Consider the following 56,934-nt stretch of genomic DNA (forward strand, 5'->3'; position numbering starts at 1 on the left):
CCAGGATCACCGATTCCGAAGAGTGGTAAAAGTTGGCCGGTTTAAATCGGAAACCATGATCGAATTAAATCGTAAAGTGCGATCGGCTTATATCGGAATTGATGATCGGTTTGGGTCGGAATATGCACTAATACTTTCATTTATTTCTTTTGTCGCCCTCGTGGCATTCGTGTTGGGCTTAATCAAACCTCAATGGGTAAGAATGCCGAGCCGAAAGCGCTCAAGTGCGATATATGGGGTTGCTTTTCTGTTTGTCGGAATGTTAAGCGCAATGTTTTTCCCATCGCCACGGCAAGAGGTGGCCACAAAATCCGAAGTTGTAGAAGAAAAACCGGCAGCATTTAAATATGCGGATTTAAAGCTGGTTGAGTATCGTCGGAAACCGCAGGCAGAACGTCACGAAATCGTCAGTGATTACGTTAAATTTAAGGGGATACCGGCGAGCGATGGTGATGGGTTCTATGCCTGCTTAAGCCAATACAGCATCACAAAGTCTGAGGAGCTACCGCTCGGTGAAGTTCTTGGCTGGTGTGATGCCGGTTATCAAAAAGACCCTAAATCGATGGCTGAATATACCAACCTTGATGCGTTCCAGAAGAATTTTAGCGGGTGGGATGGTTCTTATCGCCCGCTTGAGAAGCTGATTAAGAAAAGCATGAATGATGATTCATCGTATAAGCATGTCGAAACGATGTCGCATCTTGTCCTTGGGAAAGACCCTCACGCAGTGGTCAAGACCAGATTTAAGGGGACAAATGCCTATGGTGGTGTTGTTACTCAGACTGTGACAGCGCGCATAGATATTAAGACCGGTGATGTCGAAAAAATAATTGAAGAATAGTACGTTATAAACTTCCGCGCCCTTTGGTGGCACAGACCTTGCGGACGGTGCTATGTATTTTATGTATAAGGAAAAATAGAATGCCTATAGTTGGATTTGATGAAAATATGGTCGCTAAGATTGCCGAGGAAGACAGGTTGTTAGCGGAGCAAGTGAAAATTGTTGACGGAGATATCGTTTTTAACGTTGCAGGTGAATACAAAGTTCCAATGCATTCATGTAGAACTCACGCGGAGGTGCTCGATTGGGTGGAGCATCTGGCAGATAAAATATGGATGAATAACAAAATTATGCTGCGTTTTATTATGTTTGCGCGCGGTGTAATTGAGGGGAAGGTACGGTAGTTTTATCTGCATGCAGGTGCATCAATTTGCATTTGATTTTCTCATAAAGATATCGAAAGCCGCGCCAGTACTGGCGCGGCTTTCGCCGTTTCAGGCACCTGCATTAAAACCGACCCATGAAGCGGGCAGGCGTGGCGGGGATAGCATTGCGCGCAGGCATGTATTTAATTATCAGAATTGACGGCGTCAGCGCGTCGTGGTGGCGTTCTGTTGCGCTGGTTTGAGTCGCGGGCATGTACGAGCGAGAGGGCCGTGGCAGGCGGGAGAGGGCGTTTGGTGGCGGGTATAAAAAGGCCGCCAATCCGGCGGCCGGTTTATCATTCGTCGTCGTTGTCGAGGTTGTACTTTTTAAACCGGATGACCTCGATGCCGACCCAGTCATTCACTTCTTTGATGCGCTGCTGGAGTGGTGTCAGCTCATTGCGAACAAACACCCTTGCGGCTTTCTCTACGTCACCCACTGACCCAACGTTCTCCGGCTTGCCGCCCATCAACTGGTAGGGGATGCGGTGAGCGTCCAGCAGGTCGGCGGCGCTGACCTTTTTGATGTTGAAGAAATCATCCTTTGTCGCCACCTCGCTGAGCGGCACAATCTTGATTCCGTCGGGCTTCCCGTTCGGCGCGTAGAAGAACAGGTTTTTAAAATTACCCATGCCTTTAGAGTCGCTCATTGCTTCGCGCAACGCCTCAACATCGGTATTGTTCTGCGCGGCGTCGGTGACATACATGATATAGCCCGCGTGTGCGCCGTTCTGGTAATACTTGCGGCGGAACAGCGTGGCGGACTCGTTCAGCCACGCGGAGTTGAGCGCCGACAGATATTCCGGCATCCCATACAGCTCTTGATTGATATCCGGCTCCAGCAGGTGAAAAACGCTGTCAGGCGCGAACGGGTGCGGCTCAGCGAACGATTGCACGAACCAGTAAACGCTCGGGTCAACGCCACGCCGGGTGTATTTGGCCGGGGAGGTCTCCAGCTTCAACAGCTTGCCGGTCACACTGAAGCGTTTTTCTAAAAAGGCGTTGCCGAACACCAGATAATCCAGCACAAACCGGCTGAAATCCTGCTGTGACAGCAGCGGGTGCGGGATGTAGGTGCTCGCCAAAATATTGCGCTTCACGTAAATGGGTGAGCTGTGATGCACGGCGGCGCGCAGGCTTTTTGCCAGCCCGGAAAAGCTGACGGGCGGCTCAATCCATTTACCGTTACCGACGCATTCCGTGTAGTCCAGAATGTCGCGGCGATCCAACACGGCCGACGGTTCGCCAAAGGTGAACGCCTGCATTTTTTGGTCCGGCTCGGTGACGGCCAGATTTCCTTTTGCCTTGCGGCGATTGCGTTTGCTCATCGGTTGAAGTCCAGAATGGATTTAGACGGTTGGCCGTTGGCGGCGGTCAGCGGTTCATTCAGCAGGGCGTGCATGGTGGCCCACGCGACGTCGGCGTGACTGGCTTCTTCGCTGCGGCTCGCTTCGTAGGTCATGCCCCTGCCGCTGGCGGTCATGGTTTTTCGGATGGCCATAAACGATTTGGTGATGTCGGTATACGCGGTGTCGTATTCGAGTCGGCCGCTGCCGATAGTGTCTTTCGCCTTCAGTACCATGGCGGTCTTCACCTCGGCGCTGTAGCGGATTTCGCGGGCGGCCGGGTAGAACGCGCGCACCAGTTGGAAAACGCCTTGCCCGATGCCGGTGGCGTCGATACCGATGTATTCCACGTTGTATTTTTCGGTCAGCCTGCGGATGGATTCGGCCTGCGTGGCGAAATCCATGCCTTTCCACTGGTGGCGCTCCAGTATGCGGAATTTGCCGCCGGTGACCAGCGGCGGGGCCAGCACCACGCAACCGGCGCTGTCGCCGGAATGCGCCGGGTCATAGCCGACCCACACCGGCCGGTCACCGAACGGTCGGCCTGCATAGGGGTTAACGTCCGTCCACTCGACCAGACTGTCGACCATGCAGCCCTGCAACTCCTCAAAGGGGAATACTGACGCGCTGTCGTCGACAAATTCGCACATGAACAGGTTGCGGAAGTCCTCGGCGCTGTTCTCCCGCTTCAGCACGTCGAGGTCGAACAGGTTACAGCCGCCGCGCAGGGCGTCCTCAATGGTGACGATTTGCCGCCACTGGCCGTCATCGCACAGCTTCCCGGCCGCTAACGCGCTGTGGCTGATGTCGATCTCGACGTGTTCGCTGGCGTGTTTGCGGCCCTTGTTAAACAGCTCGCCGGACCAGAAAGGAAACGCGCCATGCCCCAGCGTTGACGGGGTAGAAAAGTAGGTCGACCGGAGGTGCTTTTGCGAGGCCATGCCGGAAGCGACTTTGCGCAGTTTCTGGAAGTTGGGGATCCAGAAAATCTCATCGACCAGCAGGTCGCCGTTATGGCTTTGCGCGGTGTTGGAGTTGGTGCCGAGAAAAATCAGCTTCGCGCCGTTGTTGCCGAGCACAATCGGGTCGCCGGTCAGCTCAACGTCAACCCGCCGGGCAAATTGAATGATGTACTCGCGGAAGACATACGCCTGCGTTTTGCTCGCGGAAAGAAAAATCTGGTTGTGGCCGGTTTTCAGCGCGTGCAGCAGTGACTCGCGGGAGAAATAAAACGTGGCTCCAATCTGGCGCGATTTCAGGATGTCGCGAATACGATGCTCAAGCCCAGCTTTGTGCCAGCCGAGTTGATATTCGAAAGACTCGTCATAAAAAATATCCTCCAGCTTCGCAATAGCTTCCTCGCTGAAATAGTTCTTTGTCGGCTTTTTACGCTCGCCTTTGTTGCGGTTGGCGACGTTGGGATTGAGGTCAGCCTCGTTGCCGGAGTTCATGTAACGGCTGACGCGCGCGAGGCGCTCAATCTGGCGGCCCAGCAGGTCAATTTCTTTGTAGTCGCTGCCCTCTTTTTTTGTCTTGAGAACGAGCTGCACCATTCGCGCTTCAATGCTGGATTCAACGCGGGAAATCGGCGCGATATCGTCCCATTTTTCCCGCTGCTTCCAGCTCTGCACCGTGGGCGCTTTTTGCTTCAGCATTTCGGCGATTTGCTTCACGGAGAAGCCTTGCCAGTACAGCAAGGCGGCCTGCCTGCGCGGGTCGCTGAGTAAGGATGTGTCTGTCTGGATTTGCATGGTATGCCCTCATTTGCATGATGAGGGCAAGGCTACGCAAGCCACGCCGGGCGTGCGCTAAGGTGCTGTTGTCTGAGGGATAGTCCGTCGGCAGTCGCTGGCCGCGAGGGTGGTCAGTCGGGAAACTAGCCCCGACCTTAACCACTCAGGACAATGGCACATGGCAAAGAAAGTATCGAAATGGTTCCGCATCGGTGTCGAGGGTGACACCTGCGACGGCCGCGTGATTGACGGCAATGACATTCAGGAGATGTCGGAAATCTTCGACCCGCGCGTCTACGGCTGCCGCATCAATCTGGAGCACATCAAGGGACTGTTTCCCAACGGCGATTTTAAGCGTCTCGGCGACGTGGTCGAGCTGAAAGCCGAGAGGATTGATGACGACTCCATCCTCAACGGCAAATGGGCGCTGTTCGCCAAAATGACGCCGACCGACGAGCTGGTCTCCATGGTCAAGGCGAGCCAGAAAGTTTACACCTCCATGGAAATCCGTCCGAACTTTGCCAACACCGGCAAATGCTACCTCATCGGTCTGGCGGTTACTGACGACCCGGCCAGCCTCGGCACCGAATACCTCGAATTCTGTTCCCGCGCCAAAACTAACCCGCTGGCCGGTAAAAAAGCCGAGCCGGGCGATCTGTTCTCGGTGGCGACTGAGGTGCTGCTCGAGTTTGAGGAACAGCCTGACAGCCTGCTGACCAATCTGACCGAGCGCGTGAAAGGCATGTTCAGCTGCAAACAGGCCAGTGACGACGCGCGCTTCAGCGATGTGCATGACGCAGTCACCGCCGTCGCCGAGCAGGTGCAAACCAACGGCGACAGCGCCGAGCAGCGTTTTGCGCAGCTTGAGCAGGAAATCGCGGGGCTGAAAGGTGAGGTGACGACCGGTCAGGAGGCGCTTTCCGAGCTTCAGGCCGCGCTCGATACCACCGAAAACCTGAACCAGCAGCGCCGCCCGAAAGCGCCCGGCGGCAATGGTGAAGACAGCCTGTTGACCAACTGCTGAGAACAGTCAGGGCGGGGCGCACGGCGCGCCGCTGAGAGACGACCCGAATTTATCGAATCAGGACATTCCAATGAAAAAAACGACCCGCTTTAAATTTAACGCCTATCTGCAACAAGTGGCCAAGCTGAACGGCATCACGGACGTCGGCGACGTCGGCAAAAAATTCAGCGTAGAGCCGTCGGTGACGCAGTCGTTGATGAACGTCGTGCAGGAGTCTTCCGAGTTCCTGACCCGTATCAACATGACGCCGGTTGCAGAGCTGAAAGGCGAGAAGGTCGGCGTGGGCGTCAATGGCTCGATTGCCAGCACCACCGACACCGACGGCGGCAAAGAGCGCCAGACCGCTGATTTCACCTCGCTGGAGTCCAATAAGTACGAGTGCCAGCAGGTGAACTTTGATTTCCATATGCGCTATAACCAGCTCGATTTATGGGCGCGTTATCAGGACTTCCAGTTGCGCATCCGCAACGCCATCGCCAAGCGTCAGGCACTGGATTTCATCATGGCCGGATTCAACGGTATCAGCCGCGCCGCCACGTCTGACCGGGCCAAAAACCCGATGTTGCAGGATGTGGCGGTGGGCTGGTTGCAGAAATACCGCAACGAAGCCCCGGCGCGCGTGATGAGCAACATCACCGGCGAGGATGGTGCGGTGATTTCCCCGGTCATCCGCATTGGCAAGGGGGGCGATTATGCCAACCTCGACGCCGTGGTCATGGATGCGACCAACAACCTGATTGCGCCATGGCATCAGGAATCCCCTGACCTTGTGGTGATTTGCGGCCGTAAGCTGCTGGCCGACAAATACTTCCCGCTGGTTAACCAAGAGCAGCCGAACACCGAGGCGATGGCCGCCGACGTGATTGTCAGCCAGAAGCGCATCGGCAACCTTCCCGCCGTCCGCGTGCCGTTCTTCCCGGCCAACGCGATTATGGTCACCACGCTCGAGAATCTGTCGATTTACATCATGGATGAGAGTCACCGCCGCCATATCGAAGAGAACGCCAAGCGTGACCGCGTCGAAAACTACGAGTCGATGAAAATTGACTACGTCATCGAGGACTACGCCGCCGGTTGCCTGATTGAAAATATCGAGCTGCTGCCTGCGTCGACAGAAAAGTCGGGCGTACGGGTATCCAAAGAAGACCCGCAGCCAGCGGGGGCCGATATCAGCGCCTTGGCTGACGCTATCGTGCTGGCAGTGAAAGGGGCGGCCGCGCAACCTGCGCCAGCTACTGAAGAAAATCCAACAACTGAAGGCGAAGCGTAACCATGACGAGTCCCGCACAGCGTCACATGATGCGGGTCTCGGCCGTGGAGGCTGCGCAGCGGGTGGATGACCCGCTGCGCCATGCCACCGCCTACGAGCAAATGCTCGTCAAACTGGCCGCAGACCGCACCAAGCTGAAACAGATCCATTCCGTCGAGAAAAAGGCTGAGCACAAACGCGCCATGTTGCCGTTCTACGCGCCTTGGGTGGCCGGGGTATTGGCCGAAGGGCGGGGGGCGCAGGACGACATCCTGATGACCGTCATGCAGTGGATGCTCGACGCCGATGACATTCCCGGCGCGCTGGAAATTGCGCCTTATGCGCTGAAATACCGTCTCAAAGTGCCGAACAACAAGCGCCCGGTGGCGTACTTGCTGGCCGAAGAGGTGGCGCTGTCGGCGGAGCGCAGCCGCAAGGCGGGCAACCCGGCCAAGATGGATGACCTTCGCGCCGCCATCGCGATGACGGCCGCCGAGGATATGCCCGACATGGTCAAGGCCAAACTGTTCAAGGTGACCGGCCTGATGTTGAGCGACTGCGGTGACTATGCGCAGGCGCTGGAGCACCTCGAGCGCGCGATGCAGCTCGACGGTCACGCCGGGGTGAGAAAAGAGATCCAAAAATGTGAAAGCGCCCTCAAGCCTAAGCCGGCGGCCGCCGCCAAAAGAACAACCACGCGCCCGCGTAAGGCCGCCACGCCGGCCAAGCGCGGACGCCCACGCAAGGCGGTAAAAACCGCCGGTTAACAGAACGCGCCCCGCGCCGGGCGGCACGGTGGCCGCGAGCGTCTTTTGACGTATCAAGGCCGCCGTCCACCGCCCCCTATTTTTGAGGTCGTCATGACGACAGTGATTGTGCGTAACCCGATTAAGCCGCCGGACGAGCCGACGGCCATTATCCCGCAACCGGATGTACCGGAGCCGGTGATTAAAAACACGTTCTTTTTCCCGGATGTTGACCCGAAACGCATCCGCGAGCTGATGCGTCTTGAGTACACGGTCTCGCCGGAGCGTCTGCGCTTTGCCATTCGCAGCGGTATCTCGGAGACGAATGCCGAGCTGTATCTCTATCGCGAGCAGCAACTCGCCGCCGGTTTCAAAACGCTGGCCGACGTACCGGCCGACGAAGTCGACGGCGAAAGTGAGAAGTGCTTTCACTACCTGAGTGCGGTCTGCGCCATGACAACCGCCACGCTGTACGAGCGCTACCGGGGTGCGGATGCCAGCGCCAAGGGGGATAAAAAGGCCGACAGCGTCGAGGTGTCCATTGATGAGCACTGGCGGGATATGCGCTGGTCAATCGCCCGGTTGCAGGGTAAGCCGCGCTGCATTGTCGGGCAAATCTGATGAACGCCGTCGCGCTTCAGGGGGACACGCTCGACGCACTGTGCTATCGGGTCTACGGCCGCACCGAAGGCGTGGTCGAGGCGGTGTTGCTGGCAAATCCGGGGCTGGCTGAGCGGGGTGTCATCCTGCCGCATGGCACGGTGGTCACGCTGCCGGTCATTGATACTGCCCCGGCATCCGAAACCGTTCAGCTATGGGATTAACCATGGAGAAAGTCACATCGTTCATTGCTTACGCCGTCGCGGTACTGCTGGCATGGGTCGGAAAGTATTCCGCGCAGGACATCGCACTGATTGTGGGTGCGGTGGTCGGCGTCGGCACCTTTGTCACCAACTGGTACTACCGCCGCAAAAGCTATTTGCTGCTGAAAAATGTCGGCATTCGACGGGAGGTTTTCGATGAAATCAATCGTTAAACGTTGCAGCGTCGCCGTCGTGCTGGCGCTGGCGGCGTTGTTGCCGGATTTTACCCGGTTGCATACGTCAATGGCGGGCCTTGAGCTGATTGCCAATCTGGAAGGGTGCCGCCTGAGCCCGTATCAGTGTAGTGCGGGCGTCTGGACGAGCGGCATCGGCCATACCGCCGGGGTGAAACCCGGCGGGGTTATCACTGAACGCGAAGCCGCGGTCAATCTGGTGGCCGATGTCATGCAGGTTGAGAAACGCATCGTGCAGTGTATGCCGGTGACCATGCCGCAACCGGTCTATGATGCCGTGGTCAGCTTTGCGTTCAACGTCGGCACGGGCGCTGCGTGCGCGTCAACACTGGCGTACTTCATCAATAAAAAGCAGTGGACGGCTGCGTGCAATCAGCTTCCCCGCTGGGTGTTCGTCAACGGCGTCAGGTCTGTCGGGCTGGAGAATCGCCGGGCGCGCGAGCTGGCGCTGTGTATGACGGGGGCATTATGAGCAGCGGTAGTAAGCTTTTTCTGGCGCTGGTGTTGCTGGCGGTCATTGCCTTGTTGAAGTGGCAGGTTATTACGCTCGGCGACAGTCTGGATGCCGCGAAGCTGGAAAACGTCAGGGTGGCAGCAGCGCTAACCGAAAGTCGCGCGGCTATCGCTGCGCTACAGGACAGCGCTCTGCGTAATGAGCGCGAACAGGTCATGTTGCGCCAGCGCATCGCCGCCGCTGACCAGTTGGCTACCCGCCGCAATCACACCATTACGAGGTTGCTCAATGAAAATGAAGCGCTGCGCCGCTGGTATCAGTCTGCTTTGCCTGATGACGTTATCCGGCTGCATTCCCGCCCCGACTTCGCCACCCCCGACGATTATTTACGCTGGCTGTCCGAAGGTCAGCAGTTGCCCGCTGCCCGGCAGCAACCCGAAGACCAACGGTGATTTAAGCGCCGATATCTTTAATCTTGAGCGCGCGCTGGCAAGCTGTGCGCTTCAGGTTGAGACCGTGAAAAAGTGTCAGGAGGAACTCGATGTTAAAGCCGAAAAGTCTGCGCCAAGCGCTTTATGACGCGGTGCCGAAGCTCAGGGCGAACCCGGATATGCTGCGCATATTTATCGACAGCGGTGTCATCGGGGCAACGCTAGCCGCCTCCCTGTCATTTGAGAATCGCTATACGCTCAATGTGATAGTCGAAGATTACCCGGACGATGTGGATTTGCTGCTGGTGCCGATTGGGGCGTGGTTGCGGGAGAATCAGCCCGATATCATGACCACGGACGAGGGCAAGAAAAAGGGGTTCACCTACTTCGCCGACATCAACAGCGACGACAGTTATGACATCAGTATCAGCCTGCAACTGACTGAGCGCACGCTGGTGAAGGAGGTTGACCGGGCGCTGCACGTGTCCCATGTGCCGGAGCCGCCGCTGCCTGAGCCGGTAGCGCGCCCGATGGAGCTTTACATTAACGGTGAGCTGGTGAGCGCGTGGGATGAATGAGCTTAAGCCTTTTGATGACAAGCTCGCCGGACTGATTGCCGGGCTATCGGCTTCCCGCCGTCGCCAGATGGCGGCCGAGATTGCGAAGCGTCTGCGCACCAGTCAGCAGCAGCGCATTAAGCGCCAGCAGGCACCGGACGGCACGCCGTATGCCGCCCGTAAGCGGCAGCCGGTTCGGGGCAAAAAAGGGCGGGTTAAGCGCGAGATGTTCGCCAAGCTGCGCACCCATCGCTACATGAAAGCCAAAGGCACCGCGGATGAGGCGCTGGTCGAGTTTGCCGGGCGCGTGCAGCGTATCGCGCGTGTGCACCAAGAGGGCTTGCGTGACCGCCCGAGCCGCCATAGCCGGGACGTGCAATATGACGCGCGGCCGTTATTGGGCTTTAGTGATGCTGACCGGAAGATTGTAGAGGACGTGATTATTTCTCATCTGAGCGAGTAGCCCGTTGTCTGATGGGCTATCCTACGCCTGCAAATTGCCGCTGGATCTCTTCAGCGGCATCCTTTTCCCCATGAACACATTCGAATCGATTTCAGAACTCGCGCGCGCTGTGCGCGACCTCATCCGCACCGGCGTCATCGTAGACGTTAAGTACAAGCCGCCGCGCTGCCGCGTTCAATTGGGTGGCAATACGACGGACTGGTTGCAGTGGCTGGCCTGCCGTGCCGGAGGTGCTCGCACATGGTGGGCACCCTCCATCGGTGAGCAAGTGGTGGTGCTGGCACTGGGGGGCGAGCTGGATACCGCCTTTGTGCTGCCAGCTATCAACTCCGACGATTTTCCGGCTCCGTCAGTGTCGCCGGAGGCATATCACACTCGCTTTCCCGATGGTGCGGTCATCGAATATGAGCCTAAAACCGGCGCGCTGAGTGTTACCGGCATTAAAACGGCCAATATCAGTGCGCAAGTGGCCGTCGACGTTTCTGCGCCGAAGGTGACGATTATCGCCAGTCAAAAAATCACGCTCGATACGCCGGAGGTGGTCTGTACCAACAAGCTGACCGCCGACACGTTGGAGCTGAAAAATGGCGGGAAAATGTCGGGGAATATCGATCACGGCGGGGGTACTTTTAAATCCAACGGCGTGCAGGTGGATAAACACGGCCACGGTGGTGTGCAACGCGGCGGAGACTGGACGGAGGGAACCCGATGACCGTGCGATATATCGGCATGAACCGGGACACCGGCCAGACCCTGACGGACAGAGAGCATATCAGCCAGAGCGTTCGCGACATCCTCATTACCCCTGTCGGCTCCCGAGTGATGCGGCGGGAATATGGCTCGCTGTTGTCTGCCCTGATTGACCAGCCGCAAAGCCCGGCGGTGAATGGGCAGGTGATGGCTGCCTGCTACATGGCAATCCTCAAATGGGAACCGCGCATCAGGCTGACGTCCATCACCTTCGAGAAAACCTTCAATGGTCAGATGTTCGTTGACATTACCGGCGTGCGCCAAGACACCACCGGCGGCACATTTTCGTTAACCGTCCCACTGAGCTGACACCATGGCCACTATCGATTTAAGCCAACTACCTGCGCCGAACGTCGTTGAGCCGCTGGACTATGAAATCCTGTTTGCCGAGCGCAAAGCGACGCTGATTTCCCTGTACCCGGCCGACCAGCAGGACGCTGTTGCCCGAACTTTGGCGCTTGAATCGGAGCCTATCGTCAAGCTGCTTCAGGAAAATGCGTATCGGGAGGTATTGCTACGCCAGCGCGTTAACGATGCCGCCAAAGCGGTGATGCTGGCGCACGCCACCGGCGAAGACCTTGACCAGCTCGGCGCGAACTTCAACACGCCGCGACTGGTGATTGCCCCGGCGGATGAAAGCACCATCCCGCCAACACCGGCAGTTATGGAAGCGGATGAAGATTATCGCCTGCGCCTGCAGGATGCTTTCGAAGGGATGAGCACAGCAGGTTCGGCCGGGTCCTACCGTTTTCACGCCCGTTCGGCCGATGGTCGGGTGGCTGATGTGACGGCAATCAGCCCATCACCGGCTAACGTGACCGTCACCGTGTTGTCACGGGACGGCGACGGCAGCGCCAGCGCTGAGCTGTTGCAGGTTGTCAGCGCTGCGCTGAATGACGAGGATGTGCGTCCGGTGGCCGACCGCGTCATTGTGCAATCGGCCAAAATTGCCCCGTATGTCATCGAGGCCGTTTTATACCTGTATCCCGGCCCGGAGGTTGCACCGATCCTCACTGCGGCAAAACAACGTTTACACAATTATGTGCTGACCATGCGCCGCTTAGGTCGCAGTATCCGGCGTTCCGGCATCATCGCGGCGCTGACCGTGGAAGGTGTTGAACGTGTTGAAGTTGCCAAACCGGCCACCGACATCGTGCTTGATAAAACGCAGGCGGGCTACTGCACCGGCGTGAACATCACACCGGGGCGCGCCGATGACTAACCGCTTATTGCCTGTTGGCTCCTCAGTGCTGGAAGTTGCCGCGGCGGCGGCGTGTGCCGAGCTGGAGCGCGTGCCTGTTCCCCTGCGTGACCTGTGGAACCCGAAAACTTGCCCGGTGCACTTGCTGCCTTATCTGGCGTGGGCGTTCTCCGTTGATAGATGGGATGAGGCTTGGCCGGAGGACGTCAAGCGGGGCGTAGTATCCGCCGCGTTCTACATTCATCGTCACAAGGGCACCATCGGTGCCGTGCGCCGCGTTGTGGAGCCGCTCGGCTACCTGATTAACGTCATCGAATGGTTTCACACCGACGGTGCCGATCCGCCCGGTACGTTCCGTCTGGATATTGGCGTGCTGGAAACGGGCATTACCGACGAAATGTATCAGGAAATGGAGCGCCTGATTGCCGACGCCAAGCCCCTGAGCCGCCACCTGATCGGCCTCAATATTTTGCAGGACATCCCCGGCTGGATTTACACCGGCGCGGCGGCGATTGATGGCGATGTTATTACCGTTTACCCCGGATAAGAGAAAATCATGAGCAAATACAAAGCGATTATTACCACCGCCGGGGCGGCGAAGATTGCCGCCGCCAGCGCGGGCGGCACGCAGTTGAAAATTGTCCGTATGGCCGTCGGCGACGGGAACGGCACGCTGCCGACACCCAGCCCGGCGCAAACGACACTCGTCAACGAGACATACCGCGCGGCGCTCAATGGGCTGACTATCGACAAAACGCTGAAAAATCACATTCTGGCCGAGATGATTATCCCGGCGAACGTCGGCGGGTGGTGGTTGCGTGAAATGGGGCTGTATGACGAGGACGGGACGCTGATTGCAGTCAGTAATATGGCGGAGAGCTACAAGCCGAAACTGGAAGAAGGCAGCGGCCGCACGCAGACACTGCGCATGATTTTGATTGTCAGCAGCACCGAGGCGATTCAGGTGATCGCCGGTGGCGACACGGTGCTGGCGACAAAAGACTATGTTACCGACGCGATCGTCGAGCATGAGAAAACCCGCAACCACCCGGACGCCAGCACTACGGCGAAGGGCTTGGTACAGCTGAGCAGCGCGACAACCAGCACTGACGAAACGAAAGCCAGCACCCCGAAAGCGCTTAAAACGGTCAGTGATGCCAGCATGAAAAAGGACGCCAATCTGTCCGATTTGACCAATAAAGCCGCCGCGCGTGGAAATCTGGCGTTAGGCGATGCTGCAACGCGTAACGTCGGGATAGAAGGCGGGCAACTGATGGCCGTCGGCGCGTTTGGTCTGGGGATGGGGCCGCGGCATTTTGATGACGCATATTGTAATAGCGCACAAATATATCGCGTTAATGGCTCGTCAATAAACGCGCCGGGCAATGGCGTTTACGGGGTGTTGAGCCTGCCGTGTGACGGTGGGCCGTCTGGAAGTTACGTATCTATTCAGGCCAATGGCAATGCCTTTGTCGGCTGGTCGAATATTTCCGCCAATGGCGTATTGTGGAGCCAGGTATACACGACGAAGTTTAAGCCGACCGCCGCCGACATAGGCGCATTAACTGACGTGCAGGCCGCGCAGAAATACGCGTTGCGCTCGATTAAGGTCAACGGTCAGCCGTTGTCTGCTGACGTGAATTTGTTGGCCAGTGATGTCAACGCGTGGAGTAAAACCGAGGCTGACGGGCGTTATCTGGCGAAGACCGGCGGCCAATTAACTGGGCCGGTCACAACTAGCGCAGAGATCCAATCAATCAGCTCCGATAACTACCGGCTGATCGGCGGTGATTACGGCTCGTTCTGGCGCAATGACGGCACCGCGTTGTATTTGATGCTGACAAATGCCAAAGACCAAGCCGGGACATGGAACAGCCTCCGCCCATTTACTGTTGATGTGAAAACAGGACAGGCAACGTTTGCTCATGCTGTAGGGATGAACAGTAATCTAACCGTGAATGGACATATTCGCGGTGATAGAAATTTGTCCGTTGGTGAGGATTTGTACGTTGACCGCAACGCCACGGTAACGGGCAGCCTGAAAGTAGGAGCCAGCACACACTCCAGTGATGGCAACATTTTAGGCAGCCGTTGGGGCAATAAATGGCTGTGGGATGCGATAGTTGAGCAAGATAACGGGCGTGTCGATTGGGGGTCGTTCAATCGTGAGGTTGGTGCGCGGGCAACAATTGACTATGTAAACAATGTGATAAACGGCCGGGTTGACTGGGGATCATTTGCAAACCGAACGCATGAAGGGCCGGGGTGGTGGCGTGACGAAAATACGGGGATTCTGTTCCAATACGGTCGATTCTCGTCACTGGGCATCAATGAAAATGCCAATTTGTGGCAGCCGTTCAACATCTCGTTTACCCAATGGGTCGGGCCGATATTGCTGTCGCCGTGGTGGCCGGATCGGAGTTCATGGGGCGATGCGTTTGATTATGCTCCGATTCTGGGAAGCAATAATAATCAGGGGTTCAACTGGAATAAACAGGTTTTTGGCAATTCTCACGGTGATTGGAACTGTGGCATGACGTGGTTTGCAATCGGGAAATAACGATATGTATGTTTATAGTGCTGAAAATAATGCGTTTTACCCGCTCTCGATGCTTGAAGATTACGCCGCCGTCGGGGCTTGGCCTGCCGACGGTATTGATGTCGATGAAGCTGTTTTTCAGGCGTTCACCGGCCAGCCGCCGGAAGGGAAACAGCGCGGATCGTCGAAAGGGCTACCGTGCTGGGTGGACATCCCACCACCGACCGCCGAACAACTGCGCGCCAGTGCTGAGCGCAGGAAGGCATCCTTAATGGCTTTGGCCTCAAAGGTGATGGCACCGCTACAGGATGCGGATGATTTGGGGATGGCGACGGAGGAAGAAGCCGCACAGCTCAAGCGCTGGAAAACCTACCGGGTGCAGCTGAGCCGCATTAACCCGCAGGATGCGCCGGATATTGACTGGCCGGTGGTGCCCGGCGCCTAAGAAAAAAGCCCGCAGCGATGCGGGCTTTGTGTTTGCGGCTTTCCCTGATGTTGCCGCGTTTACGTTCTGACCTTACCCCGCCCGGCTAAAATCCGTCCAATCGATTGCATAGATCAATGCATCGATATTGATCGGTGCAAACGATCATCTTGACGTCTTACCTCATCCCATCTCTTTGCGCCGTTGTCTGGTCGGCCATCCACCGGCCATCGCGTGCGCGCCCGTCAACCCGGCGGCAAGCTAAGCACACCTCTCACTGACCGGAGTCACAACATGGGTGATTACCACCACGGCGTGCGCGTCGTCGAAGTTAATGACGGCACGCGCGTCATCTCTACCGTATCGACGGCTGTCGTCGGCATTGTCTGCACCGGCAAAGATGCCGACCCGAAGCTTTTCCCGCTCAACACCCCGGTACTGATTACCGATGTAATTGCCGCTGCCGGTAAGGCCGGGAAATCCGGCACGCTGGCGAAAGCGTTGTCAGCCATTGGCGACCAGTGCAAACCGGTGACGGTTGTTGTGCGCGTCGAAGAGGGCAAAGATGCGGCGGAAACCACGTCAAACATCATCGGCGGCGCGGACGAAAACGGCCGCTATACCGGCATGAAAGCCTTGCTCACTGCGCAGGCCGTCACCGGTGTGAAACCGCGCATTCTGGGCGTGCCGGGGCTGGATTCGCTGGAGGTGGCGACGGCGCTGGCCGGGATTTGCCAGCAGTTGCGCGCCTTCGGTTATATCAGCGCGTACGGCTGCAAAAGCATTTCCGAGGCCATCGCCTACCGCGACAATTTCAGTCAGCGTGAGCTGATGCTCATTTGGCCGGATTTCCTCGCGTGGGATACCACCGGCAACGTCAGCACCACGGCTCATGCCACCGCTCGCGCGTTGGGGTTGCGCGCCAAAATCGATACGGAAACCGGCTGGCATAAAACGCTTTCTAACGTCGGCGTCAATGGCGTGACCGGCATTTCCGCCAGCGTGTTCTGGGATTTGCAGGCACCCGGCACCGATGCCGACCTGCTCAATGAGGCCGGGGTCACCACACTGGTGCGCAAAGACGGTTTTCGCTTCTGGGGCAACCGCTCTTGCTCTGATGACCCGCTGTTCTTGTTTGAGAACTACACCCGCACCGCGCAGGTATTGGCTGACACCATGGCCGAGGCGCACATGTGGGCGGTGGATAAGCCGGTCACCGGCACGCTTATCCGCGACATTGTCGAGGGCATCAAAGCCAAATTCCGCGAGCTGAAATCCAACGGCTACATCATCGACGCAGATTGCTGGTACGACGAATCGGCCAACGACAAAGAGACCCTGAAAGCCGGGAAGCTGTATATCGATTATGACTATACCCCGGTCCCCCCACTGGAAGACCTGACCCTGCGCCAGCGTATCACCGATAAATATCTGGTGAATCTGGCCGCTGGCGTCAACAGCTAAGAGGACGCGTTAAACCATGGCACTCCCGCGCAAACTGAAGTACCTCAACCTGTTTAACGACGGTTTGAGCTATATGGGCGTAGTCAGCTCTGTGACCCTGCCGAAACTGACGCGCAAGCTGGAGAACTATCGCGGCGGCGGTATGAACGGCGCGGCCCCGGTTGATATGGGGTTGGACGACGATGCCCTCAGCGTCGAGTGGACTATCGGCGGTCTTCCCGATGACCAGCTCTGGGCGCAGTACGCCGCCGCCAGTGCGGCATCGGTGCCGCTTCGCTTTTGCGGTTCTTACCAGCGCGATGACACCGGCGATATGGTCGCCGTTGAGATTGTGCTGCGTGGCCGTCACAAAGAGTTTGATTTTGGCGACCAGAAACAGGGCGAGGACACCGAGACAAAAATCTCGACGCAATGCACCTATTTCAAACTGACCGTCGACGGCAAAGAGCGCATCGAGGTGGACACCGTCAACATGGTTGAACGCGTGAACGGCGTCGACATGCTGGCGCAGCACCGTCGCAATATCGGGCTGTAATCACCGGGCGGTCGGCAGGTCCGGCCGCCATTCCCCTGACTGAACTGGAATAACATCATGAAAGACGAAAAAATCATCGCCGCAACTGAAAACCCGAACGTCGTGAAACTGGATGCTCCCGTCAAGCGCGGCGAAACCTTTATCGATACGGTGACGCTGACCAAGCCCAACGCAGGCACCCTGCGCGGCGTCGGGCTGGCCTCGCTGGCTAACTCTGAAGTCGATGCGCTGATTAAGGTGCTGCCGCGCATGACGTATCCGCCACTGACCGAAAGTGAAGTCGCAGCGCTGGAGCTGCCTGACCTTGTGGCGCTGGCCGGGAAGGTTATCGGTTTTTTGGCACCGAGTTCGGCACGCTAGATTTTCCTGCCGGTTTGTCGGTTGATGACCTGATGGCGGATATCGCGACGATTTTTCACTGGCCGCCGTCAGAACTTTACCCGATGACACCGCAAGAACTCCTCAACTGGCGCGACAAAGCGCTCCACCGAAGCGGACAAACGAATGAGTAACAACGTCAGGTTGCAGGTGCTACTCAAAGCCGTTGACCAAGCGAGCCGCCCGTTTAAAAGCATCCAGACAGCGAGTAAATCGCTGTCTGCACAAATCCGCGACACCCGGCAAAACCTCAAAGAGCTGAGCGCACAGGCCGGGCGTGTCGAGGGATTCCGCAAATCGAGTGCTCAACTGGCGGTCACCGGTCAGGCGCTGGCAAAAGCCAAACAAGAAGCCGCCGCGCTGGCGGTACAGTTTAAAAATACCGAGAAGCCGACTCGCGCACAGGCGCAGCTGATGGAGGCGGCCAAACGCTCGGCCGCCGAGTTGCAGCTCAAATATAACGGGCTGCGCCAGTCGGTGCAGCGTCAGCGCCAAGAGCTGGCGCAGGCCGGGATTAACACGCGCAACCTCGCCACCGACGAGCGCCGCCTGAAATCCTCAATCAGTGAGACCACCGCTCAGCTCAACCGCCAGCGGGAGGCGTTGTCGCGCGTCAGCCAGCGGCAGGAAAAACTCAGCGCAGTGAGCCAGCGCTATCAGACCGGAAAGCAACTGGCGGGCAGCGTGGCGGGCGCGGGCGCTGCGGGTGTCGGTGCGGCAACCGTAGGCGGTTTTACGGCAAAAAAACTCCTGACGCCGGGGTATGATTTTGCGCAAAAAAACTCCGAGTTACAGGCCGTGCTCGGCGTGGCGAAAGACTCGGCTGACATGGTGGCGCTTCGCACGCAGGCGCGGCAGCTTGGTGATAACACGGCGGCGTCGGCTGATGACGCTGCCGGGGCGCAAATCATCATTGCCAAAGCGGGCGGCGACAAAGATGCGATTACCGCAGCGACGCCGGTCACGCTCAATATGGCGCTGGCCAACCGTAAAACCATGGAGGAAAACGCCACCCTGTTGATGGGGGTGAAATCCGCTTTTGGGCTGACAAACGACAAAGTTGCGCACATTGGTGATGTGATTTCGCAGACCATGAATAAAAGCGCTGCCAACTTCGAGGGGCTCAGCGACACCCTGACCTATGCCGCGCCGGTGGCGAAAAATGCCGGTATCAGCGTCGAGGAAACGGCGGCCATTGCCGGGGCGTTGGCGGATGCCAAAATTACCGGCTCTATGGCCGGTACGGGTAGCCGCGCGGTGATTACCCGGTTGCAGGCTCCCATGGGTAAGGCGAATGACGCATTGGGCGAGCTGGGGGTCAAAACCGCCGACCGCAAAGGCAATATGCGGCCGCTGTTCACCATCCTGAAGGAAATGCAAAGGAGCTTCGATAAAAATAAGCTCGGCACCGCCCAGCGTGCGGAGTACATGAAAGTCATCTTCGGCGAAGAAGCGTCGTCGGCCGCAGCGGTGCTGATGGGGGATGCGGCTTCCGGCAAGCTTGACCGCCTGACCAAATTGCTCCGGGAGTCCGACGGCAAGACGGAGGAGCTGGTCAAAGTCATGCAGGACAACCTCGGCGGGGATCTGAAAGAACTTCAGTCCGCCTATGAGGCCATCGGCATTGATATGTATGACCAACTGGAAACGCCTTTCCGTGAGCTGACAACCCGCGCGACAAAGTTCCTGCTGAAAATTGACCTTTGGATCAAAAACAACAAAGAGCTTGCCGGGACGCTGGCAAAAATCGCGCTCGGTGGCCTTGCGATTGTCGGCACCCTGGGGGCGATTGGCTTGGCATCGTGGCCGGTCATCATGGGGATTAACGGCATCATTGCGGTTGCTGGCACGCTGGGGACGGCCTTTAGCGTGGTGGGAGGGGCCATCATGGCGGCGCTCGGCGCGCTGACGTGGCCGATTGTGGCTGCGGTGGTTGCCATCGTGGCCGGGGCGCTGCTGATTCGTAAATACTGGCAGCCTATCAGCGCCTTTTTCAGCGGCGTTATCGAGGGGCTTATCAGTGCATTTGCGCCGGTTGGCGAGTTGTTCAGACCGCTGAAGCCGGTTTTTGACTGGCTCGGCGAGAAGCTAAAGGCGGTCTGGCAATGGTTCAAAGATTTAATCGAGCCTGTGAAATCGACGAAGGAGACCCTCGACAACTGTAAAAATGCCGGGCTGGAGTTTGGCCGCGGATTGGCCGACGTGCTGATGCTGCCGCTCAGGGCATTCAACAAGCTGCGTCAGGGCATTGATTGGGTGCTGGAAAAACTTGGCGTCATCAATGCTGAATCCAGCGACCTCGACAAGAAAGCGCAGAAGGCCAATGACTACGCCAACGGGGCGAACGGGCGCGGGTATTCCCCGTCGGGTGGCTTGTTGACGGGCGGCTATGTACCGGTTACGGCCGGGGGTGGGAAATCCTATGTGGATAACAGCGTCAATAATTTCCACGTCGGCAGCCAGCACCCCGGCGGAGCCAGCGCGGCGGAAACCAAACGGATGCTGCTGGACGTGGTGGAAGAACGGGAGCGCAAACGCCGCGCGGCGCAGCGTTCAAATATGGCGACGGATTAAGGGGATGTGCTGATGATGCTGATTCTTGGGCTGTTTGTGTTCCAGTTGCAGACGGTGCCGTACCAAACGCTGGCGCGCTCGGTAGATTATCGCTGGCCGTCAAACAGCCGCGTTGGCCAGCGGCCTGCGCTGCAATTTCTCGGCGTGAACGAGGAAAAAATCACGCTCTCCGGCGTACTGCTGCCCGAAATCACCGGTGGCAAAATCTCGATGCAACTGCTCGATGCGATGGCGGCCGAGGGCAAGGCGTGGCCGCTGCTGGAAGGGACAGGCACCATTTACGGCATGTTTGTCGTGAACAGCGTCAGCGAAACCCGCACGGAGTTTTTCTCCACCGGCAGCGCCCGCCGCATCGAGTTTACGCTCACGCTCACGCGCGTGGATGAATCCTTTACGGCCATGTATGGCGATTTGCAGGCGCAGGCCGAGGGGATGCTCGGTCAGGTGAGCGAGCTGGCGGCCAAGGTGGGGAATATGACGGGAGGGCTGCTCCAATGATTACCGGGATGACGCTGGATGCCGGGGCAACCATCGCCCCGGCGTTTATGCTCAAAATGGGCAACAAGGACATCACGCACGATATCAGCGCCCGCCTGCTCTCCCTGACGCTTTCGGACAACCGCGGATTTGAGGCTGACCAGCTGGATATCGAACTGGACGACGCCGACGGTCAGGTCATGATGCCCGGCCGGGGCGCAGTGCTGTCGCTTCATCTTGGGTGGCAGGGGGCGCCATTGTTCAACAAAGGCAATTTTACCGTCGACGAGATAGAGCATCGGGGAACGCCGGACACGCTGACTATTCGCGCCCGCTCCGCTGATTTTCGCGGTTCGCTCAATGCCCGTCGGGAGGAGTCTTATCATGAGACGACACTCGGTGCAGTGATTGGCAAAATTGCCGAGAGGAACAAGCTGGCCGCCCGCGTAGCGAAAGAGCTGGCCGGGATTAAAGTCCCGCATATCGACCAGTCGCAGGAGTCCGATGCCAAATTTTTGACGCGCCTTGCCAGCCGCAATGGGGCGGAGGTGTCGATAAAAGCCGGGAGACTGTTATTTATCCGGGCCGGGAATGGCGTGACCGCCGGCGGCAAGCCGATACCGCAGATGACCATCGAGCGCCGCGACGGCGACCGACATCAATTTGCGATTGCTGACCGGGCCGCGTATACCGGCGTTACGGCGAAATGGCTGCACACCAAAGACCCGAAGCCGCAAAAGCAGCGGGTCAAGCTCAAACGCAAACCGAAGCCGCAGCACCTGCGCGCGCTGCAACACCCCAAGGCAAAGCCGGTTACTGCCAAGAAGGCGGCGGCCAAGCCGAAAGAGGCAAAGGAAGGGGAATACATGACCGGCGAGGCCGATAATGTGTTTGCCATCACCACGGTCTATGCCAGCAAGGCGCAGGCGATGCGCGCCGCACTGGCGAAGTGGGACAAGCTGCAACGTGGTGTGGCGGAGTTTTCCATCAGCCTCGCCATGGGGCGCGCAGATTTATATCCGGAAACGCCGGTAGTGGTGAAGGGGTTTAAGCGCGTCATAGATGAGCAGGCGTGGACAATCACTAAGGTGACCCACTCACTCAGCGATAGCGGCTACACGACGGCGTTAGAGCTTGAGGTGAAGCTTTCTGATGTGGAGTACGAGGAGGAAATCTCACAAGGTTAAACTGATAATAATTCATTGATATTAAAGATAAAAAGTCTAAAATTACTTTATCAATGTTGAATGGTGGAGGTGATAAATTATGTTTCATTGCAATATCTGCGGAACTGCTGCACACGCTCGCTCAAGTCGTTATCTCAGTGAGAACACCAAAGAGCGCTATCACCAGTGTCAGAACATCAATTGCAGTCATACATTTGTCACCATGGAAACCATCGAGCGCACCATTATGAAGCCCGGCCATGTGGTGCCGGTACTGCCGCACCCAAACAATTACGGTCAGCAAAGCATGTTGATGTAACCGAACGAAGAAGCCCCGGAAATCCGGGGCTTTTTTCGATGTGGTCAATGTGTGGACGCTGATTGAAATAAATCCATTAATTTCAATGTGATAAATCCTGTTTAAAGTCACCAGTTACTGACATTGCGGGTTTTTCTCCAATATTGACTGTCAAACGCAGTCTAAAAATAGGCGCGTGGCCGCCGGCCAGGTATCTGCGATGCAGTGGCGGAGTGAGCCCGCCACCGGGGGTAATGATGCCTGTCGGCCGGTCAGTTGCCGGATAACTGTTTTGCCGGCTATCCATTCAGTATAGATGTCCGGCAAAACAGACTCGCACAGAGTCAGGGGAGAGCGGTGGGAGAAAAGGGCCGGCAGAACCGGCCCCGACGTTGGCACCGGGCGGTTTCCCGCCCGGTTGGCGTATTACATCGTTTGAGTGAAGGTACGAGTAATGACGTCCTGCTGTTGCTCTTTGGTCAGCGAGTTGAAGCGCACGGCGTAACCGGAAACGCGGATGGTCAGCTGAGGGTATTTCTCAGGGTTTTCCATCGCATCCAGCAGCATTTCGCGGTTCATCACGTTGACGTTCAGGTGCTGGCCGCCTTCGATGGAGGCTTCATGGTGGAAGTAACCATCCATCAGGCCCGCCAGGTTGGCTTTACGCACGTCGTCGTCTTTACCCAGCGCGTTCGGCACGATGGAGAAGGTGTAGGAGATCCCGTCTTTCGCGTAGGCAAACGGCAGTTTGGCTACCGAGGTCAGGGAGGCTACTGCGCCTTTCTGGTCGCGGCCGTGCATCGGGTTGGCACCAGGGCCGAACGGTGCACCTGCGCGGCGGCCATCCGGGGTGTTACCGGTTTTCTTACCGTACACCACGTTGGAGGTGATGGTCAGTACGGACTGAGTCGGTACCGCATTGCGGTAGGTGCGCAGTTTCTGAATTTTCTTCATGAAACGTTCCACCAGGTCGCAAGCGATGTCATCGACGCGAGCGTCGTTGTTACCGAACTGCGGATACTCGCCTTCCACTTTGAAGTCGATGGCCAGGCCGTCTTCGTCGCGAATGGTGGTAACTTTCGCGTACTTGATGGCAGACAGGGAGTCGGCCGCCACGGACAGACCGGCGATGCCGCAAGCCATGGTGCGATAAACGTCACGGTCATGCAGCGCCATCAGCGCAGCTTCGTAGCTGTACTTGTCGTGCATGTAGTGAATGATGTTCAGCGCGGTCACGTACTGCTTGGCCAGCCAATCCATAAAGTGGTCCATGCGTGCCATGACTTTGTCATAGTCCAGCACTTCGTCCATCATCGGCGCTTCTTTCGGGCCGACCTGCATTTTCAGTTTTTCGTCAACGCCGCCGTTGATGGCGTACAGCATGGTTTTCGCCAGGTTAGCGCGGGCGCCGAAGAACTGCATTTGTTTGCCGACGATCATCGGGCTGACGCAGCAAGCGATGGCATAGTCATCGTTGTTGAAGTCAGGGCGCATCAGGTCGTCGTTTTCGTACTGAACGGAAGAGGTGTCGATGGACACTTTCGCTGCGAATTTCTTGAAGTTCAGCGGCAGCTTCTCAGACCACAGGATGGTCATGTTCGGCTCCGGAGACGGCCCCATGGTGTACAGGGTGTTCAGGAAGCGGAAGCTGTTTTTGGTGACCAGGGTACGGCCGTCTACGCCCATACCGGCCAGAGATTCCGTTGCCCAGATTGGGTCGCCGGAGAACAGCTCATCGTACTCAGGGGTACGCAGGAAGCGCACCATACGCAGTTTCATCACCAGGTGGTCGATCAGTTCCTGCGCTTGTTCTTCAGTCAGTTTGCCCGCCTTGATGTCGCGCTCGATGAACACGTCGAGGAAGGTGGACACGCGGCCGAAGGACATGGCGGCGCCGTTCTGGGATTTCACCGCGGCCAGGTAGCCGAAGTAGGTCCACTGCACCGCTTCTTGCGCGCTGGTGGCCGGGCCGGAGATGTCGTAGCCGTATTTGGCGGCCATCTCTTTGATCTGAGCCAGCGCGCGATGCTGTTCAGCGATCTCTTCGCGCAGTTGGATGGTCATTTCCAGATCTTCGCCGTTTTCCAGTTTTTCCTGCAGGGATTTGAACTGGTTCAGCTTGTCGGCCATCAGGAAGTCGATACCGTACAGCGCCACGCGGCGGTAGTCGCCGATGATGCGGCCGCGGCCGTAGGCATCTGGCAGACCGGTCAGCACGCCGGATTTACGGCAGTTCAGGATGTCTTTGGTGTAAACGTCGAATACGCCCTGGTTATGGGTTTTACGGTATTCGGTGAACACTTTTTTCAGCTGCGGATCCAGCTCGCGGCCGTACACTTTGCACGAACCTTCGACCATTTTGATGCCGCCGAACGGGATCAACGCGCGTTTCAGAGGGGCGTCGGTCTGCAGACCTACGATGGTTTCCAGCTCTTTGGTGATGTAACCCGCGTCGTGAGAAGTGATGGTTGCAGCAACGTTGGTGTCGAAATCAACCGGCGCGTGAGTGCGGTTTTCCAGTTTGATCCCTTCCATAACCTTGTCCCACAAGGTGGTGGTGGCCTGAGTGGCGCCAGCCAGGAAGGATTCGTCACCCTCATAAGGCGTGTAGTTTTTCTGGATGAAGTCACGAACGTTGACTTCATTCTGCCAGTCACCCTTGCTGAAACCTTCCCAAGCGTTGGCTAATTTCTCGTTAAGTTCGGTCATTGTACACCTACCTTTGATTGTGGATTTCTAACTCTGCGCGCGGTAACTCACAGCTTAGTGCTGTTCGCGGCCCCCGCGCAGATAAATTACCCAGTAAGTCAACCCAACCAGCAGGCCGCCGCCGATGATGTTGCCGATAGTGACCGGAATCAGGTTGTCGATGATGAAGTTGCTTACTGTCAGATGAGCGAATTGCTCAGGTACCGCCCCTACGGCCTGCCAGAACTCCGGCGTGGCGAAGTGTTTGACCACGATGCCCATAGGGATCATAAACATGTTGGCGATGCTGTGTTCGAAGCCGCTGGCGACAAACATCCCGACCGGCAGCACCATGGCGAGCATCTTGTCGGTCAGGGTGCGGCCGGAGTAGCTCATCCAGACCGCCAGGCAGACCATCAGGTTAGCCAGAATGCCGAGGCACACGGCTTCGATAAAGGTGTGATGCAGCTTGTGGTCTGCGGTTTGCAGGACATTCAGGCCCCACTGGCCGTTGGCGACCATATACTCGCCGGAGAACCAGATCAGCGCCACGAAGAACAGCGCGCCGACCAGGTTGCCGAGATAAACGTTCAGCCAGTTGGCGCCCAGCTGGCCCCAGCTGATGCGGCCGCTGGCCTTGGCGATGACGATGAGCACGGTTGAGGTGAACAGGTCGGCGCCCGACACCACCACCAGCATTAACCCGAGAGAGAAGCAGATGCCGCCGACCAGTTTCGCCAGCCCGAAAGGCACGCCGGCGGTGCCGGTGGTCGCCGTGATGTAGAAGACGAAGGCGATGGAAATGAAGACACCGGCGGTGATCGCCAAATAAAACGTTTTCAGCGGATGTTTGGTGGCTTTATACACGCCGGCATCTTCAGCGATTTTCGCCGTGGCCGCAGGTAAAATCAGATCGAAGGGGCTGTCAGTTTTCAAACTAACTCTCGCTCTTAAGGGTTAAAACAACGCAATGAGATACTAGCAAAGCAGTATAGGGGAAAATTTGATTTGGATCATAAGGCGGGGAAGTAGAGCGGCAAAATGGCGTGTTTTTTGTGTGGTTTTTGTGGTTAATTTATTGATTTTTAAGTAAAAACATTTTTTTAATGTTTACAAATTTTTTTGAATACACCGGGTGGACGGCATGGGGTAAAGTTAAATTTTTAGGCGTTTTGTCGCCGTGCAGCGCTGAAAGTTTAATTATCGGTTAATTATTATTTCACCGTCCGGCAACAATTGACGGTTTATTTATTTTTATGGTCGTTTAACCGCCAATTTTCCGGCGAGAAAATAAAAGCGAATGCGTTGAAATACACCGTAAAAATGAAAACGCCGCAGCGAAGTGCGGCGTTTGGCAACTGGGGTACTCCCAAAGTGGCAGTATCCCCTGACGATGCTTAGACCTTGGCCCAGTGGCGGCGTTTGGCCGCCTGCAGCTTCTCGTAGGCCGCCAGCAGCGCCTGATGGGCCGGCAGCGCCTTCAGATCGGCATCGACGGCAAACAGCCCGTTGAAGCGCTCTTCACCGCTGATGGCGGCGGAGGCGGCGTCGACCGCTTCCTGGCCGTACATCTTCACGAACGCGGTGTAGTACTGCGCCGCTTCGCGCTCAGGCTCCTGCGCCAGCAGCAGCAGCGTTTGCAGGCAGCGGTAGTAGTTGCTGCGCGCCGGGCTCAGCACCGAGGCGTTGAAGTCCTGCGTCCATTCGGTCCAGATCAGCGCCTGATCCAGATCGCCGCCCGCCAGCGCCAGCATCGACTTCAGCTCGCCCACGCGCAGGGTATGCCAGGCGTTGTCTTTGCCGCTGGCAATGCCCAGCAGTTCGCGTACGCGGGTGAAATCGTCCAGCCCTTCGTCGTCCAGCTGCTCGATCAGCGCCAGGTACTCTTCCGGCTGCCACTCGCTGCCCGGCAGCGCCAGCAGCGTATCGCGCAGGTGCGCACCCATGCTGTTGTTGGCCAGCAGCAGGTCTTCCGCCGGATAAATGTCGGACATGCCCGGCACGATGATGCGGCAAGCGTAGACGCCCAGGTGCTCGTAGTCGGCGATGTACACTTCCGCGTCTTCTTTGTCGAAGATGCTCATCAGGGTGGCGAACTCTTCCTGCGTGCTGCCGCTGAAGCTCCAGTCAACGAACGGGTAATCGGCATCCTGTTTGAACAGATCCCAGGAGATCAGGCCGCTGGAGTCGATGAAGTGCGTTTCCAGATTGGTGTGTTCCGCCACTTCTTCGTCATCGAAGGTCGGTGCGGTGAACACGTCGAGGTCTTTCAGGCTGCGGCCCTGCAGCAGTTCGGTCACCGTGCGCTCCAGCGCCACGCCGAAGTCCGGGTGCGCGCCGAACGAAGCGAAGCAGGTGCCGTTGGTCGGGTTGAACAGCACCACGCAGATCACCGGATAGTTGCCGCCCAGCGAGGCGTCGTAGGAGAGGATCGGGAAACCTTCCTCTTCCAGCTTGGCAATGGCTTCCACCACGCCCGGGTAGCGATTCAGCACTTCGTCCGGGATCGCCGGCAGGCTGATGGATTCGGCGATGATGCGGTTTTTCACATAGCGCTCGAACACTTCCGACAGGCCCTGCACGCGCGCTTCGTTGGCGGTGTTGCCGGCGGACATGCCGTTGGAAACATACAGGTTGCCGATGATGTTCATCGGGATGTACACGGTTTGCTGGTCGGACTGACGGGTAAACGGCAGCGCGCACACGCCGCGATCGCCATTGCCGGATTGCAGATCGACAAGATCGCTGGCGCTCAGCTCTTGCTGCGGATCGTAGAAGGCGTGCAGGCGCTCGTCGAGGAGGCCGGCCGGCAGCGCGTCGTCTTCAGGGATCGGGAACCATTTTTCATTCGGGTAGTGCACGAAGTCGCCTTCGGCAATCTGCTTGCCCAGATAGAAATCGGCGAAGAAGTAGTTGGTGGACAGGCGCTCGAAATATTCACCCAGCGCGGAGGCCAGCGCGGCTTTTTTGCTGGCGCCTTTGCCGTTGGTGAAGCACAGCGGGCAATCGCGATCGCGAATGTGCACTGACCACACGTGCGGCACCGGGTTCAGCCAGGAGGCTTCTTCGATGTTGAAACCGAGATCGCTCAGTTTCTGCTGGAAACGGGCGATGGAGTCTTCCAGGGCGGCGTCTTTACCGGGGATAAAAGTTTGCGTCATTGTCTTCACTTTTTGCGCGTACTAAAAACGCGCAATGATACGGGGTTTTACGCTGGAGCTCCACGTATTCCTAAAGCGGCGGTAAAGTCACAGTTTTTTTAAGGATAAAGGCCATAATTCAGCGAGTTATCTGTCACGGAGAAATCTAATGAAATCAGTGAAACTCAGCGCGTTAACCCTCCTGTTGACCGGCGTCAGCGCCTCGGCGCTGGCGCTGCCCAACATCACTCTGCTGGCGACCGGCGGCACCATTGCCGGCGGCGGCGATTCGGCGACGAAATCCAACTATACGGCGGGCAAGCTGGGCGTCGAGGCGTTGGTCGATGCGGTGCCGGCGCTGAAAAACATCGCCAACGTGCAGGGGGAGCAGGTGGTGAACATCGGTTCGCAGGACATGAACGATCGGGTCTGGCTGACGCTGGCGAAGAAAATTGACGCCGACTGCGGCAAGACCGACGGTTTCGTCATCACCCACGGCACCGATACGCTGGAAGAGACGGCCTACTTCCTCGATCTGACGGTGAAGTGCGATAAGCCGGTGGTGCTGGTGGGGGCGATGCGGCCGGCGACGGCGATGAGCGCCGATGGTCCGTTCAACCTGTATAATGCGGTGGTGACGGCGGCGGATCCGCAATCGGCCAACCGTGGGGTGCTGGTGGCGATGAACGACACCGTGCTGGATGCGCGCGACGTCACCAAGACCAACACCACCGCCGTGCAAACCTTCCAGTCGCCAAACTACGGCCCGCTGGGGTATATCCACAACGGCAAGATCGATTACCAGCGCTCGCCGCAGCGTAAGCACACCCGCGATACGCCGTTCGACGTCAGCAAGCTGAACGAACTGCCGAAGGTCGGCATCGTTTACAACTACGCCAACGCCTCCGATGCGCCGGCCAAGGCGCTGATCGCCGAAGGCTACCAGGGCATCGTCAGCGCCGGGGTCGGCAACGGCAACCTGTATAAAACGGTGTTCGATACCCTGGCGACGGCGGCGCACAACGGTGTGGCGGTGGTGCGTTCTTCGCGCGTGCCAACCGGCGCCACCACCGAAGATGCAGAAGTGGACGACGCCAAGTACGGCTTCGTCGCCGCCGGCACGCTGAATCCGCAAAAAGCGCGCATTCTGCTGCAGCTGGCGCTGACGCAAACCAAAGACGCGAAGCAGATTCAGCAGATGTTCAATCAGTACTGATCGTTTTCTCTTCTGCGGGGGCCGGCCGGGCTCCCGCAGCCATCTTGGCTGAATACAGCATAAAACACCGCGTTAACCCGCTGAATTTCCCCATGTCGCAGGGTTTTATCGTCCAAACAATCGCGACGGCCGCAGAGCCTGTCATCACCCGGCGCGGCCGTTTGCCGCCGATGGGCGAATAAGCGTTGCAGCCATGGGGCGTGAGTGATAAAACCGATGGGTTGGTTAACGCGAGCGTTAACTTCGGGCGTCTTTTCGACAGGTCGCTTTTCTGCGGCGAACAGTGAATGTGGTGAGGGGAAATGACTCAGGTTTATAATTTTAGCTCTGGCCCGGCGATGCTGCCGGTAGAAGTGTTGCGTCGTGCGGAACAGGAACTGTGCAACTGGCACGGGCTGGGCACGTCAGTGATGGAGATTAGTCACCGCAGCAAAGAATTCATCGCCGTTGCCGAGCAGGCGGAACAGGATCTGCGCGATCTGCTGAAAGTCCCCTCCAACTATAAAGTGCTGTTTTGCCACGGCGGCGCCCGCGCGCAGTTCGCCGCGCTGCCGCTGAACCTGCTGGGCGACAAGGCCACTGCCGACTATATCGACGGCGGCTATTGGGCGCACAGCGCCATCAAGGAAGCGGAAAAGTATTGCGCCCCGAACGTCATCGACGTGAAAACCCGCATCGATGGCCTGAGCGGCATCAAGCCGATGAACGAGTGGCAGCTCAGCGACGACGCGGCTTATGTGCACTATTGCCCGAATGAGACCATCGACGGCGTGGCCATCGATGAAGCGCCGGACTTCGGCGACAAGGTGGTGATCGGCGATTACTCCTCGACCATCCTGTCACGCCCGCTCGACGTCAGCCGCTTCGGCGTGATTTATGCCGGCGCGCAGAAAAATATCGGCCCGGCCGGCCTGACGCTGGTGATCGTGCGCGACGATCTGCTGGGCAAGGCGCGTAAAGAAGTGCCGTCGATCCTCGACTACACCGTGTTGGCCGAGAACGACTCGATGTTCAACACCCCGCCGACCTTCGCCTGGTATCTGTCCGGGCTGGTGTTCAAATGGCTGAAAGAGCAGGGTGGCCTGGTGGAGATGCAAAAGCGCAATCAGGCCAAGGCCGAACTGCTGTACGCGACCATCGATAAATCCGACTTTTACCGCAGCCAGGTGGCGATCGCCAACCGTTCCTGGATGAACGTGCCGTTCCAGCTGGCCGATGCGGCGCTGGACAAGGTGTTCCTCAGCGAAGCCGAGGCCATCGGCCTGCAGGCGCTGAAAGGCCACCGGGTAGTTGGCGGCATGCGCGCTTCTATTTACAATGCCATGCCGCTGGCCGGCGTGCAGGCGCTGACCGACTTTATGGCCGACTTCGAACGTCGTCACGGTTGATCCCGTCAGCTCGCCCGGCGCGGGCTGACCCTGGCTGTTGTCCTTTTGCATTAAAGCGGCTCCGGCATTATTCCGGAGCCGTTTCGTTTATCAGAATTGGAGAGTTTTGTTCACATGGTGGATTCCCTGACGTTACACCCGGTCGCGCTGGTCAATGGCACCGTCAACTTACCCGGCTCCAAGAGCGTTTCTAACCGCGCTCTGCTGCTGGCGGCGCTGGCGAAAGGCACGACCCGGCTGACCAACCTGCTGGACAGCGACGACGTGCGTCATATGCTGAACGCGCTGCAGGCGTTGGGCGTGAACTATCAGCTTTCCGCCGATCGTACCGTATGCGAAGTGACCGGCGTGGTCGGACCGCTGGTGGCCGATCGGCCGCTGGAACTGTTCCTCGGCAACGCCGGCACGGCGATGCGTCCATTGGCGGCGGCGCTGTGCCTCGGTGAAGGCGACGTGGTGTTGACCGGCGAACCGCGCATGAAAGAGCGCCCGATCGGCCATCTGGTGGACGCGTTGCGCCAGGGCGGGGCGCAGATTGATTACCTCGAGCAGACCGATTACCCGCCGATTCGCCTGCGTGGCGGGTTCCGGGGCGGCGACGTCACCGTTGACGGCAGCGTCTCCAGCCAGTTCCTGACCGCGTTGCTGATGGCCGCGCCGCTGGCGCCGCAGGATACGCAGATCCACATCAAGGGCGAGCTGGTTTCCAAGCCGTACATCGACATCACGCTGCACCTGATGCGCACCTTCGGCGTATCGGTGAGCCACGACAACTACCGGGTGTTCCATATCCAGGGGCGCCAGACGTATATCGCGCCGGGCGATTACCTGGTTGAGGGCGACGCTTCTTCCGCCTCTTACTTCCTGGCGGCGGCGGCGATCAAGGGCGGCACCGTGCGCGTGACCGGCATCGGCCGCAAAAGCGTGCAGGGCGACACCAAGTTTGCCGACGTGCTGGAGAAAATGGGCGCGCGCATTACCTGGGGCGACGATTTCATCGAATGCAGCCGCGGTGAACTGCGCGGCATCGACATGGACATGAACCACATTCCGGACGCGGCGATGACCATCGCCACCGCAGCACTGTTCGCCGAGGGGCCGACCACCATTCGCAATATCTACAACTGGCGGGTGAAGGAGACCGACCGTCTGGCGGCGATGGCCACCGAGCTGCGTAAAGTGGGGGCGGAAGTGGACGAAGGCGAAGACTACATTCACGTCGTGCCGCCGGCCAAGTTGCAGTTCGCCGAGATCGGCACCTACAACGATCACCGTATGGCGATGTGTTTCTCGCTGGTGGCGCTGTCGGATACTCCGGTCACCATTCTCGATCCGAAATGCACGGCGAAAACCTTCCCGGATTATTTCGAACAGCTGGCGCGCATCAGCCAGCCGGCGTAACCCGTCAAATCGTTTATTTTAAGGCCCCTTTGTGGGTCTTTATCGTTTTTAAGCTTTGGCGACCGGCGTTTCTTCTATACTTTTTCGCGGTTGTGCGCTTATTTTCAACAACCGGACAGTTCCAGGGTAACAGATCGCCGCAGGGCAGCGTATAATACGCCACCGTATTTGCCCCTGATTGGGCAGGTGACAGAGAGCGCGGCGCGCGGGCTTCGAGCCGAAGCACGCCGTCTTTCTGTGAGGTTTTCTACCTGAAGGAGAGAGAAATGACGGCTACAGCCCCGGTGATAACCGTTGATGGGCCAAGTGGCGCAGGCAAAGGCACGCTGTGTAAAGCCTTGGCCGAGTCCCTTGGTTGGCGTTTGCTGGACTCCGGCGCGATCTATCGCGTGCTGGCGTTGGCGGCGTTGCATCATCAGGTAGATATCACTTCTGAGGAAGCGCTGGTTCCGCTGGCCGCACATCTCGATGTTCGCTTCGTTGCCCAGGACGGCAAGCTGCAGGTGATTTTGGAAGGTGAGGACGTCAGCAATGAGATCCGCACCGAAACCGTCGGCAACACCGCGTCGCAAGCGGCAGCGTTTCCGCGCGTGCGCGAGGCGCTGCTGCGCCGCCAGCGAGCATTCCGCGAGGCGCCCGGCCTGATTGCCGATGGCCGCGACATGGGCACGGTGGTGTTCCCGGACGCACCGGTCAAGATTTTCCTCGACGCCAGCTCGGAGGAGCGCGCGCACCGCCGCATGCTGCAGTTGCAGGAGAAGGGCTTTAATGTTAACTTTGAACGTCTTTTAGCCGAGATAAAGGAACGGGACGACCGTGACCGTAATCGGCCTATCGCGCCTCTGGTGCCTGCTTCTGACGCCCTCGTGCTGGATTCGACCAGCATGTCGATCGAAGAAGTGATCCGGCAGGCGTTGATGCATGCACAGAAAGTGTTGGCGTTGCCGCAGCGATAAGCGCGGCGGCGCTATTGGCTTTTTGTCATATTTGTCATAGCGGTATCGCAATATATCGGGTAAAATTTTACCCCTGTAACCTTAAACCCTGTCGGCATGGAGCCAATGGCGGGGTATGTGAAACAACCCCATTCGGCGGGACGCTAAATGGACGTTAAACTAAAGAACCCTGAAGATTAACAACATGACTGAATCTTTCGCTCAACTCTTTGAAGAATCCTTAAAAGAAATCGAAACCCGCCCGGGTTCCATCGTTCGTGGCGTCGTTGTTGCTATCGACAAAGATATCGTACTGGTTGACGCCGGTCTGAAATCTGAGTCTGCCATCCCGGCTGAGCAATTCAAAAACGCCCAGGGCGAGCTGGAAATCCAGGTTGGTGACGAAGTTGACGTTGCTCTGGATGCTGTTGAAGACGGCTTCGGTGAAACCCTGCTGTCCCGTGAGAAAGCTAAGCGTCACGAAGCTTGGATCACGCTGGAAAAAGCTTACGAAGAAGCTGAGACTGTAACCGGTGTTATCAACGGCAAAGTGAAGGGTGGCTTCACCGTCGAGCTGAACGGCATCCGCGCGTTCCTGCCAGGTTCCCTGGTTGACGTGCGTCCGGTACGTGACACTCTGCACCTGGAAGGCAAAGAGCTTGAGTTCAAAGTCATCAAGCTGGATCAGAAGCGCAACAACGTTGTCGTTTCTCGCCGTGCGGTTATCGAATCCGAGAACAGCGCTGAGCGCGATCAACTGCTGGAAAACCTGCAGGAAGGCATGGAAGTTAAAGGTATCGTTAAGAACCTCACTGACTACGGTGCATTCGTTGATCTGGGCGGCGTAGACGGCCTGCTGCACATCACTGACATGGCTTGGAAACGCGTTAAGCACCCAAGCGAAATCGTCAATGTTGGCGATGAAATCACTGTTAAAGTGCTGAAGTTCGACCGCGAGCGTACTCGTGTCTCCCTGGGCCTGAAACAGCTGGGCGAAGATCCATGGGTTGCTATCGCGAAACGTTACCCAGAAGGCACCAAGCTGACTGGTCGTGTTACCAACCTGACTGATTACGGCTGCTTCGTAGAAATCGAAGAAGGCGTTGAAGGTCTGGTACACGTTTCTGAAATGGATTGGACCAACAAAAACATCCATCCGTCCAAAGTTGTTAACGTGGGCGACGTAGTGGAAGTGATGGTTCTGGACATCGATGAAGAACGTCGTCGTATCTCCCTGGGCCTGAAGCAGTGCAAATCCAACCCATGGCAGCAGTTCGCAGAAACCCACAACAAGGGCGACCGCGTTGAAGGTAAAATCAAGTCTATCACTGACTTCGGTATCTTCATCGGCCTGGACGGCGGCATCGACGGCCTGGTTCACCTGTCTGACATCTCCTGGAACGTTGCAGGCGAAGAAGCAGTACGTGAATACAAGAAAGGCGACGAAATCGCAGCGGTTGTTCTGCAGGTTGACGCAGAGCGCGAGCGTATCTCCCTGGGCGTGAAGCAACTGGCTGAAGACCCGTTCAATAACTACCTGTCTATGAACAAGAAAGGTGCTATTGTTACTGGTAAAGTCACTGCAGTTGACGCCAAAGGTGCTACAGTTGAATTGGCAGGCGGCGTAGAAGGTTACCTGCGTGCATCTGAAGCCTCTCGCGACCGCATTGAAGATGCAACTCTGGTTCTGAACGTAGGTGACGAAGTTGAAGCTAAATTCACCGGCGTTGACCGTAAGAACCGCGTTGTAAGCCTGTCCGTACGTGCTAAGGACGAAGCTGACGAGAAAGACGCCATCGCAACTGTTAACAACAAACAGGAAGAAGGCAACTTCTCTAACGCAATGGCTGAAGCTTTCAAAGCGGCTAAAGGCGAGTAATGACGGGGGGCGGTTTCTGACCGCCCCGATACGGTAGTTTAGCTGCAAAGCTTGGAGGTACTATGACCAAGTCTGAACTTATTGAAAGACTTGCTGGCCAGCAATCTCATATTCCGGCGAAGGCCGTTGAGGATGCAGTGAAAGAGATGCTTGAGCACATGGCCGCAACGCTGGCCGAGGGCGAACGCATTGAGATCCGCGGATTCGGCAGTTTTTCTCTTCACTACCGTGCCCCGCGTGTAGGCCGCAACCCGAAAACCGGTGACAAAGTCGAGCTGGACGGCAAGTACGTCCCTCACTTCAAACCAGGCAAAGAGTTGCGTGACCGCGCCAATATCTATGGCTAGTCGCTGACTGTTCATAGCGTTGTTGCTTGTAAAGAATATAAAACGGTGCCTTTAGGGCGCCGTTTTTTTTCGCCTGCGATTCTCCGCGCCCGCTCATGAATTGCGTAGTGCACCGCATTTGCAGTCTGGCTGCTGCATAGGCCTCTTTTATCCTGCCATGTTTGCCGCATTCTCGTTAAAACCCGCTGGCGGCGATATATTGCCTGAATAATCCTGTTTGTCCGCCGTAACGCGCTTTTGCTGATGGCGGGGCGATGGGAGAAGAACGATCAAGATTTCGCTGGATCTGGCGATATTCGCCGTTATCTGCGGCATCCTGCCGCTGCTGGTTTTACCGCAGTTGCCCGAGCAAGGGCTGCTGTGGCCGATGCTGTTTGTCGCCTGTTTACTGCTGCGCACCCGTTGGCCATTGTGCCGGTATTTGGCCTGTCTGGGATTGGGATTCACATGGGCGGTTTTCAACGCCGGAAGCCTGCTTGGGCAAATGGAACGCTTAAGCCGCGGGCCGGAAGTGGTGGCGGTAGTGCAGGTAAGCAGTATCGCGCTGGTGCCCGCAGTCGGTAAACAGACGCTGATGCGCATCGAGCGGATCGGCGGTCATTGGCTGGCGCCGGCGCTGGCATTCACTACGACATGGATCCCAGGGGCGCAGCGGCTGTGTGCCGGGCAGCGTTGGCAATTGAAACTGCGTTTGCGGCCGGTGCATGGCAAACTCAATGAAGGGGGCTTCGACAGCCAACGCTGGGCGATCGCGCAGCGCCAGCCGCTAACCGGTTTGGTCAAGCAGGCACGCCTGCTGGACGGCGATTGTGGCCTGCGCCAGCGCATAATCAGCCATGCGGAAACCAACATCGGTGAATTGCGTTACAAAGCGGTGTTGCTGGCGCTGGCATTTGGTGAGCGAACCGCGCTGGAACAGGCTTTGCGCACGCTGATGCTGAAAACCGGCATCGCCCATCTGATGGCCATCTCGGGGCTGCATGTGGCGATGGTCGCCATCTTGTTCTGGATGGTGCTGCGTGCGCTGCAGTTTTTTTTCCCCGCCCATCTGATTGGCCATCGCTTTCCGCTGGTCGCGAGTTGGGTGGCAACGCTGATCTATGTCTGGTTGGTAGGCGCCCAGCCGCCGGCGGTGCGCACCGCGTTGGCGATGACGCTGTGGATGCTGCTGCGCCTGCGCGGCGTCCATTGTTCCTCCTGGCAAGTGTGGCTGTGGTGTATCGGGCTGATTTTGCTGTGCGATCCGCTGGCGGTATTGTCAGACAGTTTCTGGCTGTCGGTGCTGGCGGTAGGCTGCCTGATCTTTTGGTTCGAATGGGCGCCGCTCAGTGAGCGGTTTCGTTCGGCCTGGTACTGGGCACCGGTGCGTTGGTTGCATATTCAACTCGGCATGACGCTGCTGCTGGTGCCGCTGCAGGCCGCGTTGTTTCTGGGCCTGACGCTAACCTCGCTGCCCGCTAATCTTTGGGCGGTGCCTATCGTCTCGTTGGTGACGGTGCCGCTGATTTTGCTGGCGGTGATCGGCGGCTTTTTCCCTTCGTTAAGTTACGGGCTTTGGTGGCTGGCGGATTTCACGTTGAGCTGGGTGTTTGTGCCGTTAAATTACCTGCAGCGCGGTTGGATGGATTTGGGCGCCGCCTCGCTGTTGGCTAGCGCAGCAGGATGGTTCATCGTCATCTGGTGGCGTTTTCATTGGTGGTGGCGCTATGCGCCGGGCCTGGCGACGATAGCGATATGCTGCGTGCTGTGGCGAGAAAAAGAACCGGGTTACCGCTGGCGCGTCGATATGCTCGATGTCGGGCATGGCCTGGCGGTGGTGATCGAGCAAAACGGCAAGGGGGTACTGTATGACACCGGCGATCGTTGGCCAACCGGTAGCGCTGCCGAGCGGCACATCTTACCGATGCTGAACTGGCGGGGCATCGAACTGGAGCAGATCATTATCAGCCATATTCACCTCGATCATATCGGTGGGCTGCCGACGATGCGGCGAGCGTTTCCGCAGGCTAGGGTGCGTAGCCCGATACGTGGGGCGGGGCACTTGCCCTGCGTTGCCGGTGAGCGATGGCGCTGGCAAGCGTTGCAATTTGAGGTGCTGTGGCCGCCGAAAACGCTCAGAAGGCCGGTCAATGACGACTCCTGCGTGATCCGTATCGACGACGGGAAATACAGCCTGCTGCTCACCGGCGATGCGGAAAAGAAGGCAGAGGCGCAGCTGCTGCGATGGCGGCGCGACCGTTTAGCGGCCACGGTGTTGCAGGTGGGGCACCATGGCAGCAGAACCTCCTCGACGCCGCCGTTTCTGCGCGCGGTGGAGCCTGAGCTGGCGCTGGCGTCAGCATCTCGTTACAGCAAATGGCGTTTGCCGGCGCGTCAAGTGGTCGCCAGATACCGGAAAAATGGCATTACATGGCGCGATACGACACGCTCCGGCCAGTTATCGGTACTTTTTTTCGACAACGGTTGGCAAATTAAAGGCTTTCGCGAACAATTAATGCCCCGTTGGTATCATCAGCGGTTTGGCGTAGAGGGTGATAATGAGTAAAATAGGCCGCTATTTCTTCCGATGCTGGTATTTGCATGATGAATGATAAAGATCTCTCGACCTGGCAGACATTCCGTCGACTCTGGCCGATGATCACTCCTTTTAAGACCGGGCTGATTGTGGCCGCCATTGCGTTGATTATGAACGCAGCGGGGGACACGCTGATGCTGTCTCTGCTTAAACCGCTATTGGACGATGGGTTTGGAAAAACCGACAGCAGCGTGCTGGTGTGGATGCCGCTGGCGATCATCGCGCTGATGCTGATGCGCGGCGTGACCAGCTTTGTTTCAAGCTACTGCATTTCCTGGGTTTCCGGCATGGTGGTGATGCAGATGCGCCGTCGCCTGTTTGGCCATATGATGAGAATGCCGGTGGCCTTCTTCGATCAGCAGTCCACCGGGACGCTGCTGTCGCGCATTACCTATGACTCCGAGCAGGTGGCGTCCTCCTCTTCCAGTGCGCTGGTAACCGTGGTGCGTGAAGGGGCTTCGATCATCGGCCTGTTCATCATGATGTTCTATTACAGCTGGCAGCTGTCGGTGATCCTGATTGTGCTGGCACCGATCGTCTCCATCGCCATTCGCCTGGTGTCCAAGCGTTTTCGCAACATCAGCAAGAATATGCAGAACGCCATGGGGCAGGTGACCACCAGCGCCGAACAGATGCTGAAAGGCCATAAAGAAGTGCTGATCTTCGGTGGCCAGCAGGTGGAAACCGAGCGCTTTAACTCGGTCAGCAATCGCATGCGCCAACAGGGCATGAAACTGGTTTCCGCATCTTCGATTTCCGATCCGATCATTCAGCTGATCGCTTCGCTGGCCCTGGCGTTCGTACTGTTTGCCGCCAGCTTCCCAAGCGTGATGGAAACCCTGACTGCCGGTACCATTACCGTGGTGTTCTCGTCGATGATCGCGCTGATGCGTCCGCTGAAGTCGCTGACCAACGTCAATGCCCAGTTCCAGCGCGGGATGGCGGCGTGTCAGACGCTGTTCTCTATTCTGGATATGGAACAGGAAAAAGACACCGGCACCCGCGAAGTGAAGCGTGCGAAAGGCGACATCGAATTCCGCAACGTCACCTTCTACTACCCGGCCAAAGAAACGCCGGCGCTGCGTGATATCAACCTGAAAATCGCCGAAGGCAAGACCGTGGCGCTGGTGGGCCGCTCGGGCTCGGGTAAATCCACCATCGCCAACCTGCTGACGCGCTTCTACGATATCCAGAAAGGCGAAATCCTGATGGATGGCCACGATCTGCGTGAATACACTCTGGCCTCATTGCGTAATCAGGTGGCCCTGGTCTCGCAAAACGTGCACCTGTTCAACGACACCATCGCCAACAACATCGCCTATGCGCGCGAGAGCGAATACAGCCGCGAGCAGATTGAGAAAGCGGCCGAAATGGCGTACGCGATGGACTTCATCAACAAGTTGGACAACGGTCTGGATACGGTGATCGGTGAAAACGGCTTGATGCTGTCCGGCGGCCAACGTCAGCGCATCGCCATCGCGCGCGCGCTGCTGCGCGACTGCCCGATTCTGATCCTGGATGAGGCAACTTCTGCACTGGATACCGAATCCGAACGCGCCATCCAGGCCGCGCTGGACGAGCTGCAAAAAGACCGCACTTCGCTGGTGATCGCGCACCGCCTGTCGACCATCGAGAAGGCGGACGAAATCCTGGTCGTGGAGGACGGGCGCATCGTCGAGCGTGGCGAGCACGCCGAGTTGCTGGAACGGCAGGGCGCTTATGCGCAGCTGCATCGTATGCAGTTTGGTCAATAATGATTGAGCGCATCTGGTCCGGCGGGTCGCTGCTTTACCTGGCGCTGTTGCCGCTCTCCTGGCTGTATGGCCTGTTCAGTTGGCTGATCCGCCTCAGCTACCGCTGTGGTCTGCGTAAAAGCTGGCGTGCGCCGGTGCCGGTGGTGGTGGTGGGCAACCTGACCGCCGGCGGCAACGGCAAAACGCCGATGGTGATCTGGCTGGTGGAGCACTTGCAGCAGCGGGGCTATCGCGTTGGCGTGGTGTCGCGCGGCTACGGCGGCAAGTCGGCGGTCTATCCCCTGCTGCTCAATCAGGGGACCTCGACCCGCGAGGCGGGCGATGAGCCGGTGCTGATTTATCAGCGCACCGGTGCACCCGTGGCGATCGCACCCAAGCGGGCCAAGGCGGTGCAGGCCTTGCTGCAACAGCAGCCGCTGGATGTGGTCATCACCGATGACGGTTTGCAACACTACGCTTTACAGCGTGATTTCGAACTGGTGGTGATCGACGGCGTACGTCGTTTCGGTAACGGTTGGTGGTTGCCGGCCGGGCCGATGCGCGAGCGTGCCGCGCGGCTTGGCAGCGTCGACGCGCGCGTCGCCAACGGCGGCGTGGCGCAGGCCGGAGAGATCGCCATGCGTCTGCAGGCGCGTGACGCGGTGAACCTGCTGAGCGGTGAACGCCGTCCGGCGGCAGAGCTGCCGCGCGTGGTGGCGATGGCGGGTATTGGCCATCCGCCGCGTTTTTTCGCGACGTTGGAAAAGTTGAACGTCGAGGTGGTGCAGGAAGTGGCTTTCGCCGATCATCAGGAATATCAGCAGGCGCAGCTGGCGGCGCTGGTTACCGCAGAGCAAACGCTGCTGATGACGGAGAAGGACGCGGTGAAATGCCGCGCCTTTGCTCAGCCCAATTGGTGGTATTTGCCGGTTGATGCGGTGCTACCGTCCGCTCAGGCTGAGCAACTGCTGCAGGGTATCGAATCTCTGCTGACTAAATAGTTTCAGGAGGCCAGCGTGGCAAGCCCCAGAGCTTGCGCGCAGGCTTCCAGCGACCGTTGCTGGGTTTGCTGGTACAACGCCAGCTCGTCGATCACCTCACTGCCCAACGCTTGTTCAAATGCCGCCCGGCTGGAAGCCGCGTTGTACTGAGCGTGGCGGCGGTCACCCAGATTCGACTGGAAAATCCCCGCCGCGCTGACCGGCAGAAAATCTTCATACACCAGCGGTTGGAAGCGAACGTGTTCTTTCTCGAGCAGTTGCTCCAACGTGCTGTACTTATCCAGCGACTCTTTGGCTGCCAGGCCGCACTCGGTTGGGAAATAGCGGAACCAGGCCAGCTGCTGTTCGCGCAGCGTGGCGTAATCATCCGGAAACGCCCGGAAGTTTTCCTCCAGCAACTGATAGTAGCGTTCGGCATTCTTCTCGCTTGGCGGCGCCTGCAGCGCATCGTTGGTCGCCTGCAGCAGACGGTCGTAGAGTTCGCGTCCTTTAGGCGTCAGCGCCACGCCGCGCTGTTCGATTTCGCCGAAGCGCGCGGTATGGCGGCCGGCGACGGCGCGGCCTTCGTGTTCAACGAAATCAACGCTTTCTTCCAGCGCCTTGAAGCTGGTCTGGCGCAGCAGGATCGCGCGACGCCGCCGGGGTGGACCTTCAATGACCGCCTTGGGCGTAATGCCACGGCCGGGCATTGCCTGTTGAACGCGATCGATATCCAGCGTGCGTGGCGTCAGGTGATTGATATGCGGCCCTTTAAACGCCACCACGTCGGCGATCAGGCGATGCTGATCGTGCAGCTGCCGATACTCTTCGGCGCTGACCGTCGCCTGATTGTGCCAGCGGAAGGTTTCCAGCGCTTGCTCGACAAATTCTTGCGCCTGCGCTTCATGTAATCCGCCTTGCGCTTCCTCTAGCGCTATCAACTCCAGCGCGCGATCGGTAAAGATGCGGCGGCGCGCCAGCAAGCGCTCGGCCAACTCACGCAGCGCGGGATCTTCTATCAACTCCAGGCGCAGCAGGGAGGTGAACACGCGAAACGGACTGATCTGCAGCGCGTCTTCGTGTACGGCGCGAAAGGCGGTGGAGTGCACCGGCACGCCCGCAACCGACAGGTCGTAGTAACCGACCGGCGCCATGCCCATCACCCGGAACAGGCGGCGCAGAGTGGCCAGCTCATCTGCGGTGCCTACCCGGATAGCACCGTGGCGCTCCATGGCCAGGCGTTCGATCTCGCCGGTGATTTGCAGTTGATGAGCCAGTGCGGCATCTTCGCGCAGAACCTGTCGGTTGGTTTCCGCCACCAGCTCCAGCAGATCGCCGTACAGCGGTACCTCTTTTTGGTACATGTCCGACATCGCGTGAGAGAATCTGGCGCGGATTTCATTAGGTGAAACGAACTGCTGGGCGGTCATGCGCATAGCTCCTTGATTCAGCATAATCTGAAAATTCGTGTTTTTAGCGGCAAAAGTGCTGGCGAAAAAGCCGTCTGCCTTGTTTTCCCCTCAAGTTTAGCCATCTGATCTGGGATTTGTTATAGAGGCGCCAAGCATATTAGAGTTTTATGCGTTAGCTCTCATTTGCAGCGCACAGACGGACAAATGATGCGCCGGCCTGGGGGCAGAGGCGGTGGATGGGCTGCGGAGAACGGTAAATTAATTCATGTGTATTCAGGGGTATAAAAATAAATTCGGCGTAATGGCGAATTTAATGCAATAAACCTCTTGTGCATTCACCATTTTTATGAGTAAATGCAAGTCGGCCTGTGATCCAGACCTATTTATGTTCGAGTTTAGAGTTAAGCAGTTCCTCCAAAAACGTTATCATCCGATTCCGCTTCAAAGACGAACCTTCTAAGTACCTCCCATAAGTAATGTTTCTGAAACGGCCCCAATTGCCTCTTATGGCAGGTTTTGTAAATATATTTAAAGGTAAATGTAATGTCTAAGAAGACTGGTCAGGTTAAGTGGTTCAACGAAAGCAAAGGTTTTGGTTTCATTGAGCAGCACGACGGCGGCAAAGATGTATTCGTACACTTCTCCGCAATCATGACCGACGGTTTCAAGACCCTGGCTGAAGGCCAGCGCGTCGAGTACACCATCCAGGACAGCCCGCGCGGGCCGGCTGCCGCCAACGTAGTTGCTCTGTAAGATTACAGGGAACGCGTATAAGAGATCTTAATACAACCATGGCGGCGCTTTAGCGCTGAGTCATGCGGAAGATATTAAGTTCAACAAGCCCGCCTTAGTGCGGGTTTTTTATTTTTTGCTCACGAGAGGTTTGTTACGAAAAACTTTAGGATGGGCTGGTAGCGTCCAGACAATATAAAAAATGACGTTGTCAAGGATGCTCAAGTAAAAGGATATAAGTTATGTTTAAAAATACTGTGTTAAAAATGGGCCGCGTGAAATGGTTTAATCAGGCCGAAGGCTATGGTTTTATTTCACCGGTAGATGGCAGCGACGAAATCTATGTCAATCGCAACGCTATCGCCAACACCAAAAATAAGTCGTTGAACGAAGGTCAGAACGTTGAGTTCTCGATCTATCGCAGCTCGCATGGGCTGTCTGCGGCAGACGTTATCGCGTTCTGATCGCACCCTCCTTCCTCGCCAGTGCCGGTGTCGCCACCCGCAAGCACTGGCGAAGATAAATCTCTCGATATCCACTATTATCAGGCCACTGCCTACTTGCCACGGATATCAGGATGACCCCCCCGATGATTTCCCTTACCGCCGCTCGCGCGCTGCACCTTGCTGCCCAGGGGCTGCTTGCTCCGCTTAAACGCCAGGCTCGGCCAGATGACGTCGTGAGTGCGATCCAGCGCATGGGGCTGTTACAAATCGATACCATTAGCGTCGTTGCCCGCAGCCCTTATCTGGTGCTGTTCAGCCGCTTGGGGGCCTATCAGCCGGAGTGGCTGGAGCAGGCGCTCGCTGGCCGCAAGCTGTTCGAGTATTGGGCGCATGAGGCTTGTTTCCTGCCGATCGAGGATTTCGGTCTGCTGCGGCATCGCATGCTGGCGCCCCATGATATGGGCTGGAAATACTCGGCCGACTGGGTGCAGCAGCACCAGGCGGCGATGGACAGCCTGCTGCGGCACATCGAACAGCAGGGGCCGGTGCGTTCCGCCGATTTCAGCGCCGAGAAAAAGGGCAACAGCGGATGGTGGGATTGGAAACCGGAGAAACGACACCTGGAGATCCTGTTTACCGCTGGCAAGCTGATGGTGGCCGAACGCCGCAATTTCCACCGGGTTTACGATCTGACCGAACGGCTGCTGCCGGGCTGGGACGATGCGCGTCATACGTTGTCTGCGGAGCGGGCGCGCAGGCAGATGCTGCGCCGTACCTGCCGCTACCTGGGCATCTTCCGCGCCGAATGGTTGGCGGATTACTATCGGCTGAAACGCGTGGCGCCAAAAGCCTTGTTGGCAGAGCTGCAGGAGCAGGGGGCGATTACGCCGATGCAGGTAGATGGGCTGGAAGGGCAGTTCTATGTGCATGAATCACTGGCGGAACTGCTGCCGCTGGCGGCGCAGGGCAAACTCAAATCGACGGTCACCAGTCTGCTGTCACCCTTTGATCCGGTAGTTTGGGATCGTCGCCGGGCGCTGGAGCTGTTCAACTTTGACTATCGGCTGGAGTGTTATACGCCGAAAGAAAAACGCCGCTATGGGTACTTCACTTTGCCGGTGCTGCACCGCGGTGAGCTGGTAGGGCGCATTGACGCCAAGGCGCACCGCCGCCAGGGCATATTCGAGATCATCAGCTTCCACGCGGAGCCGCAGGTGCGCTTCGGCAAACAGCGGGCGCAGGATATCCGGCAAGCCATCGCGCGCACGGCCAAATGGCACGGTGCGCAACGCGTCGCGCTGGGCGACATTCCGGCCGCGTTGGCCGCCGAATGGGGAGCCGGCTGGGAAGTGGGATAACGAACGACGCCGTCGGTGGGGTAAAACGAAGTTCAGCGCCGCTCGTTACAAAGGGGCTCAGTGGCTGAAGTTAGCGAACAGAGCGATGATTTTATGCAGACGTTTGATCACGTATTACTGCCTTTTTGTGATTTGTATCACAAAATTCTACGCCGGGATGCGCCGCAGTTCAAGCCGTTGTGCCGGCGCGGTGGGGAAATATCGGCGGCTTGGCGCCGCCGATGATTAACCTGAGGCCGGGCGTTATGCTATCCTCACTGCCTTTCCCAGATGACCTATCCCCTTGCGGAGGATGCATGGACCACCGTTTACTCGAAATCGTTGCCTGCCCGGTATGCAACGGCAAACTCTATTTCAATAAAGAAAACCAGGAGCTGGTGTGCAAAGCGGACGGGTTGGCTTACCCGCTGCGCGACGGCATCCCGGTGCTGTTGGAAAATGAAGCGCGTGCGCTGTCGCTGGATGAGAAACACGCATGAGTTTTATCGCTATTATTCCCGCCCGCTATGCCTCAACCCGTTTGCCGGGTAAACCGCTGGCCGATATTCACGGCAAACCGATGGTGGTGCACGTGATGGAGCGCGCTCGCGAGTCCGGCGCCAGCCGCGTCATCGTGGCGACCGATCACCCTGAAGTCGCCAAAGCGGTGGAAGCCGCCGGCGGCGAAGTGTGCATGACCAGCCCGGATCATCATTCCGGCACCGAGCGTTTGGCGGAGGTGATCGCGCACTACGGCTTTGCCGACGACCAGATCATCGTTAACGTGCAGGGCGACGAGCCGCTGATCCCACCGGTTATCGTGCGTCAGGTGGCGGAGAACCTGGCGGGCAGCCAGGCCGGCATGGCGACGCTGGCGGTGCCGATCGAGAGCGCCGAAGAGGCTTTCAACCCCAACGCGGTGAAGGTGGTGATGGATGCGCAGGGCTACGCGCTCTACTTCTCACGCGCCACCATTCCGTGGGATCGCGAGCGTTTCGCCGCGTCGAAAGAGAGCATCGGCGACAGCTTGCTGCGCCACATCGGCATCTACGCGTACCGCGCCGGCTTCGTGCGTCGCTATGTCAGCTGGGCGCCGAGCCAGCTGGAGCAGATCGAGCTGTTGGAACAGCTGCGCGTGCTGTGGTACGGTGAAAAAATCCACGTGGCGGTCGCGAAAGCGATCCCGAGCGTGGGGGTCGATACGCCGGAAGATCTCCAGCGCGTGCGCGACAGCATTCAACCCTGAGCCTGAGTTCGTCGGCGCGCCGCGCAACGCGCCGACGATGCAACACCTCTCATTATTGATCCCCGTTTTGTTGATCTGCGTTGAAGAAATTTTCCGCTCACCGTTCGATGATGTTACGCATCCCCCTTATTAGCCCGAGGTGAATGCCTTATGGAGCAGTTACGCGCTGAACTGAGCATTGTGCTGGGTGAGTCCATCAGCCGGCTGGAACGGGTGAGCGAGCAGCCTTATGCGCATATGTATTCGCTGTACGATCGGCAGGGCAACGCCATTCCGCTGATGGCGAAAAGCTTTATCTGTCAGGGCATCGCTCAGCAGGAGGCTTACAAGCTGTCGATGCTGGCGCGCGACGGGGATATACGTCTGCCTACGGTGTACGGTGTGGTATGTACCCACCAGGCGCCGTATAAGGAAATTCTGCTGATCGAGCGTCTGCGCGGCGTGTCGGCCGAAGCGCCGACGCGTTCACCGGATCGCTGGAACATGCTGATGGAACAGATCGTTGACGGGGTATTGGCCTGGCACCGCATTGATAGCCACGGCAGCGTCGGCAGCGTTGACAGCACGCAGGAGAACGACTGGTTTTGTTGGTATCAACAGCGGGTCGAAGTGCTATGGGCGACGGTAGTCAATCTGACCACCCCACAGCTGACCATGGCGGATCGGCGTTTGCTGTACCGCACGCGCGAAGCGCTGACCCATTTCTTCGTCGGTTTCGACGATCCCTGCGTGCTGGTGCACGGTAACCTGTCGCTGCGCAGCATGCTGAAAGATCCCAAAAGCGATCAGCTGTTGGCGATGCTCAATCCCGGCGTGGTGCTGTGGGCGCCACGCGAATACGATCTTTTCCGCCTGTGCGAGGCGGGTATGCCCAGCCAACTGTTGTTCAGCTATTTGCAGCGCGCGCCGGTCGCGGACGCTTTCCTGGCGCGGCGCTGGCTGTACGTGGTGTGGGAAGCGGTAGGGCGCTTGGTTCATACCGGCAAGCTGGAGCGGCGGCCGTTCGACTATGCGTCGCAACAGCTGCTGCCTTGGCTGGCCGGCTGAGAGGCTTTACTCGGCGCCGGCGCGATCCGCGCCTTTCAGCCATTGCCACAGGCTGCCCAGCGTTTCATACCAGGCGCGCTCGGTATGGCCGAGGAACATCGACGATGGCGTGGCGCGATCCCAGATGTTCAGCGGCGAGTCGATCGCCAGCTGGTTGGCCGGCGCCGGGATCGGATGCAGGCCTTTAGCCTCGAAGAAGCGCATGGCGCGCGGCAGATGGTTGGCGGAGGTCACCAGAATGAACGGCTGCTCACCGACCAGCTTCGCTACCTGAACGGCTTCTTCCTCGGTATCGCGCGGTTCGCCCAGGATCACCATATCGCTGCGCGGTACGCCGAGGCTTTCGGCCACCAGCGCCGCGGTGGCGGCATTGCTTTGCATGCGCCCGCCGGAGGCACCGGTAAACACCATCCTGGTACCGGGATGCGTAAGGTAAAGCCGCACGCCTTCCGTTACGCGCGGTAGGCTGTTGCCGAGCAGGTTCGAGCTGGGCGCCCAGTCGGGATTGTAGGTATAGCCCCCACCCAACACCACGATGTAGCTGACCGGATCGTTGCCGCGATAAGTCTGGTATTCGGCTTCGAGTGGCCGCAGCAGCCGGTCGGCCACCGGTTGCAGGCTGAAAAGCAGCAAAAACAGCCAGCTCAGCGTGAAAATCGTTTTACCGCTTTTTTGCCAGCGGGTGAACCACAGCAGCAGTAGCGCCAGCCCCATCAGCAGCATCAACAGCGGCAGCGGCATCAGCAGGGCGCCGAAGAACTTTTTCAGGTTGAACAGCATCGAAAATCAGATCCTTTTGGGTGAAAAAGCGGCATCCGGGCATAAACAGGCCGCAAGAAGATACATTCTAAGCCAGTCTGTGCCAAAATAGCAGGTTTGAATGGGCGTGCGCTTTGCCGCCGACAGGAATGAGATCAGCGGAGCCGTTGTCCATGCAGGATCGCAATTTTGACGATATTGCTGAAAAATTTGCGCGTAACATTTACGGCACCACAAAAGGGAAAATCCGCCAGGCGGTAGTTTGGCAGGATCTGACCGGGCTGTTGGCGCAGTTGCCGCAGCGGCCGCTGCGCATCCTCGACGCCGGGGGCGGTGAAGGCCATATGGCCTGCCAACTGGCAGAATTAGGACATCAGGTGTTGTTGTGCGATCTTTCTGGTGAGATGATCCAGCGCGCCGCGCAGCTGGCGCAGCAGAAAGGTGTGAGCCAGAACATGCAATTCGTACAAAGTTCTGCGCAGGATATCGCTCAACATTTGGAACAGCCGGTTGATCTGATATTGTTTCATGCAGTGCTTGAATGGATCGCCGAGCCTGAAGCGGCGCTGCAGGCGTTGTATGACTGCCTGACGCCGGGTGGCGCGCTGTCGCTGATGTTCTTCAACGCCAACGGCCTCTTGATGCGCAATGTGGTGTTGGGTAATTTCCAACTGGTGGATCCCGAGGTCAGACGGCGCCGCAAGCGTTCGCTGTCGCCACAATATCCGCACGATCCGCTATCGGTCTACGGTTGGCTGGAACAGCTGGGCATGCGCATCGGCGGCAAAACCGGCGTGCGGGTGTTCCACGACTATCTGCAGAGCAGACAGCTGCAAACACAAAAATTTGAAGAGTTACTGGCGCTTGAACAGCACTATTGCCGGCAGGAGCCGTACGTGAGTTTGGGGCGCTATATTCACGTCATGGCGCATAAACCAAACCTGAAGGACGAACTATGAGTGAATTTTCCCAGACAGTACCCGAACTGGTCGCCTGGGCACGGAAAAATGATTTCTCTATTTCGCTCCCTACGGAGCGTCTCGCATTTCTGCTCGCCATCGCCACCCTGAACGGCGAACGGCTGGACGGCGAGATGAGCGAAGGTGAGCTGGTTGATGCATTTCGCCATGTCAGCAAAGGTTTTGAACAGACGCATGAAACGGTGGCGATGCGCGCCAACAATGCGATCAACGACATGGTGCGCCAGCGCCTGTTGAACCGCTTTACCAGCGAACTGGCGGACGGCAACGCGATTTACCGCCTCACGCCGCTGGGTATCGGCATTACCGATTACTATATTCGCCAACGCGAATTCTCCACGCTGCGTCTGTCGATGCAGCTGTCGATCGTGGCGCAGGAGCTCAAGCGCGCCGCCGACGCCGCCGACGAGGGCGGCGACGATTTCCATTGGCACCGCAACGTGTTCGCGCCGTTGAAATATTCGGTGGCGGAAATCTTCGACAGCATCGACATGACCCAACGCGTGATGGACGAGCAGCAGCAGAGCGTGAAAAACGACATCGCGGCGCTGCTGAGCAAAGACTGGCGGGCGGCGATCTCCAGCTGCGAGATGCTGCTGTCGGAAACCTCGGGCACCCTGCGCGAGCTGCAGGATACGCTGGATGCGGCGGGCGACAAGCTGCAGGCTAACCTGCTGCGCATCCAGGACGCCACGCTTGGCAACGTGGAGCTGGGCTTCGTCGACAAGCTGGTGTTCGATCTGCAAAGCAAGCTGGATCGCATCATCAGCTGGGGCCAGCAGGCGATCGACCTGTGGATCGGCTACGATCGTCACGTGCACAAATTTATCCGTACCGCTATCGATATGGATAAAAACCGCGTGTTCGCCCAACGCCTGCGCCAGTCGGTGCAAACCTATTTCGATAATCCGTGGACGCTGACCCATGCCAATGCCGATCGTCTGCTGGATATGCGCGACGAAGAACTGGCGCTGCGCAGCGAGGAAGTGACCGGGGAACTGCCGCCGGATCTGGAGTTCGAAGAGTTCAACGAAATTCGCGAACAGCTGGCGGCGATGATCGAAGAGGCGCTGAAGGTGTATCAGGAACAGCAGATGCCGCTCAACCTTGCAGCGGTGATGCGCGATTACCTGGCGCAATATCCGCGTGCGCGTCATTTCGACGTGGCACGTTTAGTGGTCGACCAGGCGGTGCGCCTCGGTGTGGCTGAAGCAGATTTCTCAGGGTTGCCGGCGGAATGGCAGGCAATCAATGATTACGGAGCCAAGGTCCAGGCCCATGTCATCGACAAATATTGAACAAGTAATGCCAGTCAAGCTGGCCAAGGCGCTGTCCAATTCGCTGTTCCCGGCGCTGGACAGCCAACTGCGTGCGGGTCGTCACATCGGTATCGATGAGCTGGACAACCACGCTTTTTTAATGGATTTCCAGGATGAGCTGGAAGAGTTTTACAACCGTTACAGCGTCGAGCTGATTCGGGCGCCGGAAGGCTTCTTCTATTTGCGCCCGCGCTCCACCACGCTGATCCCGCGTTCGGTGCTGTCCGAGCTGGATATGATGGTCGGAAAAATCTTGTGCTACCTGTACCTCAGCCCCGAGCGCCTGGCGCATGAAGGCATTTTCAGCCATCAGGAGCTGTACGACGAGCTGCTGAGCCTGGCCGATGAGAACAAGCTGCTGAAGTTCGTTAACCAGCGCTCCACCGGATCGGATCTCGATCGACAGAAACTGCACGAAAAGGTGCGCACCTCGCTGAACCGCCTGCGCCGTTTGGGCATGGTCTATTTCATGGGCAATGACAGCAGCAAGTTCCGCATTACCGAGGCGGTGTTCCGCTTCGGCGCCGACGTGCGCAGCGGCGACGATCCGCGCGAGGCGCAGCTGCGCATGATTCGCGACGGCGAGGCGATGCCGGTTGAAAACAGCCTGGCGCTGAACGATGAGAATGAGGCTGAGGATCAGCAGGTCGATAACGCTCCTGATGGTGCAGAGGATGAACAGGAATGATTGAACGCGGTAAATTTCGCTCGCTGACGCTGGTTAACTGGAACGGCTTCTTCGCCCGCACCTTTGATCTGGATGAGCTGGTGACCACGCTGTCCGGCGGTAACGGGGCGGGGAAATCCACCACCATGGCGGCCTTTGTCACCGCGCTGATCCCCGATCTGACGCTGCTGCACTTCCGTAACACCACCGAAGCGGGTGCCACCAGCGGCTCGCGCGACAAAGGCCTGCACGGCAAGCTGCGCGCCGGCGTGTGTTACTCGACCCTCGACGTCGTCAACTCGCGCCACCAGCGCGTGGTGGTCGGCGTGCGCCTGCAGCAGGTGGCGGGGCGCGACCGCAAGGTCGACATCAAACCTTTCACCATCCAGGGCCTGCCGACCGCGATACAGCCGACCGAGCTGCTGACCCAGACTGTGGGTGAGCGCCAGGCGCGCGTGCTGTCGCTGCAGGAGCTGAAGGATCGCGTGGAAGAGATGGAGGGCGTGCAGTTCAAGCAGTTCAACTCCATCACCGATTACCACTCGCTGATGTTCGATCTGGGCGTGATCCCCAAACGCCTGCGTTCGTCCGCCGATCGCAGCAAATTCTATCGTCTGATTGAAGCGTCGCTGTACGGCGGTATTTCCAGCGCCATCACCCGCTCGCTGCGCGATTACCTGCTGCCGGAAAACAGCGGCGTGCGCAAGGCGTTCCAGGATATGGAAGCGGCGCTGCGCGAAAACCGCATGACGCTGGAGGCGATCCGCGTTACCCAGTCGGATCGCGATCTGTTCAAGCATCTGATCTCCGAGGCCACGTCCTATGTGGCGGCGGACTATATGCGCCACGCCAATGAACGCCGCATCCATCTGGACGGCGCGCTGGCGCTGCGCAGCGATCTGCTGGGCAGCCGCAAGCAACTGGCCGCCGAACAGTTTCGCCATGTGGAAATGGCGCGTGAGCTGAGCGAGCAAAGCGGAGCGGAATCCGATCTGGAAACCGATTACCAGGCCGCCAGCGATCACCTGAATCTGGTGCAGACGGCGATGCGTCAGCAGGAGAAGATCGAGCGCTATGAAGCCGATCTGGAAGAACTGACCTACCGTCTGGAAGAGCAGAACGAAGTGGTGGCCGAGGCGAGCGAGCAACAGGCCGAACACGAAGCGCGCGCCGAAGCGGCCGAGCTGGAAGTGGATGAGCTGAAGAGCCAACTGGCCGACTACCAGCAGGCGCTCGACGTGCAGCAGACCCGCGCCATTCAGTACCAACAGGCGCTGCAGGCGCTGGAGCGCGCACGCGCCTTGTGCCAACTGCCGGATCTGACCGCCGATAATGCCGAACAGTGGTTGGACACCTTCCAGGCCCGCGAGCAGGAAGCCACCGAAGCGTTGCTGATGCTGGAACAGAAGCTGAGCGTGGCCGATGCTGCGCACGGCCAGTTCGAGCAGGCCTATCAGCTGGTGGGTAAAATCGCCGGCCAGGTCAGCCGCAGCGAAGCCTGGCAGTGCGCGCGCGAATTGTTGCGTGACTGGCCTTCGCAGCAGCACCTCGCCGAGCGCGTTCAGCCGCTGCGCCTGCGCCTGAGCGAACTGGAACAGCGCCTGCGCTCGCAGCAGGATGCCGAGCGCCTGCTGCAAGAGTTTTGCAAACGCCATGGCCAAGAGTACCAGCCGGACGATCTCGACATGCTGCAGCAGGAGCTGGAAGAGCGCCTGGAAGCGTTGTCGCAGAACGTCAGCGAAGCCGGCGAACGCCGTATGGAGATGCGCCAGGAGCTGGAGCAGATCCAGCAGCGCATCCGCGAGCTGACGGCGCGCGCGCCGGTATGGCTGGCGGCGCAGGACGCCCTGGGCCAGCTCAGCGATCAGAGCGGCGAGCCGCTGGAAAACAGCCAGCAGGTGACCGAATACATGCAGCAGCTGCTGGAGCGCGAGCGTGAAACCACCGTCGAGCGCGACGAAGTGGCGGCCCGCAAGCGTGAAGTGGAAGCGCAGATCGAACGTCTCAGCCAGCCGGGCGGCGCGGAAGATCAGCGCCTGGTCACGCTGGCCGAACGTTTCGGCGGCGTGCTGCTGTCGGAAATTTACGATGACGTCACCATCGACGATGCGCCTTACTTCTCGGCGCTGTACGGCCCTTCGCGCCACGCCATCGTGGTGCCGGATCTGTCGCTGGTGCGCGAAATGCTGGAAGGGCTGGAAGATTGCCCGGAAGATCTTTACCTGATCGAGGGGGATCCGCAGTCGTTCGATGACAGCGTATTCGCTGTCGAAGAGCAGGACAAAGCGGTGGTGGTGAAAATCGCCGATCGCCAGTGGCGTTATTCGCGCTACCCGGAAGTGCCGTTGTTCGGCCGCGCGGCGCGTGAAAACCGCCTGGAAGTGCTGCATGCCGAGCGTGAAACGCTGGCAGAGCGTTACGCCACGCTGTCGTTCGACGTGCAGAAAACCCAGCGCTCGCACCAGGCCTTCAGCCGCTTTATCGGCACCCATCTGGCGGTGGCGTTCGACGCCGACCCGGAAGCGGAGATCCGCGGCCTGAACGCCCGTCGTGGCGAGATCGAACGTGCGTTGAACAATCACGAAGCACAGAACCAGCAGCAGCGTCAGCAGTACGATCAGGCCAAAGAGGGCATTTCTGCGCTCAACCGCCTGATGCCGCTGGTGTCGTTGCTGAACGACGAAACGCTGCAGGATCGCGTCGACGAGATCCGCGAAGAGCTGGAAGAAGCGCAGGACGCCGCGCGTCATATTCAGCAGCACGGCGTGTCGCTGACCAAGCTGGAGCCGCTGTTGTCGGTGCTGCAGAGCGATCCGCAGCAGCATGAGCAGCTGCAGCAGGACTACGCGCAGGCGCAAAGCGTGCAGCGTCAGGCTAAACAGCAGGCGTTCGCGCTGACGGAAGTGGTGCAGCGCCGCGCGCACTTCAGCTACACCGACTCCGCCGGTATGCAGAATGCCAACAACGATCTCAACGACAAGCTGCGCCAGCGTCTGGAACAGGCGGAAGCCGAACGCGCCCGCGCCCGTGAGCAACTGCGTCAGTATCAAACCCAGTTCACCCAGTACAGCCAGGTGCTGGCCTCGCTGAAAAGCTCGTACGACGCCAAGCGCGACATGCTGAAAGAGCTGAGCCAGGAGCTGGTGGACATCGGCGTGCAGGCCGACGCCAACGCCGAAGCGCGCGCCCGTCAGCGCCGCGACGAGCTGCATGCGGCGCTGAGCAACAACCGCGCTCGCCGCAACCAGCTGGAGAAACAGCTGACCTTCTGCGAAGCCGAAATGGACGGCCTGCAGAAGAAGCTGCGTAAGCTGGAACGCGACTATCATCAGCTGCGCGAGCAGGTGGTGACCGCCAAGGCGGGCTGGTGCGCGGTGATGCGCCTGGTGAAAGACAACGGCGTGGAGCGCCGCCTGCATCGCCGCGAGCTGGCGTATATGGATGGCGACGAGCTGCGTTCGATGTCGGATAAGGCGCTCGGTGCGCTGCGTTTGGCGGTGGCGGACAACGAACACCTGCGCGACGTGCTGCGCCTGTCGGAGGATCCGAAGCGGCCGGAGCGTAAGATTCAGTTCTATATTGCGGTGTACCAGCACCTGCGCGAGCGTATCCGTCAGGATATCATCCGTACCGACGATCCGGTCGAGGCCATCGAGCAGATGGAGATTGAGCTGGGCCGTCTGACCGAAGAACTGACCGCGCGCGAGCAGAAACTGGCGATCAGTTCGAAAAGCGTGGCCAACATCATTCGCAAAACCATTCAGCGCGAACAGAACCGCATTCGCATGCTGAACCAGGGGCTGCAGGCTGTCGCCTTCGGTCAGGTGAAAAGCGTGCGCCTGAACGTCAACGTACGTGAAGCGCATGCTACCCTGCTGGACGTGCTCTCCGAGCAACAGGAACAGCATCAGGATCTGTTCAACAGCAACCGCCTGACCTTCTCCGAAGCGTTGGCCAAGCTGTATCAGCGCCTGAACCCGCAGATCGACATGGGGCAGCGCACGCCGCAGACCATCGGCGAGGAGTTGCTGGACTACCGCAACTACCTGGAGATGGAAGTGGAGGTGTACCGCGGCTCCGACGGCTGGCTGCGTGCGGAAAGTGGCGCGTTGTCTACCGGTGAGGCCATTGGCACCGGGATGTCAATCCTGGTGATGGTGGTGCAGAGCTGGGAAGAGGAATCCCGCCGCCTGCGCGGTAAAGACATCTCGCCGTGTCGCCTGCTGTTCCTCGATGAAGCGGCGCGTCTGGATGCCAAGTCGATCGCTACGTTGTTCGAGCTGTGCGACCGTCTGGAGATGCAGCTGATCATTGCCGCGCCGGAAAACATCAGTCCGGAGAAGGGCACCACCTATAAACTGGTGCGTAAGGTGTTCCAGAACCACGAGCACGTGCACGTGGTGGGGCTGCGCGGTTTCGCCGGCGAGCCGCCTGCGCTGGGCACTGCGCCGGTCGAAGCGCCGTAACGCAGAAAAACGCCCTAAAAATCCGAAAATAGCCGCCGCAGGGTGGCTATTTTTTTGTGCGCGTGGAAGATAGACCTGCTTTTTTATTCGTTGAAAAGCGGTTAGTTTAATTACATAAACAGTTATTCGGCGCCCGCAGGGCGAAACGGCCTTTCTGTTTGTATACTGAAGCTATATGCAGTTTTTGAGGTTTTTTTGTGAGCATACAGGGGGCAAGGGATGTTGCTTAAAAAGGGAAACTCTCTACGACGTTTGGCGCTGAGTGGCGCTATCGTCTGTAGTCTGGTGTCGTCGTTTTCCGCATCGGCCACCGTGGCGGCGTTGCCGGTGGCGTCAGCAGGCATGTCCGTTGCGCAGAGCCGTTCTGAGCTGCTGGCCGCGTTGCCGCGCGGCATGGAGTTGCACTATCTCTCCACGTTGGCGCCGCTGTATGCGGCGAACCGTATGCAGCCGATGTGGCAAGATCGCGAAGCCGTTCAGCAGTTTCAACAGCAGCTGGCCGAGCTGGCGATGTCCGGCGTGCAGCCGCAGTTTACCCAATGGGTGAAGATGTTGACCGATCCGGCGCTCAATGAAGTGGGGCGTGATGTGGTGCTGTCCGACGCGATGCTGGGCTACTTGCAGTTCGTGTCCGCCATCGGCGCCAACGGCAACAACTGGCTGTACAGCAATATACCCTACAAGCTTGGCTTGCCGCCCACTGCGGTGATCAACCAATGGCAGCTGGCGGTGCGCCAGGCGCGTACCCTGAGCTATGTGAATTCGCTTGCGCCACAGCACCCGCAATACGCCAAGATGCATCAGGCGCTGCGCGACATGCTGGCGGACAATCGCCCCTGGCCGCAGGTGGGCAGCGGCCCGAGCCTGCGCCCAGGCCAAATGAGCAACGATATCCCGGCGCTGCGCGAAATCCTGTCGCGCACCGGCATGCTGGCCGCCTCGGCGCCGGAAGCGGAGCCGGAACCGGCGGTGGTCTCGGCGAAAAGCAATGAGCCCGACGACGGCGGGCTGACGGTAGACGAAGAGAAAAGCCGCGTGACGGTCAGCCCATCGGCGGCCCCGGTAACGGAGTTGACCGCGGAACAGACGCCGCCGCAGGTTGGCAGCGTGGTGAGTGACAATCTCTATACCAACGAGCTGGTGGAAGGGGTCAAGCGCTTCCAGAAATGGCAGGGGCTGACGGCGGACGGCGTGATCGGCGTACGTACCCGCGAGTGGCTCAATGTGTCGCCGAAAACCCGCGCCGCGTTGTTGGCGCTGAATATCCAGCGTCTGCGGATTTTACCGGGGCATGTCAGCACCGGCATTATGGTGAACATTCCCAACTATTCGCTGACCTACTACCAGAACGGCAACGAAGTGCTGTCTTCCCGCGTTATCGTCGGGCGGCCGAGCCGCAAGACGCCGCTGATGAGCAGCGCGTTGAACAACGTGGTGGTTAACCCGCCGTGGAACGTGCCGACCACCCTGGTGCGCGAGGATATCGTGCCGAAGGCGATGCGTGACGGTAGCTATTTCCAAAAACACGGTTATACCGTGCTGTCGGGCTGGAGCAACGATGCGGAAGTGATCAACCCGGCGATGATCGACTGGAACATGGTCTCTGCGCGCAACTTCCCGTATCGCGTGCGTCAGGCGCCGGGGGCCACCAACTCACTGGGGCGTTTCAAGTTTAATATGCCGAGCTCGGAAGCCATCTACCTGCACGATACCCCGAACCACAGCCTGTTCCAGAAAGACATCCGTGCGCTCAGCTCCGGCTGCGTGCGGGTGAACAAAGCTTCCGATTTGGCAAATATGCTGCTGCAGGATGCCGGCTGGAACAATAGCCGCGTTTCCTCCACGCTGAAAGAGGGTAATACCACTTATGTGAATATTCGCCAGCGTATTCCCGTAAAACTGTATTATCTGACCGCCTGGGTTTCCGATGACGGCCAACCGCAATTCCGTACAGATATTTACAATTATGATAATACGGTGCGATCGGGCGCACAAATTTTGGCCCAGGCCAAAAAATTAATGCAGTAAATGCAGTAATTATAAATAAATAACGGTCAGAATGTTTGGCTATACCGCAGGCCCCTGTAACCGGGGGCCTGTAAACCTAGGCGTATCGCGGGTTGACTCAGCATACGCAGGCGGTTATGGTTCGGACAGTGCGCTGTTTTG

54 protein-coding genes are annotated in these 56,934 nt (G+C 58.3%); 47 read left to right on the top strand and 7 right to left on the bottom strand.

All coding sequences use genetic code 11. The annotated features are described in order from the left end of the window. Positions 1-55 precede the first annotated feature (55 nt). On the top strand, positions 56-841 hold the full coding sequence (locus M6G53_RS19110; RefSeq protein WP_253333850.1) for a hypothetical protein: 786 nt from the start codon (positions 56-58) through the stop codon (positions 839-841). An 80-nt stretch (positions 842-921) separates the two neighbouring features. After that, entirely contained in the window at positions 922-1,185 is a 264-nt protein-coding gene (locus M6G53_RS19115) for a hypothetical protein (RefSeq protein ID WP_253333774.1), read from the top strand. Positions 1,186-1,502: 317 nt separating this feature from the next. On the opposite strand, the gene M6G53_RS19120 is transcribed toward M6G53_RS19115, so the two are convergent. Both M6G53_RS19120 and M6G53_RS19125 read right to left on the bottom strand, forming a co-directional pair. After that, a complete protein-coding gene (locus tag M6G53_RS19120) occupies positions 1,503-2,534 on the bottom strand; it encodes a phage portal protein (protein ID WP_253333776.1) in 1,032 nt (343 codons plus the stop codon). Next, positions 2,531-4,303, bottom strand: coding sequence for a terminase ATPase subunit family protein (locus M6G53_RS19125; RefSeq protein WP_253333778.1), 1,773 nt, complete (start codon positions 4,301-4,303; stop codon positions 2,531-2,533). The genes M6G53_RS19120 and M6G53_RS19125 overlap by 4 nt, the downstream gene beginning before the upstream one ends. Positions 4,304-4,463: 160 nt before the next feature. Between M6G53_RS19125 and M6G53_RS19130 the strand changes: the two genes are divergently transcribed. The 25 genes from M6G53_RS19130 to M6G53_RS19250 all read left to right on the top strand — a co-directional run bounded on the left by M6G53_RS19130 (position 4,464) and on the right by M6G53_RS19250 (position 22,093). Further along, positions 4,464-5,309 (top strand): GPO family capsid scaffolding protein, encoded by an 846-nt coding sequence (locus tag M6G53_RS19130; protein WP_253333779.1) that lies wholly within the window; start codon positions 4,464-4,466, stop codon positions 5,307-5,309. Between the two features lie 70 nt (positions 5,310-5,379). Continuing rightward, positions 5,380-6,579 (top strand): phage major capsid protein, P2 family, encoded by a 1,200-nt coding sequence (locus M6G53_RS19135; protein WP_253333782.1) that lies wholly within the window; start codon positions 5,380-5,382, stop codon positions 6,577-6,579. Between the two features lie 2 nt (positions 6,580-6,581). After that, on the top strand, positions 6,582-7,325 hold the full coding sequence (gene gpM / locus M6G53_RS19140) for a phage terminase small subunit (protein WP_099784736.1): 744 nt from the start codon (positions 6,582-6,584) through the stop codon (positions 7,323-7,325). A 93-nt stretch (positions 7,326-7,418) separates the two neighbouring features. After that, positions 7,419-7,925: a head completion/stabilization protein gene (locus tag M6G53_RS19145; RefSeq protein WP_033643479.1), complete on the top strand. Its 507-nt coding sequence runs from the start codon at positions 7,419-7,421 to the stop codon at positions 7,923-7,925. Then, positions 7,925-8,128 carry a tail protein X gene (locus M6G53_RS19150; RefSeq protein WP_253333784.1) on the top strand — a complete coding sequence of 68 codons (204 nt, stop codon included), beginning with the start codon at positions 7,925-7,927 and terminating at the stop codon, positions 8,126-8,128. The genes M6G53_RS19145 and M6G53_RS19150 overlap by 1 nt, the downstream gene beginning before the upstream one ends. 2 nt (positions 8,129-8,130) lie before the next feature. Further along, positions 8,131-8,340 (top strand): HP1 family phage holin, encoded by a 210-nt coding sequence (locus M6G53_RS19155; protein WP_033652228.1) that lies wholly within the window; start codon positions 8,131-8,133, stop codon positions 8,338-8,340. Further along, positions 8,324-8,833 (top strand): lysozyme, encoded by a 510-nt coding sequence (locus tag M6G53_RS19160; protein ID WP_253333786.1) that lies wholly within the window; start codon positions 8,324-8,326, stop codon positions 8,831-8,833. The genes M6G53_RS19155 and M6G53_RS19160 overlap by 17 nt, the downstream gene beginning before the upstream one ends. Beyond that, positions 8,830-9,267, top strand: coding sequence for an Rz-like lysis system protein LysB (lysB, locus tag M6G53_RS19165; protein WP_253333788.1), 438 nt, complete (start codon positions 8,830-8,832; stop codon positions 9,265-9,267). Before M6G53_RS19160 ends, lysB begins: the two co-directional genes overlap by 4 nt. Beyond that, positions 9,149-9,394, top strand: coding sequence for an Rz1-like lysis system protein LysC (gene lysC, locus M6G53_RS19170; protein ID WP_229597897.1), 246 nt, complete (start codon positions 9,149-9,151; stop codon positions 9,392-9,394). The genes lysB and lysC overlap by 119 nt, the downstream gene beginning before the upstream one ends. Further along, positions 9,357-9,824: a phage tail protein gene (locus M6G53_RS19175; protein ID WP_197780983.1), complete on the top strand. Its 468-nt coding sequence runs from the start codon at positions 9,357-9,359 to the stop codon at positions 9,822-9,824. The genes lysC and M6G53_RS19175 overlap by 38 nt, the downstream gene beginning before the upstream one ends. Beyond that, on the top strand, positions 9,817-10,266 hold the full coding sequence (locus M6G53_RS19180; protein ID WP_253333790.1) for a phage virion morphogenesis protein: 450 nt from the start codon (positions 9,817-9,819) through the stop codon (positions 10,264-10,266). The genes M6G53_RS19175 and M6G53_RS19180 overlap by 8 nt, the downstream gene beginning before the upstream one ends. 70 nt (positions 10,267-10,336) lie before the next feature. After that, entirely contained in the window at positions 10,337-10,978 is a 642-nt protein-coding gene (locus M6G53_RS19185; RefSeq protein WP_253333851.1) for a phage baseplate assembly protein V, read from the top strand. Next, the gene (locus tag M6G53_RS19190; protein WP_253333792.1) at positions 10,975-11,325 is read left to right on the top strand and encodes a GPW/gp25 family protein; all 351 of its coding nucleotides are present in this window, start codon (positions 10,975-10,977) and stop codon (positions 11,323-11,325) included. The genes M6G53_RS19185 and M6G53_RS19190 overlap by 4 nt, the downstream gene beginning before the upstream one ends. 4 nt (positions 11,326-11,329) lie before the next feature. Continuing rightward, positions 11,330-12,238 carry a baseplate assembly protein gene (locus M6G53_RS19195; protein ID WP_253333795.1) on the top strand — a complete coding sequence of 303 codons (909 nt, stop codon included), beginning with the start codon at positions 11,330-11,332 and terminating at the stop codon, positions 12,236-12,238. After that, complete coding sequence (locus M6G53_RS19200; protein WP_253333797.1) at positions 12,231-12,764, top strand: phage tail protein I; 534 nt, start codon at positions 12,231-12,233, stop codon at positions 12,762-12,764. The genes M6G53_RS19195 and M6G53_RS19200 overlap by 8 nt, the downstream gene beginning before the upstream one ends. Before the next feature lie 9 nt (positions 12,765-12,773). Next, complete coding sequence (locus M6G53_RS19205; RefSeq protein WP_253333799.1) at positions 12,774-14,777, top strand: phage tail protein; 2,004 nt, start codon at positions 12,774-12,776, stop codon at positions 14,775-14,777. 4 nt (positions 14,778-14,781) lie between these two features. After that, positions 14,782-15,201 (top strand): tail fiber assembly protein, encoded by a 420-nt coding sequence (locus tag M6G53_RS19210; RefSeq protein WP_253333801.1) that lies wholly within the window; start codon positions 14,782-14,784, stop codon positions 15,199-15,201. Positions 15,202-15,474: 273 nt separating this feature from the next. Continuing rightward, positions 15,475-16,644, top strand: a complete 1,170-nt coding sequence (locus M6G53_RS19215; RefSeq protein WP_253333803.1) for a phage tail sheath protein — start codon at positions 15,475-15,477, stop codon at positions 16,642-16,644. A gap of 16 nt (positions 16,645-16,660) precedes the next feature. Continuing rightward, positions 16,661-17,179, top strand: a complete 519-nt coding sequence (locus tag M6G53_RS19220) for a phage major tail tube protein (RefSeq protein ID WP_253333804.1) — start codon at positions 16,661-16,663, stop codon at positions 17,177-17,179. Positions 17,180-17,236: 57 nt separating this feature from the next. Beyond that, positions 17,237-17,539, top strand: coding sequence for a phage tail assembly protein (locus M6G53_RS19225; RefSeq protein ID WP_253333807.1), 303 nt, complete (start codon positions 17,237-17,239; stop codon positions 17,537-17,539). Between the two features lie 32 nt (positions 17,540-17,571). Beyond that, complete coding sequence (locus M6G53_RS19230; RefSeq protein ID WP_071796738.1) at positions 17,572-17,691, top strand: GpE family phage tail protein; 120 nt, start codon at positions 17,572-17,574, stop codon at positions 17,689-17,691. Further along, entirely contained in the window at positions 17,684-20,131 is a 2,448-nt protein-coding gene (locus M6G53_RS19235) for a phage tail tape measure protein (protein ID WP_253333809.1), read from the top strand. Before M6G53_RS19230 ends, M6G53_RS19235 begins: the two co-directional genes overlap by 8 nt. Before the next feature lie 12 nt (positions 20,132-20,143). Next, positions 20,144-20,629, top strand: a complete 486-nt coding sequence (locus tag M6G53_RS19240; protein ID WP_253333811.1) for a phage tail protein — start codon at positions 20,144-20,146, stop codon at positions 20,627-20,629. Continuing rightward, positions 20,626-21,795 carry a phage late control D family protein gene (locus M6G53_RS19245; protein ID WP_253333813.1) on the top strand — a complete coding sequence of 390 codons (1,170 nt, stop codon included), beginning with the start codon at positions 20,626-20,628 and terminating at the stop codon, positions 21,793-21,795. The genes M6G53_RS19240 and M6G53_RS19245 overlap by 4 nt, the downstream gene beginning before the upstream one ends. Positions 21,796-21,874: 79 nt before the next feature. After that, a complete protein-coding gene (locus M6G53_RS19250) occupies positions 21,875-22,093 on the top strand; it encodes a DNA-binding transcriptional regulator (RefSeq protein WP_033643461.1) in 219 nt (72 codons plus the stop codon). A gap of 405 nt (positions 22,094-22,498) precedes the next feature. Here M6G53_RS19250 and pflB read toward each other — a convergent pair whose 3' ends face one another. The 3 genes from pflB to ycaO form a co-directional block, all read right to left on the bottom strand. Then, positions 22,499-24,781, bottom strand: a complete 2,283-nt coding sequence (gene pflB / locus M6G53_RS19255) for a formate C-acetyltransferase (RefSeq protein WP_253333815.1) — start codon at positions 24,779-24,781, stop codon at positions 22,499-22,501. 54 nt (positions 24,782-24,835) lie between these two features. Continuing rightward, complete coding sequence (gene focA, locus M6G53_RS19260; protein ID WP_019454548.1) at positions 24,836-25,696, bottom strand: formate transporter FocA; 861 nt, start codon at positions 25,694-25,696, stop codon at positions 24,836-24,838. A 461-nt stretch (positions 25,697-26,157) separates the two neighbouring features. Then, positions 26,158-27,921, bottom strand: coding sequence for a 30S ribosomal protein S12 methylthiotransferase accessory factor YcaO (ycaO, locus tag M6G53_RS19265; protein ID WP_253333817.1), 1,764 nt, complete (start codon positions 27,919-27,921; stop codon positions 26,158-26,160). Positions 27,922-28,069: 148 nt separating this feature from the next. Between ycaO and ansB the strand changes: the two genes are divergently transcribed. The 9 genes from ansB (at position 28,070) to lpxK (ending at position 40,375) form a co-directional block, all read left to right on the top strand. Further along, positions 28,070-29,116: an L-asparaginase 2 gene (ansB, locus tag M6G53_RS19270; RefSeq protein WP_253333819.1), complete on the top strand. Its 1,047-nt coding sequence runs from the start codon at positions 28,070-28,072 to the stop codon at positions 29,114-29,116. A 302-nt stretch (positions 29,117-29,418) separates the two neighbouring features. Then, positions 29,419-30,504, top strand: a complete 1,086-nt coding sequence (serC, locus tag M6G53_RS19275; RefSeq protein WP_253333821.1) for a 3-phosphoserine/phosphohydroxythreonine transaminase — start codon at positions 29,419-29,421, stop codon at positions 30,502-30,504. A 114-nt stretch (positions 30,505-30,618) separates the two neighbouring features. Next, a complete protein-coding gene (aroA, locus tag M6G53_RS19280) occupies positions 30,619-31,905 on the top strand; it encodes a 3-phosphoshikimate 1-carboxyvinyltransferase (protein ID WP_253333823.1) in 1,287 nt (428 codons plus the stop codon). A gap of 266 nt (positions 31,906-32,171) precedes the next feature. Further along, complete coding sequence (gene cmk / locus M6G53_RS19285; protein WP_253333825.1) at positions 32,172-32,861, top strand: (d)CMP kinase; 690 nt, start codon at positions 32,172-32,174, stop codon at positions 32,859-32,861. Positions 32,862-33,045: 184 nt separating this feature from the next. Further along, entirely contained in the window at positions 33,046-34,719 is a 1,674-nt protein-coding gene (gene rpsA, locus M6G53_RS19290; RefSeq protein WP_004928267.1) for a 30S ribosomal protein S1, read from the top strand. A 62-nt stretch (positions 34,720-34,781) separates the two neighbouring features. Next, positions 34,782-35,066 (top strand): integration host factor subunit beta, encoded by a 285-nt coding sequence (gene ihfB / locus M6G53_RS19295; protein ID WP_004928264.1) that lies wholly within the window; start codon positions 34,782-34,784, stop codon positions 35,064-35,066. A 268-nt stretch (positions 35,067-35,334) separates the two neighbouring features. Beyond that, positions 35,335-37,611: a ComEC family protein gene (locus tag M6G53_RS19300; protein ID WP_436286536.1), complete on the top strand. Its 2,277-nt coding sequence runs from the start codon at positions 35,335-35,337 to the stop codon at positions 37,609-37,611. Between the two features lie 35 nt (positions 37,612-37,646). Then, on the top strand, positions 37,647-39,395 hold the full coding sequence (gene msbA, locus M6G53_RS19305; RefSeq protein ID WP_253333826.1) for a lipid A ABC transporter ATP-binding protein/permease MsbA: 1,749 nt from the start codon (positions 37,647-37,649) through the stop codon (positions 39,393-39,395). Further along, positions 39,395-40,375, top strand: coding sequence for a tetraacyldisaccharide 4'-kinase (lpxK, locus tag M6G53_RS19310; protein WP_253333828.1), 981 nt, complete (start codon positions 39,395-39,397; stop codon positions 40,373-40,375). Before msbA ends, lpxK begins: the two co-directional genes overlap by 1 nt. A gap of 2 nt (positions 40,376-40,377) precedes the next feature. Here lpxK and hglS read toward each other — a convergent pair whose 3' ends face one another. Next, complete coding sequence (hglS, locus tag M6G53_RS19315; RefSeq protein ID WP_253333830.1) at positions 40,378-41,784, bottom strand: 2-oxoadipate dioxygenase/decarboxylase HglS; 1,407 nt, start codon at positions 41,782-41,784, stop codon at positions 40,378-40,380. 525 nt (positions 41,785-42,309) lie between these two features. On the opposite strand from hglS, the gene cspE reads away from it, so the two are divergent. The 6 genes from cspE to M6G53_RS19345 all read left to right on the top strand — a co-directional run bounded on the left by cspE (position 42,310) and on the right by M6G53_RS19345 (position 46,574). After that, positions 42,310-42,519, top strand: a complete 210-nt coding sequence (cspE, locus tag M6G53_RS19320; RefSeq protein WP_004928244.1) for a transcription antiterminator/RNA stability regulator CspE — start codon at positions 42,310-42,312, stop codon at positions 42,517-42,519. Positions 42,520-42,740: 221 nt separating this feature from the next. After that, positions 42,741-42,962: a cold-shock protein gene (locus tag M6G53_RS19325; protein ID WP_004928241.1), complete on the top strand. Its 222-nt coding sequence runs from the start codon at positions 42,741-42,743 to the stop codon at positions 42,960-42,962. Between the two features lie 113 nt (positions 42,963-43,075). Continuing rightward, a complete protein-coding gene (locus M6G53_RS19330; RefSeq protein WP_253333832.1) occupies positions 43,076-44,302 on the top strand; it encodes a winged helix-turn-helix domain-containing protein in 1,227 nt (408 codons plus the stop codon). Positions 44,303-44,598: 296 nt separating this feature from the next. Then, positions 44,599-44,781: a Trm112 family protein gene (locus tag M6G53_RS19335; RefSeq protein ID WP_004928237.1), complete on the top strand. Its 183-nt coding sequence runs from the start codon at positions 44,599-44,601 to the stop codon at positions 44,779-44,781. After that, positions 44,778-45,527 carry a 3-deoxy-manno-octulosonate cytidylyltransferase gene (gene kdsB, locus M6G53_RS19340; RefSeq protein ID WP_004928235.1) on the top strand — a complete coding sequence of 250 codons (750 nt, stop codon included), beginning with the start codon at positions 44,778-44,780 and terminating at the stop codon, positions 45,525-45,527. Before M6G53_RS19335 ends, kdsB begins: the two co-directional genes overlap by 4 nt. A 150-nt stretch (positions 45,528-45,677) precedes the next feature. Further along, the gene (locus tag M6G53_RS19345; RefSeq protein ID WP_253333834.1) at positions 45,678-46,574 is read left to right on the top strand and encodes a YcbJ family phosphotransferase; all 897 of its coding nucleotides are present in this window, start codon (positions 45,678-45,680) and stop codon (positions 46,572-46,574) included. Between the two features lie 6 nt (positions 46,575-46,580). Here the strand turns inward: M6G53_RS19345 and elyC are convergent, their stop codons facing one another. Further along, on the bottom strand, positions 46,581-47,354 hold the full coding sequence (elyC, locus tag M6G53_RS19350; protein WP_253333836.1) for an envelope biogenesis factor ElyC: 774 nt from the start codon (positions 47,352-47,354) through the stop codon (positions 46,581-46,583). Positions 47,355-47,506: 152 nt separating this feature from the next. Between elyC and cmoM the strand changes: the two genes are divergently transcribed. The 5 genes from cmoM (at position 47,507) to ldtD (ending at position 56,793) form a co-directional block, all read left to right on the top strand. Further along, positions 47,507-48,292 (top strand): tRNA uridine 5-oxyacetic acid(34) methyltransferase CmoM, encoded by a 786-nt coding sequence (gene cmoM / locus M6G53_RS19355; protein ID WP_253333838.1) that lies wholly within the window; start codon positions 47,507-47,509, stop codon positions 48,290-48,292. Then, positions 48,289-49,611, top strand: coding sequence for a chromosome partition protein MukF (mukF, locus tag M6G53_RS19360; protein ID WP_253333840.1), 1,323 nt, complete (start codon positions 48,289-48,291; stop codon positions 49,609-49,611). The genes cmoM and mukF overlap by 4 nt, the downstream gene beginning before the upstream one ends. After that, complete coding sequence (gene mukE / locus M6G53_RS19365; RefSeq protein ID WP_253333842.1) at positions 49,592-50,320, top strand: chromosome partition protein MukE; 729 nt, start codon at positions 49,592-49,594, stop codon at positions 50,318-50,320. The genes mukF and mukE overlap by 20 nt, the downstream gene beginning before the upstream one ends. Further along, positions 50,317-54,765 carry a chromosome partition protein MukB gene (gene mukB, locus M6G53_RS19370; RefSeq protein WP_253333844.1) on the top strand — a complete coding sequence of 1,483 codons (4,449 nt, stop codon included), beginning with the start codon at positions 50,317-50,319 and terminating at the stop codon, positions 54,763-54,765. The genes mukE and mukB overlap by 4 nt, the downstream gene beginning before the upstream one ends. A gap of 219 nt (positions 54,766-54,984) precedes the next feature. Continuing rightward, entirely contained in the window at positions 54,985-56,793 is a 1,809-nt protein-coding gene (gene ldtD, locus M6G53_RS19375; protein WP_253333846.1) for a L,D-transpeptidase, read from the top strand. Positions 56,794-56,934 lie beyond the last annotated feature (141 nt).

This window comes from Serratia nevei (genome assembly GCF_024160145.1).
GTDB classification, from domain to species: domain Bacteria; phylum Pseudomonadota; class Gammaproteobacteria; order Enterobacterales; family Enterobacteriaceae; genus Serratia; species Serratia nevei_A.

Coding starts and splice junctions, on each gene's coding strand:
- kdsB (WP_004928235.1), top strand. CDS start 44,778: ATGAGTTTTATCGCTATTATTCCCGCCCGCTATGCCTCAACCCGTTTG.
- M6G53_RS19335 (WP_004928237.1), top strand. CDS start 44,599: ATGGACCACCGTTTACTCGAAATCGTTGCCTGCCCGGTATGCAACGGC.
- lpxK (WP_253333828.1), top strand. CDS start 39,395: ATGATTGAGCGCATCTGGTCCGGCGGGTCGCTGCTTTACCTGGCGCTG.
- elyC (WP_253333836.1), bottom strand. CDS start 47,354: ATGCTGTTCAACCTGAAAAAGTTCTTCGGCGCCCTGCTGATGCCGCTG.
- M6G53_RS19330 (WP_253333832.1), top strand. CDS start 43,076: ATGACCCCCCCGATGATTTCCCTTACCGCCGCTCGCGCGCTGCACCTT.
- cmoM (WP_253333838.1), top strand. CDS start 47,507: ATGCAGGATCGCAATTTTGACGATATTGCTGAAAAATTTGCGCGTAAC.
- M6G53_RS19205 (WP_253333799.1), top strand. CDS start 12,774: ATGAGCAAATACAAAGCGATTATTACCACCGCCGGGGCGGCGAAGATT.
- M6G53_RS19230 (WP_071796738.1), top strand. CDS start 17,572: ATGGCGGATATCGCGACGATTTTTCACTGGCCGCCGTCAGAACTTTAC.
- M6G53_RS19235 (WP_253333809.1), top strand. CDS start 17,684: ATGAGTAACAACGTCAGGTTGCAGGTGCTACTCAAAGCCGTTGACCAA.
- M6G53_RS19225 (WP_253333807.1), top strand. CDS start 17,237: ATGAAAGACGAAAAAATCATCGCCGCAACTGAAAACCCGAACGTCGTG.
- lysB (WP_253333788.1), top strand. CDS start 8,830: ATGAGCAGCGGTAGTAAGCTTTTTCTGGCGCTGGTGTTGCTGGCGGTC.
- aroA (WP_253333823.1), top strand. CDS start 30,619: ATGGTGGATTCCCTGACGTTACACCCGGTCGCGCTGGTCAATGGCACC.
- M6G53_RS19190 (WP_253333792.1), top strand. CDS start 10,975: ATGACCGTGCGATATATCGGCATGAACCGGGACACCGGCCAGACCCTG.
- M6G53_RS19145 (WP_033643479.1), top strand. CDS start 7,419: ATGACGACAGTGATTGTGCGTAACCCGATTAAGCCGCCGGACGAGCCG.
- M6G53_RS19125 (WP_253333778.1), bottom strand. CDS start 4,303: ATGCAAATCCAGACAGACACATCCTTACTCAGCGACCCGCGCAGGCAG.
- M6G53_RS19210 (WP_253333801.1), top strand. CDS start 14,782: ATGTATGTTTATAGTGCTGAAAATAATGCGTTTTACCCGCTCTCGATG.
- M6G53_RS19130 (WP_253333779.1), top strand. CDS start 4,464: ATGGCAAAGAAAGTATCGAAATGGTTCCGCATCGGTGTCGAGGGTGAC.
- M6G53_RS19185 (WP_253333851.1), top strand. CDS start 10,337: ATGAACACATTCGAATCGATTTCAGAACTCGCGCGCGCTGTGCGCGAC.
- M6G53_RS19245 (WP_253333813.1), top strand. CDS start 20,626: ATGATTACCGGGATGACGCTGGATGCCGGGGCAACCATCGCCCCGGCG.
- pflB (WP_253333815.1), bottom strand. CDS start 24,781: ATGACCGAACTTAACGAGAAATTAGCCAACGCTTGGGAAGGTTTCAGC.
- ldtD (WP_253333846.1), top strand. CDS start 54,985: ATGTTGCTTAAAAAGGGAAACTCTCTACGACGTTTGGCGCTGAGTGGC.
- M6G53_RS19250 (WP_033643461.1), top strand. CDS start 21,875: ATGTTTCATTGCAATATCTGCGGAACTGCTGCACACGCTCGCTCAAGT.
- M6G53_RS19120 (WP_253333776.1), bottom strand. CDS start 2,534: ATGAGCAAACGCAATCGCCGCAAGGCAAAAGGAAATCTGGCCGTCACC.
- M6G53_RS19200 (WP_253333797.1), top strand. CDS start 12,231: ATGACTAACCGCTTATTGCCTGTTGGCTCCTCAGTGCTGGAAGTTGCC.
- M6G53_RS19155 (WP_033652228.1), top strand. CDS start 8,131: ATGGAGAAAGTCACATCGTTCATTGCTTACGCCGTCGCGGTACTGCTG.
- M6G53_RS19215 (WP_253333803.1), top strand. CDS start 15,475: ATGGGTGATTACCACCACGGCGTGCGCGTCGTCGAAGTTAATGACGGC.
- cspE (WP_004928244.1), top strand. CDS start 42,310: ATGTCTAAGAAGACTGGTCAGGTTAAGTGGTTCAACGAAAGCAAAGGT.
- cmk (WP_253333825.1), top strand. CDS start 32,172: ATGACGGCTACAGCCCCGGTGATAACCGTTGATGGGCCAAGTGGCGCA.
- M6G53_RS19175 (WP_197780983.1), top strand. CDS start 9,357: ATGTTAAAGCCGAAAAGTCTGCGCCAAGCGCTTTATGACGCGGTGCCG.
- M6G53_RS19240 (WP_253333811.1), top strand. CDS start 20,144: ATGATGCTGATTCTTGGGCTGTTTGTGTTCCAGTTGCAGACGGTGCCG.
- M6G53_RS19220 (WP_253333804.1), top strand. CDS start 16,661: ATGGCACTCCCGCGCAAACTGAAGTACCTCAACCTGTTTAACGACGGT.
- msbA (WP_253333826.1), top strand. CDS start 37,647: ATGATGAATGATAAAGATCTCTCGACCTGGCAGACATTCCGTCGACTC.
- mukF (WP_253333840.1), top strand. CDS start 48,289: ATGAGTGAATTTTCCCAGACAGTACCCGAACTGGTCGCCTGGGCACGG.
- M6G53_RS19110 (WP_253333850.1), top strand. CDS start 56: ATGATCGAATTAAATCGTAAAGTGCGATCGGCTTATATCGGAATTGAT.
- M6G53_RS19325 (WP_004928241.1), top strand. CDS start 42,741: ATGTTTAAAAATACTGTGTTAAAAATGGGCCGCGTGAAATGGTTTAAT.
- ihfB (WP_004928264.1), top strand. CDS start 34,782: ATGACCAAGTCTGAACTTATTGAAAGACTTGCTGGCCAGCAATCTCAT.
- M6G53_RS19180 (WP_253333790.1), top strand. CDS start 9,817: ATGAATGAGCTTAAGCCTTTTGATGACAAGCTCGCCGGACTGATTGCC.
- lysC (WP_229597897.1), top strand. CDS start 9,149: ATGACGTTATCCGGCTGCATTCCCGCCCCGACTTCGCCACCCCCGACG.
- gpM (WP_099784736.1), top strand. CDS start 6,582: ATGACGAGTCCCGCACAGCGTCACATGATGCGGGTCTCGGCCGTGGAG.
- hglS (WP_253333830.1), bottom strand. CDS start 41,784: ATGACCGCCCAGCAGTTCGTTTCACCTAATGAAATCCGCGCCAGATTC.
- M6G53_RS19195 (WP_253333795.1), top strand. CDS start 11,330: ATGGCCACTATCGATTTAAGCCAACTACCTGCGCCGAACGTCGTTGAG.
- M6G53_RS19345 (WP_253333834.1), top strand. CDS start 45,678: ATGGAGCAGTTACGCGCTGAACTGAGCATTGTGCTGGGTGAGTCCATC.
- rpsA (WP_004928267.1), top strand. CDS start 33,046: ATGACTGAATCTTTCGCTCAACTCTTTGAAGAATCCTTAAAAGAAATC.
- mukB (WP_253333844.1), top strand. CDS start 50,317: ATGATTGAACGCGGTAAATTTCGCTCGCTGACGCTGGTTAACTGGAAC.
- M6G53_RS19135 (WP_253333782.1), top strand. CDS start 5,380: ATGAAAAAAACGACCCGCTTTAAATTTAACGCCTATCTGCAACAAGTG.
- serC (WP_253333821.1), top strand. CDS start 29,419: ATGACTCAGGTTTATAATTTTAGCTCTGGCCCGGCGATGCTGCCGGTA.
- M6G53_RS19160 (WP_253333786.1), top strand. CDS start 8,324: ATGAAATCAATCGTTAAACGTTGCAGCGTCGCCGTCGTGCTGGCGCTG.
- ansB (WP_253333819.1), top strand. CDS start 28,070: ATGAAATCAGTGAAACTCAGCGCGTTAACCCTCCTGTTGACCGGCGTC.
- ycaO (WP_253333817.1), bottom strand. CDS start 27,921: ATGACGCAAACTTTTATCCCCGGTAAAGACGCCGCCCTGGAAGACTCC.
- M6G53_RS19150 (WP_253333784.1), top strand. CDS start 7,925: ATGAACGCCGTCGCGCTTCAGGGGGACACGCTCGACGCACTGTGCTAT.
- mukE (WP_253333842.1), top strand. CDS start 49,592: ATGTCATCGACAAATATTGAACAAGTAATGCCAGTCAAGCTGGCCAAG.
- M6G53_RS19115 (WP_253333774.1), top strand. CDS start 922: ATGCCTATAGTTGGATTTGATGAAAATATGGTCGCTAAGATTGCCGAG.